Genomic DNA, 57,671 nt, shown 5'->3' with positions numbered 1-57,671 from the left:
CTCTCCTTTTCCCACCGAAACCATGTTGATATCTCCTTCAACTATTGAGAAATTAAATATATTGAAGAAATTGCCTTTGACATGATAAACCTGCTCTTCCGGGAACATCAGTTTCTTTCCATTCTCTGAAACGGAAGTGATGATTATATCTGACTGATCACTGATCTTAAACAAGGTAGTGTAATCAATAACTTCGGGATACTCCAAAGTCATTGTTTTCCCCAGCGGGATAAAAGATTGTGCCTTTTGGTATTGTAACTTGCCGTCAACATAGCGGTCATGCTGAATTCTGTAAATATTTTCCGCTTTTTCATGGAATTGATCATAACTGAATTCAAAGGCCACATATTGAAATATCAATAGACTGGCTGCCATGCCAATGGCCAGGCCAAGGATATTGATAATGGAAAACGATTTGTTTTTCAGGAGAATCCTGCAGGCACTTTTGAAATAGTTACGGAGCATGTTGCTATAGTCTCCAACATTGTGCCAATATCATAACATATTGATTTTTAAATAAATAAGACATAAATCAGAATTATAAATTTAACTCAAATGTATCATTGCGGCACAACCGTCGTTTCAATATGAAACATCAGGTCAATACAAACCCTCTCGTGATTGCACGGATGGATATTACATAAATGGATGTTAATTACATGCCAGATTATTATCAATATCCTTTTCATGAGCTATCGCATAATAAATAGCCCTTTTAACAAAATCATTTAAAGAGATCTGCTTTTTTGTAGCAATTGTCGTGGCCTTCTTGTGTAATTCGGTACTTATTCTAACATTAAAGCTTCCTTTATAGGTTTTATCAGGTTGCTTTCCCAATTCCTGACACGTTTTTAAATAATCATCCACAGCTTCTTCAAAGGCTTTTTTAAGCGCTTTTACAGACTGACCTTCAAATGTTATCAGGTCATTGATGCCATTAATTTTTCCATGAAATGCTTCATCGTCAGAATCAAAATTAACAGTACCAAGATAACCTTTATACGTCAAATAATTGCTCATGGCTTACAAGTTTAGGTGCTCTATTATTTGTTTAATTAAATATCTTTTAATCGTTTTCTCCGGATGTGGTTCATGTATACTAATGATACGATTGGATGCATTTTTAAATTTTCTCCTTGAACCTCCCGTTTTTCCTTTACTCTTTATTTCTTCATAGCCGAAGTGAGACAAGACCTTTCTCAATTCATCCCAAGTAAAATCTTTTGGATTTGACTTAAACTTTTTGATGAGCTTGTCTATTGTTCCCAAATCATTTTATTTATTAAACGTTTGCAACTAATTTTCAGTTACAAATATAGAACAAATTCCACAAGAAATCAAAAAGATAAAGAAATTTAAAGATCGGTTACCTCATCGACTGGTATTTCGTATTAGATATTAACCCGCTTATTTCCTGATGCGAGTGATTTATAAACAGCCTCCAGCACCTTCATATCTTTCAACCCTTCCTCACCTGAAATGATGGACTCCGTATTCTTTAGTACGTTAAGAGCAAAATTATCCATTTGCACTGCCTGTTGATTGGGCGCATCGAAATCAAGAATTTCATTGTTCAGGCTACCCTTCAGCCCGTCATAACTATAGGCGGGCATTAATATACCACGTGCTTTTTCGGTGCTTACAATAAGGTGATTGGTACCAAAGGAATAAGAAGTGGTATGATTAGATACACTTCCGTCGGGAAATTCCATTTGCCAGGTGATTGTTTCATCTACTTCCTTGAACTTTTTCCGGTCAGTTTTAAATTCCTGTGCTGTCAGCGCTACAGGTTCCTGGCCATAAGTATAACGTGCTGCCTGTACGCAATAGATGCCTACGTCCATCAAGGCACCGCCGCCGGCCAAATCTTTTTTCAGGCGCCACTGGGTAGGATCGCCTATCTTAAAACCAAACTGGGAGCTAACGTAAGTTACTTTACCAAAAGGCCGTTCTTTGTTAAGATTGATCATCTTTTCGTGATAGGGACTGAATTGAAGCCGGTAACCGATGGATAGCTTTACATTGTTATCTTTGCAGGCTTTGATCATATCATTGCATTCTTTGACAGATACTGCCATGGGTTTTTCACAGATAACGTGCTTACCCGCCTTTGCTGCTTTAATGGTGAATTCCGCATGCATGGAGTTGGGTAAAACCACGTAAATGATAGCTATGTCATCATTGGATGCGATGCTTTCGAAATTGTCGTAGTTGTAGATATTTTTAGCAGGAATGTTGTACTTTTCTGCCCAGACTTTTTCCTTTTCCTTAGTGCCTGTAACGATGCCTGCCAAATAGCAATGCTTAGTTTCCAGCAATGCCGGGGCCAGTTGATTGGTTGAGTAACTGCCTAATCCCACCAGGGCAATGCCCGGTTTTTTGGTTTGCAAGGAAGTTTTATCAACTGCCAAAGCAGAAGTAAATGGTGCTGCGATTCCCATACCGGCAATGCCAATCGCGGAGTTTTTGATAAAGTTTCTGCGTGAGTGCTCATTAGTTCCGAAGTGTGTCATTTTAATTGAACTTAGTTGTAGTTAGATGATTGAAATAGTAATTTATCAATAATTTTCTAATGGAATGTCCATGAAAATGATTTTTTCAGCATGTATGGTAAGAGTTCAATGCTTTCTATAATTATATTTGAATAGGTATTACTGAAAGACCCTGAGTCTGAAAACAAATTCAATGATGGATAAAATAGAAATTCGAGAAGTAAAGAACACGGATTTTGACACCATATTCGTGTTCATAAACGAGCTTGAAAATCAAAAATTTGACGTAAACAGGCAAAGGGAAATATTTACTGAAAATCTGGCCAACCCATATAACACTTATTTGCTTGCAACAATTGATACGAAGCCGGTTGGATTTCTTAGCTGTCATATTCAGCATTTGCTACACCACAGCGGATTGGTCGGCGAAATTCAGGAGATGTATATAAGACCGGAGAGACACAAAGAATTTTGTCGAAAGCGTTAGGCAACACCTACAGGACGCTTGTGCTTTAAAAAAGATTTTTGTTCAGAAATTCATTGCGGAATTTGCCTTCCGGGTCAAATTCCAGCAATAATGCTTTAAAATCTGCTAACTTTTCAATGCGGGATTGTAGCACCTGAGGAGAAATCGTAAACAGCTTTCCCCAATGGGGACGGACATGATAGGGCGAAAGCCCTTCTTCTATCATTGGTAACAGTTTTTGAACGGCATCCCACTCCGGTTTAAAAGTAAAATGAATGGCCACACAAGGCTTTTTATAGCATGGGCTCATCCAAAAATCATCCTGATCAATGGTCCGGATTTCTGAGATGAATAAATGTGGGCTTATTTTTTCATTCATTTTTTCAACAGCCATTACTGCTTCATAACCATACTCCATCGGAACAAAATATTCAGCCTGTAATTCTTCGCCCCGGCTGGGGGTGAATCCCATTTTAAAATGTGGCAACCGTTCATACCAGGAACCATCGATGCCCAATTGATCAGTACAACTTTCTGCCGAAAGGGTTTCTACCGGATGTAAATGGTTTTCAGCCAGTGTGGCATTAAAAAACTCCTTCCCTGTCACTGTTTGGGCAGCGTTTGTGAGACTTTTAATCCAAACCTGATTAATGTTTTTGTTGCGCCAGTCCGTAAACAGGCTAACACTGTAACCACTGGACATTATGGTACCGAAATTGGCTTCCAGGGCGCTCATGGGCATGTTACGATAAACAACCTGTTGCATTTGATAAGTGGGGATAAGATCTAAAGTAATTTTGGTAATAACTCCCAAAGCTCCCAATCCAACCACTGCTCCGTCAAAAAGTGCTTTGTCTTTGTCCCGCGGCAAGGTTGTGACTGACCCGTCAGCCTTCACCAGTTCCATGGCTTTTACCGCGATGGGCAGAGCACCGTTTTTTACGCCCGATCCATGGGTAGCGGTAGCACAGGCCCCGGCAATTGATATGTGCGGCAAAGAAGCAAGATTGTGCAAACCGTAGCCATTTTCGTGTAAATACCCGCAGATATCGCCATAGCGAACCCCGGCTTCGACGGTGATGGTTCCCGCAGATTGGTCCGGGGAAAAGATCTTCTTCATACCTTTTAGCGAAACAAGGGTTTGTTTGCTGTCTGCTATCTTGTTAAAAGAATGACGCGAACCCAGGCCCCGCAAACCAGGAGCGCTGCGGATTATTTGCTGTATCTGTTCTGTCGATGTAGGGTAGCGCACATTTCCGGTACTGTAAGTCAGATTACCGGCCCAGTTGGTGAGCGGTGTGGCTGGCTCGTCGGAGTTACCGGAGGGGGTACAAGACATCAAAGGAGATAATACCGTGCCGGTGGCCACCATTGAAGAAGTTTTTAAAAATGTCCTTTTATCCATTTTATGGCTTTTTTCGAAATTTAAGGTATTGCCTGATTACAACCAAAGCGAAACCGGCAATTTGATGGATTTTATAACCTCAAAACTTAAAATCGCGCTTCTACAAAATGTCCCTCCCTGGTTTTGGTACCTGTTTGCAGGGACCGGTATACTTTTGCTTCATGGGCAGTTGGGATTGATTGTACGAAAGAATTGGTATTCGTTAAGGCAAGCAGCCATAAAAAATGTGAAATTTTCATAGATAGCAGGTGATTGATCACAAACAGTACCAAAAGATCATATTGTACTTGAACTTTTAAATATAGCTTTTTTGCGGGAGGTCGAAAAAGAGGTGGGTCGACCTGACACCACCCGGAAGGCTAATTTAATATTACACGTTTTATTTCTTCAGATACCAGTTTATTGAAATGTGTTGTCGGATGCCCATTATCTGCGTCGATGTAATTATGTTTATCATACCTGGTAAAAGTAGAATCCTGCGTAATCAATTCTTTCGACCGGATATAGGGTATGTTGTTTTCTTCGAAAAGGTTAGCAAGGAAAGCGTCCCGCCATCCCCGTTTTTCCGGATCAGGCGACAGCAATTGATTAAAAATGACAAATACATAGTCGTAATTACGGGAGTCCAACTCCTTTTTCATATTTAAAATAATCTCTTTGTTCAGCTCCTTTTTATTTCTCATGGCTTTCCACTTTCCGCGAAGCCTTGACCTGATCACCTCGGGAATCAAGTTTTCCGCATAGATCAGCCTTCGGTAAAGATAGGAACGGATTCGGGGTGGATTTTGCTCAAAGTATTCAGCAGGATTGGAATAAATCGAGTCTTTCGAAAGCTTCAACTGGCCTTTTTCAAGGGTGAAAAAAGGCTTTTGGCCATCCCTCACTTTCAGATAAGACCGGTCGATATCTGTGGTCATGATACTTACAATCACAAAAGGTTTTTCGAAATGATCGAGTGATTTTTGCATCAAAAGGTAGATCTGATCCACTCCGTAGCCTCCGACGCCATAATTTAAAAAGTGATGTGCCTTTGAAAAGCTACTGTCATTGTTCAATATTTCCTGAAAGCAGGTGGCACCTACACATTGGGCAAAGGAATCGCCATAGAGCAATACCGGCCGTTTATCCTTGATTCGAGGTTCGTCATTGTGAAGGTAAGTGTTCCTGTCAAACTCCCCTATCCAACCCAGGGTTTCATGGGGTACTTTTGCCCCTCCTGCGGTATTGCCAAAAAGATAGGCGAGTTTCCAGTAATCATCCCCATAAAAAGAGTCGTCATAAAGTCTTGGATCCCTGAGGTGCTCAAATTGCTTCAGGTTACTGTACAGTATGATCCGGTAAGCAAATTCCGCAGTAAAAAAGCCAATGGACAATGATATGTCCAAAAGAATTAAAATTCTTAAGGTGTGACTTAAGCTTCATGGTAATAGGTCTTAATCAGCGATACCGGCTACAGATACCGCGTGAAGCATGGTTTTAGCTATATATTACAAAGAAATTGTAAAATTCTACTTCAAAGTTATACAAAATAAATATTTATTTTAAAAAAAGCGGTTCATTTGAAAAATATTCTGTGGTACTTTTGTTATAATAGGCTATTTTAAAATGTCCTCCATACCTTCATACCGAAGGGTGTCTCCGCTATGATAGACTTTCCACTGACCAAATTCAACTACATAGCCCATATACAGGCACCGTCCCAAAAAATCCTTCTCCGGCAAATTATGCGCTGCAGGCACACCATGCAATGTAAAATGTATAGTTCGATGATTGGCTGGTCTTGTCTATGTCCAAACGCACCAGCAGGAAGAGGCTTATAAAATGACCAAAGTGTATGACTATATCATGGCCCGTTTTCGCCATCCGATCCTATTACAGGAAGTAGCCCGGATTGTCAACCTTACACCTCAGTCATTTTGTCGTTTTTTCAAGTCCCGTACTCGAAAAACATTTTCGCGCTTTCTCAATGAGGTCAGGGTCGGATATGCCTGTAAGCTGATGTTAGAAGAACACCTGAATATTTCAGATATCTGTTTTCAAAGTGGCTTTAATAACTTGTCTAACTTTAACCGGCAGTTTAAGAAGATTGTCAATAAGTCTCCACTTAAATACCGAAAAGAATATCTTGCCGGTGGGTTTAAATAATAATTATTTTTTATCTTCTTCGCTCTCATCCTTTTCCGGAGGTGCAGAGACTATGTTGCCATCCTCATCCAGGTAGGCCATCATATCTGATAAATCACCCCCTTTGGCGTTGTTCTCCTTACGCTCCTTTCTCCTTTCTTCCTTTTCCTTTTTCTTCATTTGTTTTTTTTTCTCTTTTTGCTTTTTGATAAAGCTATTTTGTGATCTTGCCATATATTTTAGTTTAAGTAAAGAAATCATCGCTATGTTCCGTTAATTAACTGGATTTCAACGATAAAAGAGGAAGAAATAAATTTCACAAGGAAATGCCCGGAAATTATTCAGGAGGGTCAAATGCAGAGTGACAATTACCGCTTACCAAATACAAAGATAACATTTTAGGCCTGTTTTTTCAGCTTAAAGGGAGTATTAATGCATTTATTTGATATAAATAATTGATAATCAATGCATTATATTCAACTAATCACTGTATGCCGGCTGTGCAACATTTCCAGCACGGAATGAAATATTATACCGGGCAAACCAAAACATCTGAAGGCCATACTATGACTTACACATAATGGCTAATATATCAACCATTGATTTTTTACAAGTAAACAAAATTTGTTCCCACCTTATCCGTTAGTAAAGGAGATAAACAGGAGTTATGAAATAAAAAGCTGTCCCTTCGTTACCTGGGCAGCTTTTTGTATTTCAATGATACCGGTTTTACTTCCGGTGATACCAGGCCCAGGCAATCAGCAAAGGGTGCACCACTACCAACCTCACCCAGGCCACCCAAAGTGGCGCACATAGGCCGTCTTCTACACACCCGTCTATCTCAATAAAATATACGTGAGAAGGAATAAAAGCCAATAACATAATAATAATCGCATATACAGCCCATTTCCTGGAAAAAATGGGAACCAAGGCTATCCCAAAGAACACTTCCAGGAGACCACTGACAAGGTTAATCCATTCGGGGTAAGGCAGATAGTACGGAATCAATGGTAAGTAAAATTCCGGATTCAGGAAGTGGTTAAGCCCCGCCAATACATAAAAACCTGCTAGCACTGCAAGGCTGATTTGTTTCATCATTTTAGCTTCCAGTTTGTCGTGAAATGCACTTTTTTCAGAATCAAAAAGAAAGGCACCCACCATATGAGATCATTTGTGATGAGCGTCAGGCCAAACTGCGCTGAGGCCTGACCGGTCAAGTAGTTGAAAACAAAACCCATTGGTCCGAATAGCTTGCCTAACAACCCAACTGCGACGATGGGCCAATGCCGGATCGGATCGGAACTTGCCCACCAATAACCCAGCCCGTAAAGTCCTATCACCATACCCATTCCCTGCCATATCATAGGATGATTAAGCGGTTCCATACCCGTTATGGTAAAAAAATGTGCCGGAAAGAGCACTACCCAGGCTCCCCATAAGATGTTGTACAGGGCCGCTGCCTTAAGGGTTATGGCCATCCAGCTTTTAGATTGATAATGATTTGTCACTTGTTTTGAGTTCAGGTGGATAAACATTTTGGAGGGTACTTTTGTTCTAGTTCCACAGTTTTTTTGTATGTTACATTTTGAAACCGTAAACCGCCACCGCGACCAGGATTGGATCGTATTCATTCATGGCGCAGGAGGAAGTATTAACACATGGAACTATCAGGTGCATGATTTCAAAAAATACTATAACCTGCTATTGATAGATTTACGTGACCATGGAAAATCCAAAGATATCAAGCCTGACTTCGATAATTACAGATTTTCAATCATTACGGCCGACATTAAAGAAGTGCTGGATCATCTGAAAATCAAAAAGGCACACTTTGTAACACTTTCCTTCGGAAGTGTGCTGATGCAGGATTTTTCGATGAGATACGGGCACCTGGTAAATAAAATGGTTATTGCCGGCGGGATTTTTAGAGGAAATTATGCGATTAAAGCTTTTGTAAGCCTGGCCAGGGTTTTTAACCACTTTTTATCATACAGAAAAATGTATGGTTTGTTTTCCTACCTGCTAATGCCAAAAAGGAGAAACCAAAAGGCCCGAAGAATCTATCAAAGACAGGCCCAAAAACTGACCCGGCGGGAATATATGAAGTGGGTAGGTTTGTATGGTGAATTCTTCAGGCTTTTAAAGCAATTTTATAACCGGATACTTCAAAACCCTACTTTGGTCGTAATGGGTGGTGAGGATTTTATATTTTTAAAAAGTGCAAGAACATTCGTCAATAGACAGCCCTACGTAAGTATGGAAACGCTGGCAAAAGTGGGACATATCTGTAATATCGAGAGCCCCGACAGTTTTAACAAATTGGTTATGGACTTTCTTGGTGCGTCAAAAAATTGACAACAAAAACCAGTGTCCAGAGAATCGTCCTGATCCAGTTAATTTTTACCAGAGACTCCACGGTACCAGCTAATGCTTTGTTTTTGGATATATTTCCATGAAGTGGTACTGCAAACAGAAATGTTACTACCCAGGCAGCCAATATCATCATAAAGATCCATAACCGAAAAAAATTGAAATCTTTCAATAGCCAATAGCTGTGCAGGGCCAGTTGTCCGATCATAAGAGGCATGACAACCAGTGAAATGTTACGGGTATATCGGGTATGCCATTTAACCAGGGCTTCTTTTTCATAATAATAAAAACCCGGATAGACAACCAACTGAACTACCCAAATCAGAACAACAAGGCCAAAATCAACGATTTTAAGGTACATTTCTTGCTAATAAAAGCATCCTGGCAATAAACAATTTTAGGAAGCAATTGTTTTAAATCCATATGCTATCGGCATATCATATTCAATTTTTTTTATTTTAAAACGGGCATAGCTACCATCACCGGTATTCCACACTACCTCTCCATAAAAAGGTATTGGCAAGTTGTTAATCCGTTGATAGTCTATGTATTGACATCCTTTTCCAATTGTGATCTGATCATAATATTCAGTAGATGCTTTTTTTAAAAGTTCGTTGGGCCAGTTTCAACCTGGATATAAGCTAAATGAGTTCTGACCTTTTGATCAGAACAATCAGGACAAGAATGATCAACAAGCCTGAGTAAATCAACAGGTTATTTTTCGCCAGCCAATTAGGCAAAAAAATGTCGAAATTGGCTTTGGTGGAACTGGTGTATCTTCGTGCAATTGGAGAGAGCGGACAAGTCCACTTATTTGTGATGAGCACAATACATTCGATTAAAATCATACCGACGCCTAACCAAAACCTGAGGTCAATACGGTCATAGATTACGGCGTAAAACAGATAACCCAATACTAAATTAAAAAATATCCAGATAACGGTATGTAGCATTTTTACCAGAAGCAATTTTGAAAGGCTATCCATTTTTTAGGATATTTATTGTTGAAAGGCAAACCGCCTTTGACTTAAGTTTTACAAAATCAATAATCGGGAATTTGCTTCCTAAAACTAATGATCTAAATCAGCATAGAGAATAAGACAGGTTTAGCTTAGCATCCGGATGGCTGCTATATTTTCATTTTTCAAGTTCGTAGATGATGCCCGATGAACCGGCATTTACAATGGTGATGCTTCCTGATTTGTCTGTTTTTCCATTGGATTCATGGACATGCCCGCACACGACCAGTTTGGGTAGACGCTTTTCTATGGTACGTCTGACAGCCTCACTGCCCAGGTGCTGGCCTTTGGATGATCGATCCAAAATCCCCTGCACCAATGACCACGTCAACTTCATTTGCCATAGCGACAAGATTCTGGCAATGCTTTTGGTTTACATAAATATCACTGAAAAGTAAAAGGCTCATTGTTCCACAAAACTAAGCATCTTGAGCAGATTAAAAGTGTTTGTACCCAGAAATTTAACCGGCGATAAATGGAGGTATTTCACCCGGATTGTATTCATTTCACTTAAACCAATACTTGAAGTATTTCTCAACACAATTTTAGCGGCAATGATAGATTTTAAGGTGGTGGCTTTAATTCTGATAGTATGTTTGCTGTACCTGGCCGGATGTATATGGACAAAGGCCAGGGGATCGAACCCCTTTCTTAGTATCCAGGTGGATTGATCCGATAGTGATATTTCGATAAAGCCACTGTGTTGGTCCAGAAACCGGAAAAAGCTACATTTTCCCAATAGATGAGCTTTTTTCAAAAATGCGATAACCTCTTCTGTAATTTTACTGACCGATAATTCGCCAAGATACAAGTCCATCTGGGTATTCCCCATCTTCAATAGATCTGATTGAAGCTGTTGATGGTCTTTTTGTTTGTATGCCCGAATATACTTTCTAATAAAGTCAAGGTGATGTTTAAGTGGGTTGAATAAGATAAGTTCGCTGAGGTTTTCTGTGGCTGTCATAATGGATTTAACGCTCCTGCATGCGCGTTGTTGCTTTAACAAGTTCCGGGGCGATTCCCGGATACATCATTGCTATCACTGACCGGGATATTCATTCATTGCGCAAAATAGTGGAAGGATTAGTACGTGCAACCCGGATTGTTTCGAAGCATATTGTCAGCAGCGCAATGGCCATGACAATAATCACCCCCATCATGATGTCAAAAAAGCTGAAACTTACTTTGTAAACAATTTCTTCAAAGATTACAGTATTCACATAGTAATAAGTGAGTGGAATAGCGACGATAGCTGCAAGGACAAGGAGCAGCATGAATCCCCTGCCCACCAGGTAAATCAGATTAAATTCACTGGCCCCAAACACTTTGCGAATGCTTATTTCTTTCAGGCGGGATTCTGTTGTAAAAACAACCATCCCCAATAATCCCATTGAAGCTATGGTAACAGCTAAAAACGCCATAAAGCTCATAATTGTCAACCAGGATACATACTCTTTGTAGGCTTCTTTGATCTGGTCGTCGTAAAATGAAGCCTTCATCGGGTGTACCGGGTCAAACCTCTTCCACGCCTCTTCAATTTTCTTCATTGTGCCAAAAACATCCGCTGTATTGATTAAAATATTGAGATATTTATTCTGTGCCGGTTCATAAATAAACGCAAAAGGGCTGATCTTATAGTCGATCCTGCCGAAGTGAAAATCCTTTAAAACACCTTGAATAACCTTTACATCATCTGAAATAATGATCTCCTCCCCAATCGCCTGATCCGGCGTACCGATGCTGAACCTTTTTAGTAATGACTCATTGATAATAACCTGGTTGTTGACGGCACTATCATTTTCGCTGCCTTTTACAAAATTACCCCCTGCGAGAAACTCATGGCCATGCAAAGGTAAATAATGTTCATCCACCTTGTTATACTTAATACTGGTAGAATCCGGCGTACCCTTGGATTTTTTTGCCTGCGTACCCCAGTAGTATCCAATACTTGTAACCAAACTGCTTTGGGACAGCTTTTTTATTTCTGGTAGCTGCTTTAACTCATTGACCAATGTGGCCGGATCGTTGTCAAACAAGTTTAAATTCAGAATGTTTTCGGTATTAAACCCCAGGTCAAAAGAAAGTGAATACCGGTATTGCTTGTATATGAGTGTCACCGCTATAATGAAAGCCAGTGAGATGGTATATTGGAGTAAAATCAGGATTTTTTTAAAGTTAAATTGCCCGGATAGCTTGATCCTGTTCATGTTATTAAGCACTTTCAAAACAGTAACCTTCGAAAAAAACAAAGCCGGGAAAAAACCTGCCATCAATCCCACTGCCACAGCCAGTAAAAGGAAATAGCCCATCAATTCAGGTGTTAGCTGCAGTGTCACAATATCAGCCATACGGCGATCAATCGTAAAAAAGTAATTCCGCAACACCAGAAATAACCCCAGGGCCACCATCAAAGCCACCAGGGATATCAGGGTCGACTCCAGGATGAACTGCGACCACACCTGGAAGCCTGAGGCACCGTTGACTTTTCGAATACCGATCTCCCTGGATCGTCGCATGGACCGGCCTAATGATAGATTTGTATAGTTAAAACAGGCCGAAATTAACACCACGATCCCTAAAAGCACTAAAGTCCAAACCATTTTGGTTTCCATGGTTGGACCAAAAGTGTTATTCAGATTAGCCCCTGGAATAATGCCTAGTAACGGCTGCAAGTGTGCCTTGATTACTGTATAGTCACTCTTGCTATTTTCTTCTTCGCTGATTTTGTCCAGTCCCAACTGGACCAAAGATGGATCCTGATGCTCTTCCAGCTTAAAGTACACGTAGTGATCCCACATATTGTTCCAACTGGAGAACCATTTATGGTGCTTATTAGCGTTTGCGTACGTGCTGTATGATCCCAGAAGCTCAAACTGCAGGTGGGAATTCATAGGTGGTTTGGCAACCACACCGGTGATGACATAACTTTCGCCTTCAAGGATGACTTGTTTGTTAATAGGTGTTTCATCGCCAAATAGTTTTTTGGCCGATTCATCGGTAATGACCAGTGCGTTCAAGGCTGTAAGTGCGGTATTTTTGTTACCAGCCAAAAGGTCGAAGGAAAAAACATCGAAAAACTCATCGGATGCCCACCGCAATTGAAGAGGAATCGTTTTGTTCTCATAGGTCACATCACTTTTAGCACCCCTATGAAGTATCGTAAGGTGCTCGATTCCAGGAATTGACGCCAGCATCTTCGGACCGGTGACAGGTGAGGTGGACGCATAAAATGAATTGTCAACTTTACCAAGATACTCATAACTACCGTTGATCCGGTATATCCTGTCAGCATCTTTGTGAAAGGTATCGAAGGTATAGATTTCACTGATGAAAGATATCAGCAAAAGGCCTACAGACATGCTGATGGCCAGTCCGGCAACATTGATCAGTGAGAATAACCAATTTTGCCTCAAGTTACGGGCCGATGTTTGAAAATAGTTTTTAAACAATAAAAAGTGGTTCATAGGATGGTTGATTTTCGGCTTTTGCACTGTATAAATCCTGAAAAACTTCAGAACATCGATCACGTAAATGAAGCGTGCCATCTTCAGGCCCTTTGTCTTGATATTCCGGAGATAAAATTCATGAATGTCCCCTTCCAAATCTTCGGCCATTTGTCTGTTACAATACCAGCGAAGAAAACGGGTTGCCCATTTGGGGGGTAATGGCAGCTTGTTTTTTTTCATTTTAAGTTTTCTAAAACTATAGAAGGAATCTTATCCCAAAGCCGTTGACGGAGCTCACGTGATCTGTTAACAGCAAAAAAACCCCCGGAAGTAAGGCTATAGTACCGCTTTCTTTTACCTCCTCTTTCTGCCGTCGGTTCGCCCAGTTCACTTTTAAGGTATCCTTTCTTTTCCAGCCTGTTCAGAATCGCATGCACGACACCCAGTTTCACTTTGCGCGCTATTTGTTCATCCAGTTGATCTACTATGGCTACACTGTAAGCCTGGTTATCGAGTGTGGCTACTGCCAATAGGACGACCTCTTCAAATTCTCCCAGGTTTGATCCTTTCATGATTAAATTGTTTATTCACTAAATGTATGTATTATATGGAGAATTTAAAAACCCTTTCAAAAAAAATCTTAAATAGCGCATGCCTCCCGCGGCTGTTGCACAACATTTTCGACAAAATCCTTCGTGTCTCTTTGTGTCTTGGTGCCTCCGTGGTGAAAAATGATTAACCACCAAGGCACAAAGAGACACGAAGGTTATTGTTTTACCCGGTTTTGGGACTCAATTGGCAGGAGGCAATGATAAATGAAGGAGTTGACCGGTGCTTCAACACCTTGGGCTTCTGCCAGTTTTACAACAGCGCCTGTCAAATATTCGAGCTCCGAAGGGCGTCCTTCCATTAAATCCCTTTGCATGGAAGAGGTGGCATGGTAGGGCAAGCTATCCACTATGTTCATGGTTTTTTCTTTGTCCTCTTCCTTCAGTGCTACTCCCAGGTGCCTGGCCAGGGTATATATTTCCGAGATCAATTCCTGCAGCAGCTTTCTGGTTCCGGGCATTTCACGATTTACGCCGTATGAAGACCGTGTTAATGCGCCCAGTCCGCCGGTACAAATGAACATGAGCTTTTTCCATAAGGCGGCATCAATATCTGAGGCAATGGTTGTGGATATCCCAGCCTGCTGAAAAAGCGATTGTAACTTTTCAATCCTGGCTGACCGCTGGTTGCCCAACTCCCCCATAGCAATTGAAGGCTCATACATCATATGGTTGATAATCCCCGGGCCTTCTATCCGGCTGATGATTTTGCACAAACCACCTACAAGATTACTTTTTCCGATTACCGCCATAATCTCCTCATTGGCAAATACACCGTTCTGAAGTGGGAGAATGACTGTTTCAGGCTTGATAAGATCCTTTACTGACCGGGCTGCCTCTTTTACCTGCCAGGACTTCACCCCAAGAATAATCAAATCCATGGCGCCCAGACCAGATACATTGTCAGTAGCCTGCGGATAGGTAATAGTAAAATCGCCTTTGGGACTTAGTATTTTCAGTCCGTTGGCATGCATGGCCTTGAGATGTTCGCCCCTGGCGATGAAAGTAACATCACCACCGGCCTGTGCCAGCCTGCCGCCAAAATACCCTCCTACCCCTCCGGTGCCGTAAATTAAAATTTTCATTTCCCCGATAATGGATGATTATAGGACAAACTTCCTAAAACCAACTATGAATTAAAAGCCTGAAACCAACATTTTGAACCAGCGTTACCAGTGCATTGACGGACAGGAGGCAGCAGGAGTCAGGAGCGAGGAGTCAGGGGTCAGGAAATGTGACAACTCCTGACTCCTGACACCTCTCCTCTGCCCCTTCTATGTTGTGCAAAGAAAAAATCCTTTTATTTATGGAATTTATAAACACGGTGCATCTTATGGTTAGCATAAAACTATGATCGCTTATGAAGATACTTTTTACCTTAATCACCATTTTGCTACTTTATCACCAGACCCCTGCCCAGATGCGGACAATTTCAGGCAGGCTAACTTCAAGCCAGGATGGCAGTCCCCTGCCCGGGGTTAACATAATCATCAAAGGTACCGGTACCGGCACAGTTACGGATGCTGAAGGTTACTACGCTATAACAGCTCCCATCGGGGCCACTTTGGTATTTCAATTCATCGGTATGCAACCACGTGAGGTGGTTGTAACTAAGGATAACCTGCCACCGGTAAGACTTTCAAAAAAACAAGCAAGTAAAAGGGCAGGGCGAAAAAAAACTGAGATAAGCGCCATACCCATGTCTTTGTACCGCGACACTACAGTACAGGAGAGAACAGGAATCACCACTTTAACAGACGAAACGCCATCCTATAAACGTGCGGGCAACATCGACCCGGCAACGGTGCGGTCGATTAAAAAATTGAAGGACACTTACGTTATTAAATCATATGATTTTCCTGAGAAAAGAACTGGTTTTGGCTTACAATTCACCTCATCTTTGAATGTTGAGTCTATTAATCGACTGCCTTCTGTTCAAAAACAATATGCGCAGGGCCGGCCTACTGGTGGCAATATGCTATGGAGGGGGGCGGATCAGCTGGAACTTTTCTCGTGGGGGCCATTAATTCGTACGCTGGAATTCGATGGGAGCCATTATCCATACGATAAAAACGGAAGACTTACTGAGGCCGGAAAAGGCAATGGTAAAGCGGCCGGAAGTTATGATGCTTTTTCATTTTTCAGAACCGGTCTGGCAACGGCGAATGAGCTTATGCTAACATTACCTGGACCGCAGCATAGTACTTTTGTTTTCGACCTTGAAAACAGAAGAAGGACTGGCGTCATTCCTAATTCCGTTTATAAAAAGGCGAATTTTTCTTCAAGGCTTAATAATTTTCAGCTTCTCAGAAATATTACTGCCAATGCGTCTGCTGCTTTTAACCGGTCAACCGGCGATTTACTAACCCGGGGAGCTAATATGGCCGTTATCGCAGGCAGTGTCTACCGAACTCCACCGACCTTTGACAATACCAATGGCTTGCCGGTTAGAACTGCCATAAACGCGGCGGAATCGTATCAATTACCAGGAGGTGCTATACGCACCCATGCGCCGGATTTGGTTGATAATCCCTTCGGGCTCGTAAATGAGTTGCCCGACCGGGAGGAGCTCGAAAGGTGGATGGCATCTTTGCAGCTCAGATACCATCCCACCAATCCTTTCAGCCTTACACTGAATGCTAATGTCGATCGTCAAATGAGTGAAAACTTCTTTGGGATTCCTCATGGCTACTCCGGATATCCCGCAGGAAGATTGACACACCGGAAGGATGATCAGACATTTGCCCATCTGGCGATTACACCATCTTACCATCATTTTCATGATCGCGGTGATTTAAAAATTAGCCTGTCCTATCAGGCGCAATACACCGACCGGGCCCTGGACCGAATCGATGGCTTTGGCTTTAACGTTGAAACTTTCGGTACGCATGAGTTGGCTGATTCTACCGTTACAATAAATAAGCAACTTTCAAGAACTACACACGAGGTAATGGTCAATGCCAGATACAGCTACAATAACTGGTTGAATATACGTTTTGTCAACCGGCATTATTTTTCAAATACAGTTGATTCGAAACAATATACTAATCTTTTTCCCTCAGGGAGTTTAAGTATTAATTTGGCAGAACTAATCGGTTTAGGGGCGATTCATGAGTTGAAATGGCATACTTCTGTTACACGCACCATCCGGGAAGCCCCCCTATTGTATACAAATTGGTCATATGGCTCTACTTTGATGGCCGTTGAAAACTACAATGCCTTTTATGAGGCATCAGAATTGTTTTTCATGTCATCCCTTATGCCCGAAACAGAGCGAAAATTTGAAACGGGCTTAAATTTGAAAGGATTCAATGGGTTATCACTGGCTTTCATCTACTTCAATAATCGCACAAGTGATTTTATTGTACCCGTTGGGGATGTTGATCGCTTCAACCTTCAAAATGCTGCCAGGATAAAAAATTATGGTAGAACCATTTCAGCCGGGTATATCAGGCATAACGGTGTTTTTCGATATGGGGTGGATTTAAAATGGAGCAAATATGAAAGTATTGTCGAGGAAATTTACACTGGCAATGACCTGATTCCATTGGCAGGATTCGAATCGGCGCAGTCGGTTCTGGCTCCGGGACAGCCGGTAGGCGCTATTTATGGCACTTCCTACATCAGAAACCAGGCAGGCATGAAAGTAATAGATAACACCGGCTTTCCCCTGAAAGATGAAGCATTGAAAATGATTGGAAATCCGATACCGGATTGGACGCTGGGGTGGTCATCTTTTTTTGAATGGAAACAGCTTAAACTTTCATTTTTATTCGATTTCAGGAAAGGTGGGGAGATTTGGAATGGCACCAATGCGGTGCTTGATTACCTGGGTAGATCCGCAACTACCGGTGAACTCAGAAATACTTCCGATTATATTTTCGAGGGCGTCGGTATCAATGATAACCCCAATACCATTCCGGTAGACTTCAGTGACCCGGAAGTTCCGGTAGAGGATAACCGCTGGGTTCGCTATGGCTGGGATGGCATTGGCGAAGATTATATTGAAGACGCTTCCTGGATACGGCTCAACGAGCTTACTTTATCTTATTATCTTAAACGCTCATGGAATAATAATATCCTCAAAGAGGTTAAGCTTTCACTGATAGGACGCAACCTGTTATTGATTACCCCCTATAGCGGTGTCGATCCGGCGGCCCATCTATTTGGTGATGGAACCGGGGCGGGATTAGACCTTTTCAATTCGCCCGCTGTCAGAAGTTATAGCGCCCAGATTACCATAAAAATTTAAATTTATGAGACGATACCATTACTTCATACTTATATCCGGAGTTTTGTTTATCATGATTTCCGGTTTCCGGCTTATTCAATATTCAGATTTTCTGCAAAAGCTGAAACAAAGCCTTCTGGCTTACAATACCAACTATCCGGAAGAAAAGGTTTACCTGCAATTTGACAAACCATTTTATAAACCTGGTGAAGATATATGGTTCAATGCATTTGTATTGAACAGTAATACACATCAACCTACCGGCCTCAGCGATGTGGTATATGTTGAATTGATAGACCCAAAGGGAAATGTCGCCTCCCGGTTAGCCCTCATCATAACAGAAGGCACGGCGCCTGGTGATTTTCATTTGCAGGAAACAGCACCGGGTGGGCTTTACCAAATCAGGGCTTTTACCCGCTGGATGAAAAATTTTGGAAAAGATAACCTGTTCAAGAAAGATATCCAGGTGCAAAGGGTTATCACACCTCGTCTGCTGCTTAAGCTGGACTATGAAAAAGAATCATATGGGCCGGGTGATGAGGTCAATGCGCAACTTATTGTTACCAACTTAAAAAATGAAAAAGTGGCGAATGCCTCCATCGGCTTTAGCGTTAATATCGATGGAACCGAAATCTTGGAATCAAAAGTATTCTCAGATGCGCAAGGTTTGGCAAAAATTTCTTTCCGGCTCCCTGATAGTCTGAATACCACCGATGGACTGTTACAGGCGATCATTGCCACAAACGGTATGGAAGAGTCTATTTCCCGCTCTATTCCTATTGTCTTGAATAAAATCACCGTACAATTTTTTCCCGAAGGTGGCTACTGGGTTGAAAATGTGAATACAAGAATTGCTTTTAAGGCAGTGAATGAATTTGGGAAAGGTGCTGACATCTCAGGCACTGTCATTGATGGGGATGGCCACTTCATTACGCAGTTTGAAAGCTTTCACAGGGGCATGGGGGCTTTTGATATAAAACCGTTGGAAGGTAAAAAATATTTTGTCCGCCTCGATACCCCCGCAGGTAATGAAACTTTGATACTTTTGCCACCTGCTCTTGTCTCTGGTTTTGTATTCAATCTGAAAGAAAACAGCGATTCATTCATTGAATGGTTGGTTCATGCGCCTGTTTCGGGCAATGTACACCTTGTTAGCCACGTTCATGGTGAAATTGTCTATGCCAAAAAGGTTAGCCTGGTAAAAGGTGAAAATTTAGTCAAAGTATCCACCGAAAAGTTTCCTGCCGGCATTGCTGTCTTTACCTTATTTGATAAAAATGGTGTGGAACAATGTGAGCGGCTGGTTTTCTTGAAAGGTAAAAAAGGGTTAAACATCCGGCTTCATCCTGACAAAGAATATTACAGTCCGCGTGAAAAGGTTGAATTGACCATTGAAACCAGTGATAGCGATGGAAAACCGATTCCTGCCAGACTTTCGCTGTCTGTGACAGATGATCGACTGATCTCTTTTGCGGATGATAAGCAGGATAACATACTATCTGCCTTCCTCTTGTCTTCGGAGGTAAAAGGGGAAGTGCAGGAGCCCTCATTTTACTTTGACCCACAGGAATTGAAAGCTGCCCAGGCACTTGATTACCTGTTGATGACACAGGGTTGGCGAAGATTTACCTGGAAGGAGGTAAAAGAAACCAAAAGGACGATCACAATCACTCCGGAAAAGGTGAAAAACCTCACCGGCAGGGTTGTCAATACCGCCGGAGACGGTTTTCTTTCGGAAGTAATATTATTGGAAACGGGCAACCGAAAAAGAATTGCCAGTGTTCAGACCACTAAGGAAGGGAATTTTGTTTTTAGGAACATCGACCCCACCATTCCTGTGCTGCTATTCACAAAAAAACCGGGGCAGATTATCCTTCCGACAGAAAAAACAATTCAGGTTTTATCCGAACACCGGGGAGGAACCACTTCTCTTCCGGATATTGTTGAAGATGTGGCTGATGCGATACCTGCCCTGACGCCCACCAATGAAATCCGGGAATTTGCCGGTGAGAATGAATTGAACATCAGCCTGGTAGAAGACAACAGCCGGTTAGAGGAAATTATCGTCTTGGCTTACGGTGTTGGAAACAAAAATGATTTAGTGGGTAGTGTTGTTAAGATCGGTGATAACCGTTTGGAAACAATATTTTCTTCGCCGGCGGTTGAAAATGTTATCCAGGGCCGGGTGGCCGGCGTGACCGTTAAACCACAAACAGGGAATGCCGGTTCGCAGACTCATCTGACCATCAGGGGAAACAGCTCGCTTAGCGCTGGCAGCACTGAGCCGCTATATGTAATTAATGGGCACCCTGCCGGCACCGGTTTAAACCAAAATTTTTCAAACAGCCATATGATCGGACCGGATAACATACAGACTATTGAATTTATTCACTCTCCGGAAGCTACTGCATTATTTGGAAGTGCTGCGGCTCATGGAGCCATATTGATTACTACCTGGCCCGGAATGAGTCACTATCTGAATTTTAAATACAAGAAAAATCCGGCCAGATATTCCCACGTTACCATTAATCCCCGTCAATTTTCACCTGTAAGGGAGTTTTATGTCCCTCCGCCTGCTTTCAAAGCCCAGGGCAAACGTGAGGACTTCCGGTCTGCGATCTATTGGAAACATACAGTTGCGACCGATGAGTATGGTAAGGCAAAACTTTCATTTTACAACAACGATGCTGTCAGTGCTTTTCGAATAACTGCGGAAGGAATCACCGGATCCGGTCTGATCGGGCGGAATGAAGAAGCCTACTATACCCGGCTGCCGTTTTCCCTGGATGCTAAATTGCCTGATTTTCTCGGCTTCGAGGATGTTTTAAAATTGCCGGTACGGGTAAAAAATGAGACTGCATCGGTACTTACAGGCAAAATCCTGTTGACCCTACCTGAGGAACTTTCCGTCCGCGAGTCCACTGAAATACAAATTCAGGTTCCTCCGCAATCTTCCAAAACTTATGCGTTTACTATTGCTTCAAAAGCCATCAAAGGAACATTTCCCATCACCTTAAAACTGGAATCACCCGGATTTCAAGATGAAATCAAACACCGGATTGATGTGCAGCCAGCAGGTTTTCCGGTGAGTTTAAGCTTTGCTGCCAGGGAACTGGACAAGACCTTTCGCTTCACTATTCATGACCCGGAACTTGGCTCGGTAAAAGGAAAATTCACTGCTTTTCCGGAAATCCTGGGTGATCTTTTCACAGGTGCCGAATCTATTTTGCGGATGCCACACGGATGTTTTGAACAGGTTTCGTCGAGCACTTTCCCAAACATTCTGGCCCTGCAGTTTCTGAATCAATCTGGCACTATCAGGCCAGATGTTGAAAAACGGGCGCTGTTTTATATTAAGAATGGCTATAAAAAACTTACGGCCTACGAAATAAATGGAGGTGGTTTTGAGTGGTTTGGCGACCCTCCGGCGCACGAGGGGCTAAGTGCTTATGGGTTACTGCAATTCCATGAAATGAAGAAAGTTTTTCCCGGGGTGGATGAAAAGATGGTGAACCGCACCCGGGACTGGCTCCTGAGCAGACGTACTGGCAGAGGCGGATTTAAGCAAAACCTTGGAAAATATGGATTTTCTGCCGCCTCCAAAGCGGTTAACGACGCTTACATAACTTTTGCATTATCAGAAACCGGAACAAAAGATATGCTGAAGGAATACAACCACGCCTTGACCGAATCGCTCAAAAGCAGAGACATGTACCGTATGGCGTTGATGGCCAATGTTGCTTTTAACCTGGGTAAACCGGATGATTACAGTAAGTTAATCCATATTTTCAGAGAAAAGATGAACGGTGAAGGAATTGCCGGTCTGAAAATGGACCACTCAATCGTCAGGGGTTATGGCACCTCACTGCAAACCGAAACCGTCGCCCATTGGGCTGTCGCTCTGATGAAAGCCGCTACCCCGGATTATGAACTCATCGAGAAATGCATGCAGGTAATATTGAATAACCGCCACCTCGGTGGTTTTGGCTCGACACAAGCCACTGCCACCGCCCTCAAAGCATTGACAGCATATGCCCAACTCTTAGGCACGACCCTGGATGATGGAGAAATACAGATCCTGGTGGACAATAAAATCATTGAAAGGCTTCCGTACGAAAAAGAAACCAAAGAAAAGCTTGTCTTAGATACGTTTGCGAGAAATTTTGAAAGCAACAAAGTACATAGTTTAAGAATTCTGTATAATGGAACCGGCAAACCTTTATCGTACTCCGTAGATCTCCAATGGTATACCAAGAAACCGCTGTCCAATGCTCAGTGTCAAGTCAGCCTGGCCACTTCACTTGATAAACCGGCCGTAAAGGTCAACGAAACTGTAAGGCTGACGGCATCACTCAAAAATAAATCATCTGAAGGATTGCCTATGACCATGGCAGTAATCGGTATACCGGCCGGACTAAGTGTACAACCCTGGCAACTAAAAGAATTACAGGAAAAACAAGTGTTTGATTTCTACGAACTTGAAGGTGGTAAATTAATCCTCTATTACCGCGAAATGGCACCGAAGGCGATTCAAACCGTTAAACTGGATTTGAAGGCTGAGATACCCGGAACCTATACGGGGGCTGCCAGTTCGGCTTACCTGTATTATACAGATGAATATAAACATTGGGTCGAGGGTAATTCAATTTCCATTAACTGATCAGTTCGTACACCCAAAGAAAAAAACATGGCCCAACCGGGCCATGCCGATCATTATGAAAAAATCTCTCTTGCCGCCGGTTGGTTGTGAATTATGAAATCTGTTATAAAACCATGAACCTGTTATTTATTGTGTATAGGTCGAAGCCGTTAGGGAAATTGTAACCGGCATCAAAAGTTTTACAATTTTTGTGCCCTTGGAAAAAACAGCATGTACATGCAAAAATTTACCTACTGGGAGGAATACAAGCTCAAAACTGCCATTTCCTTATGAAAGAACAATTTCGTTGTCCCAAAATTCTCCTACTATCATACATCTTCCCCTACTCAATTTCTCCGGATAATTCTTTGCCTCTGCAAATTCGACTTATTTAAAATTTGAGTAAAATTCATTATCCGAAGTAACTGCGCAACTATCATTTTCTGGCAAAGTTCCAAACAACGCCGATATAATAGCCTGTCTTCATTTTTTCGAATGTAGGAACGGAAGAAAGCGACTGTGGTACAGGGTTATTCGGATTTCTGCCATCATCAGAAACCGTCTCACTCAAACTCTTCACTTTGCTCCATACCAAACCGGCAGAAATTCCCAATGATTGCTTCTCAAGAAACAACGCGTGCCAGCCCAGGAAGTATCTGGATTTTCCATCGGTTAAACCGATTCCGTATCCGAGAGAGGGGCCGTGCCGTGCCCAACATCGCCGAAAGGAAAAATTAACCAATGCACCAAAGGTAATATCTCCCTCGAACCCATCTTCTCGTTTAATGACCCTGGTGGTATCTGTTTCCCCCTGACTATTCATGGTGATCTCATTATCCAAAAAGTAGTTTCTTTCCCAAAGTGAGTTGTATAAGAACCCGGTCGAAAAATCTATATCCATACCTTTGCAAATGGGGGCATCTATCTTTTGAATAAACACGGTGTCTTTGGGAGCGTATTTATTAGTTAAGGCCACATTTATTCGCGCTGCATCGGCATTTTTGGTGTAATAAAAGCTTTCGGTGGTTTGCACTTTCTTAGGGTTTGCGAGATTTTGGAGGATGGGTAACCGCTCAGTAATCTTGATTTTATTTTTGACATACTTATGGGATAAGTTAATGCTTGCTATTGAGGCTAGTAACTTACGGTCGACTTTAAGCCTGGAATCAATCGTTTTGTCTATAGTCTCTTTAAGGGCATCCAGCGCCAATAAATCGTTACTTATTGAGTCCGCCAGCATGTTAATATCATCTACTCCATACTTGCTGGTATATTTGGCAAGTTCCTTATCGACAAAGCGCATCATATCCTGAGGATAATTCTCCATATTCTTTAGGATATGGAGGAATTTGGAGCTGTTAGTATTCACATAATTTATATTTTTATATATATCGTTGTATTTTTTAATTTTTGAATTTAGCAATTCGTAGGATTCGATCAAGTCACGGTAATACGGTAACTGGCTATTGGATATCTCTAACTCTGATAGAATTATATTGTCCTTATAAGTCGATTTACCTCTCAGATCTTCTAAAGACAATTCTTTACTTCCAACCTTGAGAGTTTCTGGGCCTGGAATTACATTAGGACCAGGTGGGATGGGCTGTTGATCCAAACTTATCAAACCAAAATAAGCACTCAGCGACCCGGGAATGCCTACTTTGAAATTGACAGTCTTTGCACTTAGAATTCGTAAATCATATTTGTATTCATTGGGATTCTCAATTTCAAAATAGTATTTAATAGCCTCTTTCCTGCCAAGCTGGCACCTTTCATTTTGAAAACTATTGAGTACATATTTCCTTTTTACGCGATCATATTGGATAGTTATCTTACACCCTTTTTGGGATGATTGTCCATGCAGATCGGCTACTGTGAAAAGCAATAAAATCAGTGTTACATATTTAGGCATGACAACTAATATTTAGAAAATGAAGTAATTTTGTTAACATTTAAAAAGAGCAGATTTTACGCCATCAGGCAATACCCAAGATTGGATATTTGCCTGATGTAGAAATTTATAAAACAGGTGCTATCGACACATAATTGGTATCAATTGGTCTCTGTTTTTCCGGATGATATCATATTTTTTTTATCCGTACACCTACCTGAAGCTTACCGGAAGCCGCAGGCAAATAGACCTTATCAATGCCAAATTGAGCGTCCAGCACTGGTATTGAAGCGATTAATTTTGAAGTATCATAAAGATATACCAGCCGGTCCGCCATGGCCTTATTGACAATTCCTTCCAGCTTAATTTTTCGGAAATACTTGTAGTCCAATCTGAACTTTGTGAATTTTCCTTGTACAACAATCATGGAATTTCTAATTGATGCTGTGGCAAGGGCTTCTATCTTAAATTTCAATGAAATGGAGATTCTAAATACCCTTACCCACTTCCAGGTAATTCTCCATCGCGTGCATAACCGGCTGCAGCGGATTGAAGGTCTTCGCATCCATAATTCCCCGGTTGCATTTGCCCTAACCTGGCCATTTTTCAGTTGTGTTGCAGGGCTATTGAAAATGACATCTGGTCTGCTTAATGCTGTTCCGGATAACTTTGGAATATGGAACTTAAACTTTATGCCTTTAGCAGTTGACTCATAAAGTCCTGGCACTCCTTTTTTTATGATGGTTTCCAGGTATTCTTTTGGAGGGCCTTCATAAGCAGGGTCTGTGCAGGCTTTCAAAGCACTTTTTGCTTCCATAACTACCAGGGATGCTTCATTGAGCACAGCCTCTTCAATGGAGTTGTCATTACTGGCGTCATAGTCTCCGGTGCTGTTACCAGCATAATCGATCGCAATCGAACCGGTATTATACGATCTGGTAAGTAAGTCTTTTATCTCATTACTTGTGAAGTCGTATTGTAAACCTTTCGATACTTCGAATGCGCTTTGAACTTTGTGCGGGAAAGGCTGGTTAATGTCGAATAAATCGATCGGATATTTGGCCGATTTGACGATTTTGTCCGCAATGGATTGATTTAGAATAGTGATTAAATCTTGTGACATGGCTATTTCATTTGATTTACAATATGTATTACTTTTTATAAAACTTGTTAATTCAAATTTCCGGAAGTCAGCGATAGCGATCAAGGGTAGTTAATGCGTGTCGCAAGGGGCCTTATACCCTGTTGAGGTGATGGGTTTTTACCTGTAAGTAGTGATGGAAGATAGCCTGTAAGGGGTTGGTATTTTAAAGGTTGTCAAAAAGTTGATGTTTTAAAACGAACAAGACCAATCCCGTTTTCGACTTAATCGCAAATTTTTCAAAAATAGACTCGCGATATCCATCAACAGTGCGATGTTGAACGCCCATTATGCCAGCAATTTGATCATAGGTGTATTCACCTTCGTGACAAACCAGTTTAAGGAATTCACGCTCTCTGTGGGATAGTTGTTCTACGATCATTTCCTGCTCGCTTTTCTTCTCCGGAGCGATCTCATTTTGAAGGGAATAGGTTAAAAATTCATTGTGAAAGTAACCACAGCGGAATATTTCATTTAAAGCCTCTCGCATGGTTGCCGCAGAGCAGTTTTTTTGTAGATAACCCCTCACACCCAATCGAAATAGCTTAAGTATTCGGGTTTCATCTTCATTCAGTGTAAGTATAAGGATGGGAACCTGACAGCCAAAACCATTGAGTATTTCTATGGCCTCTTCTCCATCCAATTCAGGCATTGTAATGTCCAATATAATTAGATCCGGTAGGGGATCAAACGGGTAGGCATCGACAAACTGCCTGCCATTATCGAATTCGTTAATTATTTTGAATTTCCCTAACTTTTCGATGAGTTCTTTCAGCCCATTGCGGACAATGATATGATCATCGACTAATATGATGTTTTTATTTTCCATTTTCTTTTAGGTTTTCTTCTGATCTTTTCGGAGTATATAGGTACAACCATGGCCAGGTGACGACGCAATTTTGCAGTTTATTTTTGCTATTTCAGACCTTTTGATAATATTACGGAGCCCTGAAGACCTTAAACTGTCTAGGGTTTCCTGTACCTTGAAACCACATCCGTCATCTTTAATTATTAGTTCAAAGTAGGGGTAATCTTTCAATAAAATACATAAATTTCTAGCACTGGAATGACGAATAGCATTGTTGACAACTTCTTGAAATATCCTGAATATAATCAGTTCCTGATCTTTGTCAATTTCATTCCTGCTATAATTATGTTCCCATTGAATTTGAAATTTTTTAAGGTTTTTTTGTCTGTCTACTTCAAGTTGAATAGCTTCATTTAGACCGATGTTGGCCAAATAATCAGTATTTAACGATCTGCTAAGTAATCTTAATTGAACCGAAGTTTCTTCCAGATAGTGGTCCGCAGACTTAAGTACTTCGCAAAGCTGAGGGTTATCAAGTTTTCTGTTTTCAACTTCCAAGCGCAGACAGGTAAGCAGGTGTCCAATGTTGTCATGAAGTTCTTGACCGAAATGTTGCATAAGTTGCTCACTTAATTCTCCTTCGACTTTTCTAAGCTCCTTTTCATATTTTAGGCGTGCCCGTGTTAGTTCAATTTGCTGATTGGCACGTTGCCGGCTCACCATAAAAAAAGAAATAGTTATCCCCGCTATGAGAATCAAAATAAGCAGTGTTGTAAGTATAATTGTTATGACAACATCATAGTCAATCATTTGAAAGTGGGCTTTAAATATATTATTGTTTGGCATACAGCCAAAAACTTATCGCTGCCATCAAGTAACGGAGGTTGCCTAAAACATCCGTAATAAAATAAAAAAGCCATGTGTTTAGATCGGCTGAAAGTTTTTGAAAATAATGAACAAGACCCATGTATGGGACATTACCCGAAAAATACATAATTAGCCCCAGGCTGAGCCAGAATTCCGGTTTAATTCTCCTTGGTGGTTGTCTTTTCACCACAGAACCAAACAAAATGAAAATATATATAGAAACTGTTACTATTCCCTCGGTAAGAAAGGCATAATTTGCAAATAATAAAAATCCTTGCTTAGATAGCTGATAAACATAAATAACCAAAAAAATAACAAAGCCGGCAATGATATACCTGCCAGCTCTTTTGTTATTAAAATAAACATAACCTGCCCACAGCAACAAGCCGCATTCCAAAAGTATATAAATATTGAAGACCCATTGATTGTTCAGTGGAAGATCATGGCTTTTTTGATAAATTGTGACAGCCCGGGCCCCTGCATAGTTGACCATGCCCAATACTACCTGGAAGCAGCTAATCTTTAAAAATCCATTTAATTCTTTAAAAGTATATCCTCCCACCCCACACGCAACAAAAAGAATAAATGATTCTTTTATCACCTGTAGCATGCTGGTCTTTTTTAATGAAACTTTCCCAAAAATAAAAAACTTTTGCTTAAATCATTTCTTTTAAAGTGGTTTATTGTATTTATCTTTTGATTGGATAGATTAACTTCTGACAACTAGGTGGACACAAATGAGCCAGATTGCCAAAATGGCCACTTGGAGGTACCAAAAACTTGTATATTGTACAGTCCGGACATTTAAATACAAGGGTATGTTTGTTCCTTTTCCGTGCAAAGATGTTTAACCGGAAGTTTTTCTTAAAATGAGCTGAATTAAGAGGAACTATTGGCTCCGAGTAGTCACAGGAATCTGCGACCCTACCTTCATTGCTATCATCATCTTCCCAACAAGCGTTCCTATGATATAAAAGAAACAATTCCTGAAATGAAAAAATAGCCGATTTCGAATCACCTTTCCAATTCGATCTGTTTTCGAATGATCTCCATTTTTTACGATGCTTTATCTGTATCTGAGTTTTGTACTGTTCCAATGCATCCCTGACGTCCCCTGTATCTGCTTTTTGAAAAGAAAGGATTGGCCCACCAGGATTATCCGGCTTTTTGTAACAGTAATATAAATTTTTGTCTACCGGTTTAATACAGCCTTTTACCCTGCGGCGTTTGGATTTATAAATAGCCAAGTAAATGGGTTGATAAAAAAGTTTTATCAACCCATGGCTGTCTAATCCATAATAAATCTTCAATGCAGTAATATACCGTTCTTTGTCATTCAAGGCTATTTGTGCAGCCGAGTCTGCCGATCTGTAAAGTCGGATAAACGCTGACATTACAATCTTTTCCTTTAGTTCCGGGATTTCAAGCCGTTTTGCTTGCTTTTTTTTAAGCCTGAAGACATTTTCAAACCTGTTTCTCCCTTGCCTGGCTTGTGATGGGCTTTTGAAAAAATCATCTAAGTCCAGCTTATGTTCTTTTTCAAATTTAAGGGAGCTTTTTAGGGAAGTGTCCTGGGCATACGTATAAAGGCAAGATACACCTAAAGTCATGGTCAGTAGAAAAAAAAATCTAATTGTGGTTTTCATAAGCTTTTTTTCCCGAAATAAGTAAGTTGAGAACAATATAAAAAATCATTCAATCCGTGATTTTATGCATGAGCTATGGGAAATAATACCCGGGATCATGTGCATAAAACCCTGTTTTCGATGCCGTTTTTCTCTTGTAATTTAGCATTGGGCAGATCATAAAATTATTGATTTTGTAAGAAGATGGGTTTAAATATGTGTTTTTCCTTGCTAAATGTTAACCTTGGGGTGATCGCCTTTATTTTCACAGTTTTTCATCTTTTGTTATCTTTTTTATTCTTTATAAAGATTATTCTGAAAGGGTATTTTCGGAAAGGCAATTTGCTTATGGCCTTTCTGACGATCAATTTGCTCACGCATCTGGCTTGGCTGATTTATCTTTACATTTTAAATGATATTTTTATTAGAATCGGATTTGTTCTTGAGATAATTTGTAGTATTGTATTCCTTGTGCTGTTGGCATGGCTTAAAATCAAAAAAAGCGTTGAGGACGAAGTGCATGGCAGCGAGCACTAGTGGCTGTTGCACAACCTAAGACTGTGCTTGTATGTTTTTATAGGCGAAAACCTCTGGCTAAAAATTAAAATTATCAGGATCCGGCCCAACCCTTTCTCCCCTATCCAGGGCATCGATGCCGGTCATATCCTCCGTGCTAAGTTCAAAATCAAAAATATCGGCATTACTGATGATTCTTTCCTTTTTCACTGATTTGGGAATCGTCACCACCCCTTTCTGCAGATTCCAGCGCAATACAATCTGAACCACTGTTTTTCGATACTTGCCGGCCAGGGCTACAAGCTCCGGGATTTCAAATATTTTTCCCTTCATCAAAGGTGACCACGCCTCATATTGAATACCATGCCGGTCGCAAAAATCCAGCAGGTTTTGCTGGACCAGGTATGGGTGAAACTCCATCTGATTAACCATAGGTGTAATTTCGGCATCCGGCAGCAAATCTTCTAGGTGGTGTTGCATAAAATTGCTCACCCCAATGGCTTTGGCTTTTCCCTGCCGGTAGATCTCTTCCATAGCTTTCCAGGTATCTTTGTATTTTCCCTTGACAGGCCAGTGGACAAGGTACAGATCCAGGTAATCCAATCGCAACTTGTTAAGGCTTTCTTCAAAGGCTTGTAAGGTACTTTCATACCCCTGCTCAGAGTTCCACACTTTGGAAGTGACAAATATGTTTTCCCGATCGACAGCGCTGTTATTGACGGCATTTCCAACGCCTTCTTCATTTCCGTAAATGGCGGCAGTATCGATGTGTCTGTATCCGGCCTCCAGAGCATAAGCTATGGCCTTTTCGACCTCATTGCCATCTTCGGCGAGATAAACACCCAGTCCCAGGTAGGGCATACGCACGCCATTAGCCAGTGTAACCGTTCCGTCGATGCCTGTAATATTTAATTTTGCTTTGGTTTCCATACAAGCAAAAATAAGACTTATATGATAAATATCATGCCGGGGAGCGTTTAAATTGAATCACTGCCCTGGTAGATTTGATAATGCCCCGCTGTTCAGTCCGCCAGCAGCAAAAAGATTAAGCGCAGGTTCATCACGGGTTTCACGCAGTTGCAAATTGACAGTCGCTCCAATGGCATCCGCGTCTATGTCAGTAGCAAGTGCTTTGGTCAGTGTAATCATATTGGACGACTCTCCGGTTTTCGATTAAATAATCGTTAAGAAATGCCGCCGCCGCTTAACTTCACACAGACTTAGCAATAACTTAACACTAATTAGCCGATCGATTAAATTTTGACCTATACATTTGTAATCGACCTTGCTTAATTCACTAAAACTTTAAAGCTGAAATGCCGGATAATCTAAACATTGACTATCACTTCGAAAGGGTCACAAAGCGAGGCGACCGTGAAAGTTTTAAAGTGGTATTTGAGCATTTTTACCCTGTCCTTTGCAATTATTCCCTCCGGTATTTAAAAGACCCTGAAGTGGCGAGGGATCTGGTATCGGATGTTTTTTTCAGGCTATGGAACAAAAGGGAAACCATTGTCATTAAAGATTCGCTCAGGGCTTATTTTTTTACTGCTGTACGCAACAGTGTTTATAATTATTTCAGGGATCATTCAAATGAATTCACAGGCATTGAAAATTATCAGATACAAGCTACCCATTCCAAGCCTGATGAGTTATTTGCATTTGAAGAAGCAAACAGAAATATTGAGTCAGCCATTGAGCAACTTCCAACCCAGTGTAAAAAAGTTTTTATGCTTAACCGGTATGAAGGAAAAAAGTATAAGGAAATTGCTTTGCAACTCAACATATCACAAAAAGCAGTGGAAGCCCAGATCGCCCGCGCCCTTAAATTTCTTAATGCTGAAGTCAGGCAGGACCTTCTTATTTTAGTGTTAGTATCCTTAGCGTTGTAAGCACGGCCACTTCTTTACAAATGTATGACTATCAATAACTTGTATCCATATCATCCAGTAGGCTTGCCGGGACAATTTCAGAGTTTTTACTGAAGTTATTAACATTACCGACGCCCCGGTAAGATTCTACCAGGGCGTACGATCACATCCCACTTTCCAGGAATTTTATTCCTGGTGGGCCAGGGTCGGTTTAAAGTTCAACCTGTCTCGGTATTAAATTTAAATTGACAGTTGACAATTAGGGAGGGGGGTGATCATGGATATGGATACATATCAACCATTAATTATCAATTAAATTATCAATTGTCAACTGTCAATTATCAATTCCTCCCCCTCCTCATTTCCTCTTCAAAGGTCTGTTTAAATTTTTCGTAGTCATAGTCGATTTTCAGCCTGTCGTCTTTAGAAAGCCGCTCATTATAGGTCGCAATCAGATCCGTGGCGGAAAGTTCAATGGCCAGGTAGGTTTTGTATCTTCCTTCGCTGGTTCTGGTAAGTTTTTCGCAAATAACTTTTACGCCTGAAAGCCGCTGATTAACCACCTCACGGTTTAGTGATTCAAATCTTTCTTCGGCCTCTTCCTTGTTATTGAACTCCCTGGAGTTGACATAATTATCCGTAACGTTCTTGACAGTGGTTTGAATATTGGAAGCCAAGTCTGCCCTGGCATTGGTGAGGGCTTTTTTTCTGGACAATACCTGGTCCAGACTTTCCCCCAATGAGTTGGCACGGAAGACCTTTTCATTCGTAAAATATTCAGCCCCTGAACATGGTAATACCACATCTGTCTCACCCGGAGGTGTAGGACCTGTTGCGGAAGGTTTTTTGGAAGATTTACATCCCTCCAGCAAGACTACATTTGTAATAATCAAAGTGTATAACAATATTCTTTTCATGGTCATTGTATTTTAAAAAACATGTTTAATAAATGGTTGAATAATTTTTTCTTCTAACAGCAGGGTTATGTTCTCTACGGCTTTTACTTCCGCCGCCGCGTAAGATGAATGAATACCTTTCACGCCAAGCAGTTGATCACTGTATATCAAATCATTGTCAGCATTGAAAAGCGGATTTCCAGATTTGCCCAACATACAAACAAGCCGTTAGTCTCCGGACCATGCCGGGTGGTGACTTTGTAGGTTAATCTGAAATCGGAGTTTTCAGGTTTTTCGTCGAAAATAAACCCATGAGCACTCAAAAAGTTAACCAAAGCAGGTTTTATCGATGACCGGGGTTCACCGGCTTCCTGAATAAGTGGTTCTCTCCGAATGTGAAGCGTTACCGGCAGTATGGAAACGCGCACATCAAAGACCGGAAGATTAAACGAATCGACAATTTCATCAACAATCACATGATCCCTTCCGAATGTTCTTAACATCTCCCTCGATAAGGCCAGGGTAACCACCGCACGACCTGTCACAACATCCATCCCTATCAGGATTTGCCCGTTTTGATTGGTTGTAAATTGTCTGTCGATACCCGTCAGAAGGAATCCCTCTGCTATCGAGCCCCGGCAGAGAAGTGTAATCTTCCCGGGTATTCGTTTTGCAGCGCTGATATCGATTTGCTTCTCTCCTATCTCCAGGTCGTTAAGGATTCCCTGGATAGCATTGATACAATAGAGAACAACCGGTTGTTCATTTTCACCGATCTTTGCACGGACCGGTTCATTCAGGTAATTCTTCAAAGCATCGATTGTTTTCAGGTAGCTGTGGATAGCCGTCAAAAACTTTCCATGCTGCTCATTAAAACCGGCATTTTTCAGATGCTCAAGGGCAATGGCCTTTGCAGCTTGCAGTTCTCGATCCTTTAACTCGCGGTAACGTGATTTTGATAGACCATAGGCTACCCAATACTCTTTACCATCTGTCCAATCATCCAGGAGTTCAAACTCCGACAGTTCTTCCAGGCTATTGGTTTTGATAAAAGCCTCATACCTTTCCGTAAACTGTCTCCCAAACTCTGCTTGATACAAAAATGATGTAGCGTCTACGGTGACACTTATTTCTGTTACCATATCTTCCAATGCCTTATCCTTGGCCACACGGTGGTAGTCTACCTGACTGGTTCTGGCACTTCCAAGGCCGACGTAATAACCATTTTGGGTGGGTTTTCTAATCACCCAATCCGGTTTACGGCTTACCACCGGCTGCACCTGGCCAGACATAGGTGGCTCGATGGTATGAGTAGACATCCGGGGGCTGCAGGTCATCGATAACCAGACCGGAAAATATATCAGCAATACTTTTCTCACAGACTCACCCCCAGTAAAAATTCCTTCAAATGTGCTATGGCAGCGGCAGCCAATTGCTGTTCCAATTCATGAAAAAGCCGGGTTTCACTTTTTAAAGCCTTCTGAGGTCCGAAAGATGCCCTGAATTCATTTACATACTCGCCAGTGATAACAATCTCCCCATTCCTAACAGGAAAAAGCGTACCGGTATTACCATTATAGGTCGAAACCACCTTTTCATCTTCAACCGTCCCCAAAACTTTGTTGGCAGTCAATATCTTTCCCGTTTCCACCTCCAGGAGCTTGTAATGAAGGGAAGCGGTCATAGAGGCATGATCGGACTTTTCGAAAAAATCACGGGGCAGGTATCTTTCATTTATCCGCCAGTTCCCTGCTTCATCGAAAACTTTGGAACGTACCTTTTCATAGGCAGTTTGGCCGATAGGTTTTCCTGTATTCCTTTTATACCGGACATCTTCCAGTCGAACAATAAGAAGGTGTTTTACGCCTTTTAGCATTCCGGGAGATGCGGTTGAGCTTTCCTCGAAAAGCCCGGTAAACGCCCTTTTCTGTTCCCTGATCAGTGCATTCAGATCCTCCCTTTCAATCATTGTCAGAAGTGGATGTGACCATTGGGCTATTGCCGACAACATCGCAGTTTTCAAAGCTTCGGTATGCCTGCTATTTTGATCCTGAAGGTCAGCCACAGCCATCGACATCCTTCCTTTTGTCTTTGATTGGTCCAGATAACGGGCATAGTCTTTGTTTTCCGGCTCAGAAGCCAGAAGACTGCTGTAGAGGTCATAAGCCAAAAAATAGTTGCCATTTTCAAAAGCTATGAAGGCTTTTTTCTCCATTTCTTCCTGTCTGCCGGAAGCAGACAACGCTTCGGACTTTTCTTGTATCTTCTGGCGATCCGCTGCAAAGCGGGCCTTCTGGTAAGCAGGCAAGTCGATTTCGATAGAAAAATAAGCCATTTCATCCGTGAGGGTCTCTATCGTTTCAAAAATCTTAGCCGCCTCCTTCCAATCGCCTTTTTGCCGGGCCATAAAATATTCGCTCAACAGGCTCTCCATCCTGGCTTCGGCACATCTTTTCAATCCGGCCTTTGCCCCGGAGTAATACATGTTTTTGTACAAAGCCTGCTTGTAATGATCTATAGCCAGCAAAACCTCCCCTTCTTTTTCAAAAGCGAGTCCTTTTTTATAATCCCTTTTCTGGCAAAATACTGTCAAGGGCAATAAAAAGCCTATTAACAATAACAATCGCATATAATTCAACTTCAATATTGACTTTCAAGAAACCGGTTGAGTTCTTCGACAGACGCTGTATAGGTTAATGCGTCATTCAGTTGATAGTAATTGTTTTGATCGATGGTTCTCGGATAGGATTTTTTTGCTATGGCAATTTTGTCTTCTTCATAGGTGAAAAGGTCCATAAGTGTTTTAACCTGGCTTACGTAAAGGCAATTAACCCTGAGAATCTGCCCTGCGATGTTCATTTTTTCATCGGTAAAAGCTTTGTTTTCTATGGAAGTTATGGCTTTTCTGAAAGCCTGGTCCGACATGCCTGAGCAATCGTTGTTACCGGTACTTGCGACAGGTTGGGCGTTTGTATTGGCTCCACCTCCTGTGAGGTTGTCAATTAAAATCCTGCTGTTGCTGCTGTGCTGCAATTTGACACTCCACGTAGCTCCATTCGCCTCTCTCACGGTGAGTTTGAAATAATCCTTAAACCTTTTCCAATCGGGTTCACGGTAGAAAAAAGGCACATCTGTCTCGTGCGTCACTTGGCCATCGTATGAAATGGCCACTTGGGCCCCAACAGGTTCCTCCATTTCTATTTCCACGCCGGTAAGGCTTTTGATTTTTGTATATTTCCAATCCAGCATCCTTCCGTCGCTTAAAATGATCTTTTTGCCTTCAACCCTTGCGGTAATGTTGCCGGAGGAATAACCGGAACTTACCTGGTGATCAGTACTGCCATCATTTATTACTCCGGCTTCATCAGAGGGAATGTTTACACGCAAATTTACCCCCCCGTTTTCGTTTACTTTCAAATTCAAAAGGCTTCCTGATGATTCCTGCCTGTTATCAGCCATGGCAGTTGCATCCGCATGTCGGGCATTTGATGGCTCGACAGTGACAGGAATACTCACGGTTTGCTCGGCGGCAGGTGGTTTAGGATGGGTACTAACAGGCCTGAATACGTATTTTCCTTTTTTTCCCCTTTTAAGCATGGCCGTCATCTGCATACCTGGTTCCAGCATCATTTGTTTTGATAATACAGGAGCGCCTGCCTCTTCAAATCTGACATTGATGCGGGCAAAATCACCAGCCACATCAAATGCCTCGACCCGTGATGCAGGTGCGTCATTGACCTGCCCGCCATTAATGGATAGATAAAACTTCTCCCCTTTCTCCGTAAACAGGATTACATCTGTATTTTGTGCAATGCCTGAAATGGTCAGAAGATGTGTAATGATTAAAATCAGTCTTGTCATGTCTAAAAAATTTTTAATACTTTTCTCCAAAAACTTATTGCTACAGGTTAAATCGAGGGATAGTATTTTCCATTTTTGTAGCCACGACTACACCATTCCCGGAAGGAATTCTACAAAAAAAGCAGGTTTACACCGGCAAAACTTAAATGGCATCTCTACTCCCTCTCTACAAGCCATGGTTTTGCTTGGTTTTTTTCTCAACAATCCGGTAATTATGTGCCTATTAATCAATCAATTTTAAATAGGGTATCTCTACATTTTCAAATCCACTAAACATATGAGGAAATTTTTATCATTGTTACTCACCTTTTTCATTAGTTTTCAAGCATTTAGCCAATCTCCCCTTATTGACAGTCTCGAACACCACCTCACAAAAACAGACCTTGAAAAAGACCAACGAATCAGAACCCTTATAGATCTTTCGTTTTGGTACTCCATGAAACAACTTCCCGACAAAGCCTTAAACAGATTGAATGAAGCTGCATCCATGGTTACGGAGCAGGATTCCTTAAAATTTAGGCCACTGCTTTACCAGGAGTACTCAAGAATCTACCTTTTACAGGGTGAGTTTTTGAAAGGGATTACATCTGCCGTGATACTCGAAAAATTTGCAGATGCCGAAAAGGCCCGGATAATGGCCGAAGCAGAGACAGGATCACCGCAACCCAGCAACATTATGAACACAGCCGATGCTTATTCGATTATCGGTGAGTTGTATCGCAAAGTAGGTGATTTTCAAAAAGCCCTGAGCTATACTTTGAAGTCCCTGCAGATAGCCGAGTTGCTCGGCAAGCAGGCGTTGATGGCCAATAGTTATAACAATACAGGGATCATTTACAAAGAGCAGGACAATTTTCAGCAAGCCAAAAAAAACTATTTCAGGGCCATGGAACTGAACAAACAATTACCCAACAGGGAATACTACTTAGGATCTAACTATAATAATCTCGGTATTATCTACCGGAATACCAAACAATATGACAGCGCCATCACCTGCTATCGGGAAGGGCTTAAATACACTAAATCCCCTTATGGAGAAGCTACCATTTATAACAATGTCGGGGCGGTTTTTTATGATCTGCAGACCTATGATTCAGCCCAATATTATCATCAAAAGGCATTGGGCATTCAAAAACAATATGGTTATAATGAGCAAATGAGTCTCTCGATGATCAACCTGTCACAGGTACTGAATAAAAAGAAAAGCTACGATGAAAGCCTCGATTTCGCGCTCGAGGCTTACCGGATCAATGAGGAAGAACATTCTTATGATTTGTTAGCCGATGCCGCCGAGGCACTTTCGGAAGCCTATAACGGTTTAAAAGACTTTGAAAACAGCTTGTTTTACTTTAAAAAATTTAAGCAATACAACGACAGTGTTTACGATGAAAACAAACGAAAGGAGATCATCGGACAGCAATTATTGTTTGAAACCAGGGAAAGGGAAAAAGAGAATCAGCTACTTCGCCAGCAGGCAGAGTTGAGTGAAGCACAAATCAAATTTCAGTACCTCATCGGTATAGTGTTAGTGGCCATTTTACTGCTGGCTGTTTGGATACTCTTTCTTAACACAAAACGGAATAAAATCAAACATGAACTTGCCCAACAGAAGTTAACTAATGAACAAACTGAGAAGCGATATCTTGAAAAAGAATTAAATTTTAAAAACAAGGAGCTTGTTAACTTCGCGCTCCAAATTGTAGAGAAAAATGATTTCATGACTGAGGTCACCAGGGAGATAGATAAATTATCCAGAGCGGGCTCTAATGGGTTTGAAAGACTGAAAGAGCTTTCAAAAAAGCTGAAAGCCAGTCATATTATTCATAAACATCAAAAAGAATTTGACGCCCATGTCAACAGTGTTTACGAGTCATTTTACAACAAGCTCGAAAACAAGTATCCGGATTTGACCCAAAATGAAAAGCGGTTGGCTGCCTTGTTAAGACTCAAGCTGAGCTCGAAGGAAATTTCCTCGATCACAGGAATCTCATCCAAAAGCGTTGATATGAGCCGGTACCGGCTCCGGAAAAAGCTAGGCTTGGATACTGAGGATAATTTGATCGAAATTTTAAATCAAGTGTAGGAGATTAATTGGCAATTGACAATTATTATGGATTAATGTGAACTTCCCCATTTCGCCGGGAGCGAATGGGGAAGTAATATTCAATATAGTAAAATATAGCTATTGGTTGACCGGCGTTTTTATAAAAATACCCGAGTCTTCCCTGGGCGAATTAGCGTTTGTATTCAGCTCATCATCGGAATACGGGAATCTTTCCGGATGCATGGTAGCGGCTGCATTGTTCAGAGGAAAAGGCACAATTAGATCTGAATCATCTTTACGCAGCCGGCGGGCATCGTTGAATGGTATAAATGTTCCAAATCCCGACACATACCGCTCTTCGACGATCTCCCTCAGCAATGCCCGGCTTTCATTGATATTATCTGCATTCTCTATACCTCCGGGGGCAAAATCGGCCGCCTCGTAAGCCTCATAGGTAAAAGGCATATCCTCGAAATTGGCATTTAGAAAGCCTCCGGTATTTAAGTAGGCCCTTAACTCGTTCAAGTGCTCCAAACCGGTATTAAAATCGATGGTTCTTGCGCCCGCCTCAGCCAGAATTAAAAGATTTTCCTGAAAGGTTACGAGATTGTGCGGTTCAAACTGCTCGATAATTCCTTCATTGGCCCTGCCCCCGGTTTCATCAATTCTGTAATAGCCAAACCTGGCTCTTTCATCGGTTTTGGCATTATACCGGTTAATGACACTCACGGAATCCAAAAGCTGCATCAGGTAACTATCACTTGTGCCAATGTCTCCGGTTCGGGACCCTTCCAGAATCATCCAAAAAAGGTTTTTGTCCCCTTCGGTAATGGATTCATCGCCTCTGGGCTTATATTGCATGGAGCCATCGGCAGAAGAAATGCCACTGCCGGCAGCAGTGTAGGCATTGGTATAGTCCTTAAGTTGCAGATAATACCTGGCCTGCAAAGTATAGGCTGCTTCAAGCCATTTACGGGCATCGCCATTAAAATAGATATCCTGTGACAAATTACGGCCCGTGATGCCATTCAAATCAGCGATAGCGGCATCCAGTAATACAATAAGGTCATTAAAAACTGAAACCTGATTGTCAAAAGCCGGGTCTTCAATTTCTTCATTGTTAATTTCCGAATAAGGAACATCACCACACAGTGAGGCCATGGTGCCAATAGCATGGGCTTCCAGCACCTTGCCGATGCCTGTGAGCAAGGCATCATCAGGGGCTAGCTGCTGCATATGCCTGACATTGGTGATTACTCCGGTATAAACCCGGTTCCAGGCGTTAACGGATTCGGCAGTAGAGATGGAGTAACCAAAGATATTGGAATATAATGACGTTAAGCCCACCAGTTGGCCACTCCACAGCCCGCTTATTCGATTTAAATGACCGGCCTGGACAACTGAATTGGCCAGCATGGCACCTGTTAAAAACAATGCTGCTTCGGCTATCTCGTCGGACGTAATCCTGTTAGGGTTGTCGTTGATATCATCCACTAAACTTTCACATGAGCCCAGGATTACTCCCATGGTTATTAATAGGATTAATATTTTCCTTTGCATGATTTTATCTTTTGAAAATTTAATACTAATAAGTGATTTGAATGGAGAACAAAAATGACGCTGTGCTGGGATTAGTAAAATAGTCTAATCCCAAGGCATTACCGACACCTACCTGGTTGACTTCCGGATCGACGCCGACCAAATCAGTCCACAGCGCAAGATTACGGCCGGTAGCGGTCAGTGTAACGGCACTTAACTTGGTTTTTTCCCTGAACCATTGATCATTGATCACGTAGCTCAGCGAAAGTTCACGAAGTCTGGTAAAAGTGGCGTCGATAATGGAAAAGTTGTAGGCCTGATTATCACCGAACCCTCCGCCGATCCCGGTTCTGTACCAGGTTTCATCCAATAATACCGGCCCACCTCCGAAATCAGCCACATTGCCTCTTACCGTCGTACCGGCAGGAATTACCACGCCATCGTAGTTGACCAGATCCTGGCTAAGTGTAATACGATTGGCTGTTTCGGCCGTAGTGCCAAACCGTCGTAATACCCATTGCGTACGGGGTGAGAAATCCCCTCCCTGGGCGTGCTCAAACAGCACGTTTAAAGCCAGGTTTTTCCACCTTGCCCTTAATCCGAGGCCCCCTCTCCAATCCGGATTAGGATCTCCCAATACGATGGGACTTGGTGTTAACTGAGGAAATCCATTGGCATCCAGGATAAAGTTACCATTGTCATCCACTTGTGAGCCGGTTCCGAACAAAACCCCTAATTGCTCCCCGGCAATGGCCCTGGAACTTACTGAAGCGCCGGGAGATAAGTTAATGGTTTCAGTGCCCTTCAATCTCGTCACCTCATTAACATTTCTGCTCCAGTTAGCATAAAGTCCTATATTCCAGTTGTTTTGGTTGTAGATAGTGTAATCCGTTTCTAACTCGAAACCCTTGTTTTCCATCGTGCCGGCATTATCATATTTTGTATCATATCCGAATGAAGGGGTGAGATCGAGGCGGAAAAGGATGTCTTCAATTTCATTTTGATAATACGACATGTTTAATGAAAGTTTGTCACTGAACAGTCTTAAGTCCAGACCAATTTCCCATTCCGTTTTTATTTCCGGTTCCAGGTCGGGGTTTCCCAGGTCATCGTCCAGCCTGAATCCACCGCCAAACAGCGATATATCCAAAGGGTCGTCATAGGTGGTGTACCTGAACGCACCTTCGGCCACGGTTTGAAAACGGTGGGCAATAGGCTGTACGCCCACCTGACCCCAGGAAGCCCGTAGCTTGCCAAAAGAAATAAATGTGTTGCCCAGATTGAATTTTTTCGTAAACTGCCAGGCTGCGTCGATGGATGGGTAAAAGAATGTACCGGTTACACTTGATGCAGCTTCCATTGTGCCGGACATATTCACAAATAATTGGTCATACAGATCAAAGGACAAAATACCAAATCCCCGATTTGAGCGGATCAGCCTTTTCTGGTTTTCTACTGTGCTGTTTTGAGCAGCCGTATTAAGATCGGTGGTGGGTTTGCCGGAGTTGACCAGGAAGCCGATAATAGTCGCATTATTAAACCGCCTGTTCCGGTCATTGATATTCCAACCCAAGGTAGCCTGCAAAGCTACGTCGTTGCTTAATCTGAAATTTCCCCTGGCAATGGCATCGAAGTTCAATTCCCTTTCGGAAATGATATCCTCGGCAAATGCCCCGGGGTTATTGTCGCCTGCTGTTCCGATGGGAAATAGATATTCCTGTTTATCACTATAATTATCGACGCCTCCTCTCAGGATTATCTGAAGAAAATCGGCCGGTGAAATAGTCAATTCCGTGGACATATTGAACCTGTTTACTGTTGAGCTGGAAATCTGTTCATTGATGGTCCATAGGGGATTGTTATAAGTAGGATTGGACCTGGAGCCTAAATATCTGCGGTAAGCCCTTTGACGGCCTCTGAATACCCCGCCTTCACCGTCATGATAAGTTCCCAGATAATCTGTGATATCAAAATCGGGAGGGGTTCTCAACAGGCCCAGCAACAAACCGGCCGTGTTGGAATTTTGCTGAATACGGTTGGAACCGGTTGAAATATAGCCTGCCTTGGAGGTAATGGTTATCCAATCCGTCAGATTGAACTTTGTATTTAACCTCAGGTTGGTCCTGTCATAGTCTGACCGTCTGATGATACCTTCCTGGTCGAGCCTTCCAACGCTCATGAAATAGGTGGCATCTTCTTTTCCCCCACTGATAGACAGATCATTTTGAATGAAATATCCGGTTTGAAATACCTGGTCCCAGTTGGAATCAACATAAGTATCCTGCGAATTACGTGTGATAATAGGATAATACCTTGTACCCTCCTCGGCCTCGAAGAATTCACCCGATTGATCTACCTCGTCCGGTCCACCGCTGCGTGCAGGTATGTAATCTCCCCATGACTCAATGCCGGTTGGCGAATATTCACCATTCCTGCCCTGACCCCATACGGATTGCATAGGAATTCTTTCATGCACCCTGTCAAATGAGACGGTAGATTTAAAGTCAATTTTCATTTTGCCGGCCTTTCCGTTCTTGGTGGTAATGACAATAACCCCGTTGGCTGCCCTGGAACCCCAAAGGGAAGCCGCGGAAGCGCCTTTCAAAATTTGCACCGACTCGATATCGTTGGGATTAATATCATTTAGCCTGGATTGCTGCGATACGCCTCCTGTCTCACCACCTGACAATTCATTTCCTCCGATATCTGTGCCGTAAATGGTTGATCCGCTTATCGGTACACCATCTACGATAATCAAAGGATCGCTAGGTCCGGAAATGGTATTCGCACCCCTTATCCGGATCGTTGAACCTGCCCCCGGATCACCATTGGTCCTGGAAATCCTGACGTTGGCGGCTTTTGTAGCTAATGAGTTTAACAACATGGGTTCTCCGGATCTTACCATGTCATCCGTATTAACGGTAGAATATGTAGCGCCCATTTTATCTTTCTGCTGTTTGAATCCCAGCGCCGTGACCACTACTTCCTGCAATTGCTTGAGATCCGACTCCAAAGTCACATTAACCACCGAGCGGGTACCTACATCGACTGTCTGGGTAATGTATCCTACCAGACTGAAAACCAGAATCGTTCCGTCTCCGGGGATATCCAGCACATAATTCCCATTGACATCGGTGATGGTTCCTGTTGAAGAGCCTTGAATCAGAATATTGACACCGATCATGTCTTCCCCCGCATCGTCAATTACTTTGCCCCTTATTTCCCGCTGTGCCAGGGCTGTCAGGCTAAAAAAAGCCGGCAATACAATAGTAATAGTAAATTTTAACTTCATAAGTTATTCGTATTTAATAAGTTAATAGTTGTTTGCAAATAATTAATTTAATCTCTGGTAGTAGCCAACCCATTGATGATTGACCCCTGCTTGGATTGGAGCCGGCTGCAATTTTACAGCCTGTCCAGGTGTCTTATGGTCAGGATACCTGTGGGGTACACTTTTACTTCCGCCCTTAGATTTCCTTTTTTCCGGAAACCTTTTTCCAATGACCGAAATGACGGATTATCGACCTTAATTCCACAAGTTATCAATCAGCACCGCCAGCTTATATGCGAATATTGCTTTTTTTTGTTCTGTAGGCTTCCGGACTGAGCCTCAGTCTGTTTTTGAATAATCGCCCAAATGAACTTGGGCTTTCAAAGCCTACTTCCGAACTAATTTCGGCGACAGATTTACGTGAATTGGCAAGCAGGTAACAGGCGAATCTTAACCGCTCGGTGGTAATATGTTCATAAGGTGTGATCCGGTATAAATCTTTGAAGGTCCTCAGAAAATGAAAAGGAGACATAGCTGCTTCCCGGCTAATTTCCGAAAGGGTAAGTTTTTTCATGAAATAAGCATTCATGTAATCCCTGGCGATATCGATCCTCCGGAGTAATTCGAGTTTCGTGGATTTTTTCTTGTTTTGTATTCTATTGATCTTTGTAAGATGCTTTTGGTAGTTTTTTAATATTCGTTCCAGCAGTTTAAAGTGCAGTTGATCATAAAAAACCAGGTCCTTGTTTTTTTCTATAATTCCCCTCTTCAGGTTTTTTAATATTTTGCTTACCTGCAAATCCTGTTGATAGACACCTTCCGGAAAATAAAAGTTACCCGTTTGGGTATAGTAAAAGGGAAAATCCAGCAGTTCGCCCTCCGAATTCACCAGATTTGAGAACACATCATTAACAATTTCTCCCTCAAAAGCCACAATGATCGATTCTACCGGATCGACTGAGTTCACTTCGCTATAATACGTTTGACCTTTATTAACGAGCAAGTAGCTACCCTCCCTTAGCATATGCGATTGATTATCAACGTTATAGTATTGATATCCATGCAAAACACCCCTGAAGGTGAGCCTTGATATGTGCTTTCCCGAATGTAAATGATCGGCTTTGATATAGAAAGTATTTCCGGTAGAAAAATCCGGTTTATTTCCACTGATGGAACAATAATTATTACCATCGATCGCAGTCATAAGGCTGCTGCAATATGGACAATAGGCACTTAACATTTTAGGAAAAACAGTAACAAACGCCTACTCGCAGGTCAAGGCGTTTGTTTATACAATTAAATAAAATTTATGATCAGTTACAAATCCCTTGGTTCGTGTTATTCTTAACCAATCAAAGGGGATTTGTTGAAAAACATCAAAAAAGAGGCTCAAAAACTAACCGGCTACCTTCTTCTTTTGATTTTTTTTGTCGATTTACCCTTTTTACGCTGTGATAAATTCATGTCAAACAGATAGGCAACAGACGCTTTGAGGCCCCCATTCACCGCCCTCAAATTATCGCTATATGCAAATAGCTGGTAAGGAAACTCCACACTACTGTCTTTTTTTCCCACAAAGGTACTACCCATTTCCAACCGAAAATCCACCATCAGTATATTGTTCCTGCCGGGTTTAAAAATCAGTCCCCCACCTATGTTTAACCCCAGTTGGAGCCTGTTGGGATGATTTATATTAGACTGATCGGCATCAAAAGATGGCTGATCGAAAACAATTTCATAATCCAGACGCTCTGTACTCCACTCAGCTTCCAACTCACTGTTTGAAATACTTCCTGAGCCGTTAATCCAGTAACTGATATTTGGTCCTGCATTCACGTACCATTGATAAGCTCCGTTTCCTTGCCGGACGTTAAACCTTCTGGTGAAAAGTAAAGGAATATCTATATGGTTGTAGGTAACGTCATGTTTCAGTACCGGATCGAACTCTCCCCTCACCTTCTTACCCTTTTGAGAATAGGCAAATTCAAAATTTAAGGCAAAGTTTTCTTTGACTTCCACCACTGCGGCGATACCCAGGTTGATGCCTGGTTTTGGATGAAGCCTTATATCTTCTGTGTCTTCCTTGCTGGAAAAAAATGGCTTAAATGCCTGTAAACCTGCCTTTGGCCCGATGTATAATTGCCCGAAACAGTTCGGTAACAAGCAAAAAATCAGGCTTGCAAATAATATATACCTTTTGTTCATGACAGTTTAGTTTTAGAATTTTAGCGGATTTAATGGAAAAATTACATTTATACTACCTGAGTAAACAATTCACACAAGATCAAAGCACCTTGATCACCTTCAGTCTTATATTTAGTTATGGTTAACATTAAAATGGACTTAATTTCTTTCGTTTATAAATCTATCTCTTTATGGTATAAGGGCTCGTTTTGGAATTAAAAGGCAGTTAATGGGTAAATAGGTACAACCTAATATAGGATAATTTCTCTTATGCCAGTGAATCTGAACAGGAGATACAAGTCAAACAACAGGAGATATTTTGCAGGTATAGTTAGAAAAAACAGCACAATAGTATTATTTTTTTTCTTTCATTGCCTGTGTAGCCTTTCCTATGCCCAAAATTATCCGGTTTACAATCATTTTTATATGAACCCTTATTTATACAATCCGGCGGAGGCAGGTAATGCGTTGCGTCCTGCAATCTTTGTAAACCATCGCCAGCAATGGCGAGGTGTCGAAGGCGCACCGGTAGTATCGACATTAAGCTTTCATACCCCTTTTAACCGAAGTAATGCCAGGGCCGGACTCAATATATCGTCCTTCGAGCGGGGGCTGTTAACCACACTGGATGCCCACCTTACCTATGGGTATGCAATCCCTATTTCGCCTGAGTCTTCTTTCAGACTGGCATTATCCGCCGGGTTGATTAGCAATTCCATCGATTTTTCGCAGGTGGATAACCCTGATGACCCCGCTCTGGTCAATTTTTTGAATAATAATCAGCAATTAGCCGGCAAGTTTGGGGTCAAATACCAGTCTAACGGGCTCAATATCGGTATAGCCTTACCTCAATTATTTGCTCCCGATTATATCAATACGACAAGTTTTGAAAACTATCGACTGAATCCATTCGATGAAGTGGTCTTCATGGTGTACTATAAAAAAAGGGCCGATGCCTACTTTAAAACCAAGAGAAGAGGCCGGGCAAGGTATACCAAAAAAGTCGAAGCACAATATGCTCCCCTGGAGTTACACTTTCTTTACTGGTATGCCAAGGCAGGAAACAATCAGTTTGAAGCATTGGCCAAGCTAAACTTAAGTCAGGCATTTTGGGTGGGAGCTTCATTCAGGCAGGGTTATGGAATAACCGGTAATCTGGGGTTCAATTTCAGCAAATTTACCCTTGCCTATGCCTATGAGCCGGCATCGAAGCTTGTGACCGGGCCATTTGATGGCTCCCATGAAGTTCAGTTATCGTACCGGTTTGGTAAGGAAGTTAAAGGAAAGATCAGGCAGAAAAGGTTAAAACCCCAGCCATCTAAAGTAAATCCTGCCAAGGCTGAAGGAGCGCATAAGGCCAGATATCAGATCACTGAAAACAAAGGTTATAAAAATACCGCCATCGATGCCAATGGTAAAAGGTTTCTGATATCCATTAAGTCCTTTACCGATTTTTCTCATGCCGATGCTTATCAGCAATACCTCAAAAAACGAAATTATGATGCCAGAATTCATTTTGATAAAAATAATAACACGTATCATGTTTACATTTCAGAAGTTTCCAGGTACAGGGAAGCAAAAAGTGAGTTAAAAAGAATCATGCAGAACAAGAAATTCAGAAAAGCTAAAATCATACAACCTTAGATGGCACAGATATTCCAGTTCATAACGCAAGTTTTCCAATCCATGGTCCAGGCCCAGGCGACACCTTGTGCCTTCGTGCCTTTGTGGTTACAACAAGGCACCACGAAGGCGCAAAGACCCCAGGAAATTGCCGGCGCATATCAAAAATTTACTGACGCAAGCGTCTCGTGGCTGTTGCACAGCGTTTTCGACAAAATTCTTTGTGTCTTGTGCCCCTCAACGTCGAAAGGATACAAGCGTCCCGTGACTGTTGTGTCACTTTCAACCGATCATCAATACTTTAAATGTAGAAATATGAAAGCTCCAAAAATCATCATAACCGCTTTTTTTCTCGTCACAGCCTTTGTTGCCAATACGCTGGGCCAGAAACCTGTAATTTCCAGTATTGATAAGCAAAATGCCTCTTTGGGCGAAATAATTTCCATTACCGGCTCCAATTTTGGTAATAACCTGGCCGATATCCGGGTTTTTTCCGGGGGGGCTGAAGCAACGGTAACCTTTGTCTCAGAACAGTTTATTGAAGCACAGGTTCCGGCCGGAGCCACATTTAACCGGATTTCGGTACATAATATCAGCAACGGACTTATCGGATACGCTACCAGCCATTTTGCCATCAGCTTTTCTGGCCAAAATGGTATAGATCCCTCCGATTTTGAAGCACAGGTGGATTATTTCGCCGAAAGGGGGCTATATGATATCTGCTTGTGCGACTTTAACATGGATGGATTGCTGGATATTGCCGCTGCCAATGAGCAAAGTAGCTCCGTGTCCCTTTTCACCAACAATAGCACGCCCGGCAATATCAATTACAGCAAAGGGTCAATATTTATCGGCAAGCCAACCATTAACATCAATTGTGGCGATCTGAATGGCGATGGGAAGCCAGATTTAGTGGTTTCCGAAGGAAATAACGGCAACCAGCTTTACATCTTTCAAAATACAACCGTATCTCCAACCATCAGCTTTTCTTCTCAAAGCGTGACCTTCACGGGTTCGGTACTTAGAAGGATCGAGATCAACGACCTTGACAACAATGGGAAACCCGAATTGATCATTACCAATTCAGGAAGTAATAAGGTGCTCTTCTTAGACAACCAAAGCACCATAGCCAGTGTTGTATTCTCCCCCATTATTCACGAAATAACCATACCTCAGGCCTCACGGACCATGGGCTTGTCGGTGGAGGATTTAAACGGAGACCAATTGCCTGAAATAGTAGTCAATCAATTCCTCACAGATAATGGGAACTGCTTTGTGATTCAAAACACCAGTTCACCCGGTAATTTTCAGTTCAACAATATTATTGAATTAGGGATTCCAGGTACCATAGTCAACCTGAAAGTAGGAGATATAGACGGCGATGGTAAAAGAGATATCGTAGCTACCCAACTGCTAAGCTCTGCTATATCAATTTTTCTTAATGAAACAGCAGTCGGAGCAGCGCCCGGCTTTTCGGCGCCGGTTAACTTCCCCGCCAATAACCGGCCCTGGGGCCTTGATTTTGGGGATTTGGATGGGGATAAAAAAAATGATATCGTCATTGGCTCCATCAGCAACATTAATCAGGTAACTGTTTTAAACAACAACAGCACACCTGGAAATTTGCAATTTGACAGGGTTGTATTGAATGCAACCGATGTAAACCGTAATGTCAAAGTCGGAGATGTGGATGGTGACGCCAAGCCTGACATTGTCTTCACCAGCATCGATGACACCAACCTGGGTAGCCTGGCCTCTAATGTTTCCATATTCAGAAACCGGCAATGTGTATTTCCGGAGATTTTAAATGGAGACCCTATCACTATCTGCAATGGAAATACTGAAAGATTACGGAGTACCCAGGCACCGGGGGCTACTTACCGGTGGCAGAAAGACAGTGAACCTCCTGTTAACACTACCGATCCTTTTTTAGATATTACAGATGCTGGAATTTATAGAGTGACCGTAATCTCGGATGGCGGTTTATGTACGGTGGCTTCACCCTCTATCACCGTAAACGTTGATGCAGGAACGATTCCCGGAGGCATCGTATTAAACAGTAATTCCCCTGTTTGTATCGGTGAAGTATTAAATCTGTCGGTTTCCGGCCCTCCGGGCACAACTTATACCTGGCGGGGGCCTGATAATTTTAGTTCAACTGCACAAAATCCTGCCATTGCTGGTTTCAGCGAAGCCATGGTAGGCAAGTATTATGTGACCCCTAAACTCGGCAACTGTGCAGGTGCTGAAGAATCCCTGTTGATATCATCGGTCGAAACCCCATTTTTAGTCATTTCCAACCTTGGAAACGACAACTTATGTATGGGGGACAACACAACGTTATCGGTCATTGACGATCCGGATTTCACGTACCGCTGGAAAAAGGACGGTGTCGACATTGGCGGCGCTATCGGTCATCAGTTTACTGTGACCGATAGCGGGTTATACACTGTGGCTATAGGGAATAAAAACGTGCCCGGTTGTTCCCCCCGTGAAACCACACCTTATCAGATCAGTGTGTTTACCCGGCCTACTGCGGATTTTAACAATGACAGCAAGCTTTGTTCCCAATCCCCTGTCTCCTTTACCAATCTATCTGCCTCGGACAACAATGCCAATGTCACCTATTCCTGGAATTTTGGCGACAGCAATACCAGCTTGCAGGAAAACCCCACGCATACGTATAACGACGACGACAGTTATGACGTTCGTTTGAGAGTTGAGTATCAGGGGTTAACCTGTTTTGATGAAGTTACAAAGACCATTGTAGTGAATGAAACGCCATCAGTAGAAATTACCAGCGAAAACGATATGAAAGCCATTTGTCCGGGAGGCAGTGTTATGCTTTCAGTGGATGACTCGTATGACAATATCTCATGGAGTAATGGCAGCAATGCTAACAGCATAACCGCTGACCGTGAAGGCCTTTTTTCGGTAGAAGTAACAGAAAACGGATGTAGCACAAGCGATGACTTCACGGTAGGGCTTTTCCCTGTTCCCGACGTAGGTATCCAGGCAGAAACCACGGTATTAAAGCTAGGCCGAAGCTTACAACTTACCGCTTCCGGGCTAGCCGATTATAGCTGGTTACCTGATGTGGATACATTAATCAATGATCCGTCGATTGCCAGCCCGGAGGTAACCCCGGTTGAAACTACTACCTTCACGGTAAAGGGTACTGATGAAAACGGTTGTTATGGCGAGGCAAGCATTACCATAGAAGTCCGGGAAGGAAAAATCACAGACCGGATTAATCCCCATAAACTTTTCTCCCCTAACAATGATAATGTCGATGATAACTGGATCATCGGCGGTATTACCAATTTTCCCGTATGCAGGATCAGTATTTTCGATCAAAAAGGCGTTATGGTCTTTGAGGCCAGCCCATACGCAAATTCCTGGGATGGGACTTTAAACGGTAAACCGCTTAGTCAGGGCGTATACTATTATGTCATCGAATGTGGTTCAAGTGAGGACCGCAGAGCAGGAGCCATTACATTGATCAGGTAAAAATTATGAAAAAATAAGCGCTTCGGGACATATTAAAACTTACAAGGATAAATTTTGCATAGTACAATTTAATCTAAAAATACCACATAGCCCGCCAGTTGAAAAAACAGTAGTGCATCAGGGCTCGTTGTTCACTGTAAATCGGCTTGTAACCTATTGAAAATATACCATTTGTACACTTCTTATTGTACGGAGAAACTCTTTAAAGGAGGAGTTATTGCATAACAAAAAAGGTGCCTGTTTACGCTTATATGGTACACGAAATACAATATTTAATTAGTTAGAAATACTTACATGACGTGGTTACCATGGCAGTTTAAGAGCAATACATAACTATAAAAAGGCTTTGTTTGGATTTTGGTCCTGAAATAAGGCGTTTATAATTTTTATTTAACCAATTGACCTGGCTAAAACTTTTTTTTACGAGATGAGGACAATAAGAATATTCATATTTTTTTGTTGGTTAGGCGCAACGACTGCCTTCGGCCAAGAGGTTTGTAATAATAATGTCGACGATGACGGGGATGGTTTTATAGATTGCTATGATTCCAACTGTGCCAACAATTCATTTTGCGACGGTACCTTCTTAGGCAATGACGTAAGCTGCCAGGCGCAGCCATCGGAGTTTCCGACATTTTCTATGAAAAGGGACTGGTTTTCCAGAAATAAGACGGCAGTTCATTTCGGTAGATTAGCCATCGGTGACCTGGATAACGATGGGATTCCCGAGGTGGTTAGTTTTAATACCTATGATGAGAGGCTTTATATATTAGAAGGAGATGATGGAGATACCAGGCGTTCGAGAAATGTCGCAAGCGAATACAGCAGGGTATTCGATCACGACATCGCCATCGCTCATATTGATGGGGATAATTGTGGGGATATCTTTGTTATGGGCCGAAGAAATAATAGCAATCAGTATGTGGTTGCACGATACGACTGTAATCTTAACAGGATATGGCGCAGGAATGTGGGTACTGTAGAACCGGGCACAATTGCTTTGGCAGACTTCAATGGTGATGGTTCTGTAGAATTATATTATAAGAATGAGATACGTAACGCACACAATGGGAACCGACTGGTACAAGGCGTAGGCGACTACAACCAAATGGCAAAAGCCACGGTCGCTGTGGATCTTTATGGTGACAGTGACCTGGAATTGGTAGAAGGTGGCAACATTTATGATATTGATCTGGTGGCCGGTACCGCTACATTGATTGCCTCTATGCCGGGGTACAATGTTAAAGGTAGATTCAGTTCCTCCAGTGTGGCCGACTATAACCAGGATGGTCTGCTCGATATTATTGCCACTGGTGGGGATGATGCCGGAATAACCACGGTTTTCTTCTGGAGTCTCTCGCCAGATAGTACCGTACTCACTTATAGTGATGCCTTTGGCACCGGGGATTATCAAAATGGATGGGACAGAGGAACCGGCCGGGTGAATATCGCCGATATTAATGGCGATGGAAGACTTAACGCAACCTATGTCTCAGGAGAGTACCTTTACGCCTTGGATGATAATATGAACCGAATATGGCGATCACAAATTAATGAACAATCCTCAGGGTTTACAGGATGTACGCTTTTTGATTTTAATGGAGATGGTGTTTCTGAAATCGTTTACAGGGATGAAAGATGGCTATACATTATTAATGGAGAAGATGGCACCCAATACCCGGGGGCGGCAGTACCATGTATATCCAGAACATTCATAGAATACCCGATTGTGGCTGATGTAGACGGAGACGGCTCCACGGAATTATGCGTGACCTGCGGATTTAATGATCAAAATGCCTGGACAAACTTTTGGGACAATCCGTATTCCGAAAACTCCCATGTAAGGGTCTTTGAATCAGCAGGTGAGCCTTGGGTGCCTGCCAGGCGTCTTTGGAATCAACATGCTTATTTCAATGTAAATATCAATGATGATTTAACCATTCCAAGAATTCAGCAAAAACATCACCTGACATTCTCTGTCGGCAACTGTACCTCCGGGCCGAACCGTCCGCTGAATTCATTTTTAAATCAATCACCTTATATGGACTCCAATGGATGTCCGGTATATGCCTCGCCCGACCTGGCCTTTGTGGTTAACTCATTAAGCGTGCAGGAGCCTGACTGTCCTGAAATGGATTTTCTTGTTTCTTTTGAAATTGAAAATTTAGGAGACATCGAATTAAACGGGGACCTTCCTATTACCTTTTATGAGGGAGACCCTAATACGGCAACTACCGACAAACTCAATACGGAAACTGTTACCGTCAATAATCTTGTACCCGGTGCCACAATGGCTATCAATGACCTGACAGTCCATGCTACTGGCGGAAGTTTTGTATTATACATTGTCTTAAATGATGATGGCACCACCATCCCATTAAACCTGCCTAATACGGATTTTTTTGAATGTGATTACGGCAATAACATACTTTCCGCAGACATTGAACCGATACCATTTTCACTATCGACGGAAACAACAGACAATACCGTCTGTGATGTTAACTTAACCGGAAATGGCAGCGCCAGGGCTTATCGACTGGTGGGAACTACAGAAGAAACCGCCGACTATACATTTTACTGGTATAATGGTAATGCGGTGGGTACAACCCCTGATTTTACAGGGCCGGTTTACTCGAATCTTTCTGATGGTGAGTATACCGTTTATGCACTTCATAGTACGGTGGGGTGTAGCTCAGATACAGCCACGGTTACTGTTGGTTTAACACCCGGAGCGGTAACAGCGGCCATAATCCTGCAAAATCCGTACACTAACTGTAACAATCCTAACGGGCATTTACAGGCGGAAGTAAACGGTGGGGCCCCGGTCGGTCTTTTTAATTTTGCCTGGTATCAGGGAGATAATATTTTTACCTCTCCGTTGATTGGAACCAGTCACAACATTATCAATTTAGGTCCGGGGCAGTACACATTGCTGGTGACCGAAAAAAGCACGGGTTGTGAAACCATTGAAACCTATACGATCATAGATGACTCTGTTCCCCCTGTGGTGACAGCTTCTGCTGATGATGCGAGTTGTCCCAATCCGACCTCAGGCAGGGTAACTGCGCAGGTAACAGGCGGCAATGGCGGGCATAGTTTTGCATGGTACATAGGAACTACTGTCAAACCGACGCCCGATTACACCACCAGGGTAGTTAATAATCTGGCTCCGGGTGATTACACTGTGGTGGCTACGAAAAATTCGGATCAGTGTTCATCCACTCCTATGACCGTTACCGTGGACATTCCATCCGACCCGGTGGTTACTGCCAACAGGGTCGCAGTACAAACTTCCTGTGACACCGGCAATCCAAATGGTGCCGCCACAGCCCATGTGGGAGGGGTAACTGCCGGCTATACTTTCACATGGTACCAGGGGCAGGGAACTACTGGTACAGTGGTAGGTAGTACTGCCAATGTCAATGGGTTGAGCGCAGGTCCTTACACTGTGGAAGTTGTTAACGATGCAACGGGTTGTAGCAGCACAGAAGAGATTACAGTAACCGAAACACTCACCTACCCTACTGTAGCTGTCAATGTGGATAGTGACCAGACCGACTGCGCTCCGCCCAACGGACAGTTGAGTGCCAATGTAGGAGGTGCAACAACAGGATTTACCTTCCTTTGGTACAATGGCAATATAGGAACACCTGATCTGAATAACCCCGATGCTACAGGCATCACCTATTCGGGGCTTATAGCGGGCGAATATACTGTAGTGGCAGTGAACAATAACACCCAATGTCCATCAGCCAGGGTTGTCACTACTATTACCGATAACACAGTAATTCCAACCATCGCTATAAACGTTACGGATCAAACCAGTTGCGACGCTGCCTCGCCCAATGGTGAGTTAGCAGCCAGTGTGGGCGGCACCACGACAGGCTATACCTTTACATGGCATCGGGGCGCCGGTACCGCCGGTACTGTGGTTGCCAATACGGCTACAGCCACAGGTTTGGCAGCGGGGGTATACACGGTGGAGGCAGTCAATGCAGCTACCGGTTGTTCAAATACTTCACAAACTACTTTAAATAATAATCGCACCTATCCTGTGGTCACGCCGGTCGTGGATTCTCATCAAAGCGACTGTGTGCCGCCCAACGGACAACTCAGTGCGAATGTAGGCGGGTTGACAGCCGGTTTTACTTTCCTTTGGTACGATGGCAACGTCGGTACACCGGATCTTAGCAATCCTGACGCTACAGGTATCATTTATTCAGGACTCACGGCGGGTGATTATACCGTGGTGGCTGTTAACAACAATACCCAATGTCCGTCAGCCCCTGTGGTAGCCACAATGAATGATATTACGGTCCTTCCAACCATTGCTATAAACGTTACGGATCAAACCAGTTGCGATGCCGCATCGCCCAATGGTGAGTTTGCAGCCAGTGTGGGCGGCACCACGACAGGCTACACTTTTACATGGTATCGGGGCGCCGGTACCGCCGGTACTGTGGTTGCCAATACGGCTACAGCCACAGGTTTGGCAGCAGGGGTATACACGGTGGAGGCAGTCAATGCAGCTACCGGTTGTTCAAACACTTCACAAACTACTTTAAACAATAATCTCACCTATCCTGTGGTCACGCCGGTCGTGGATTTCAATCAAAACCATTGTGTTCCATCGAATGGACAGTTAAGTGCCAGTGTAGCAGGTACCACAACCGGTTTTACTTTCCTTTGGTACGATGGCAACATCGGTACACCGGATCTTAGCAACCCCGATGCTACAGGCATCACTTATGCCGGTCTTACAGCGGGTGACTATACTGTGGTAGCGGTTAACAACAACACCCAATGCCCGTCAGCCCCTGTGGTAGCCACAGTGAATGATATTACGGTCCTTCCAACCATTGCTATAAACGTTACAGATCAAACCAGTTGCGACGCTGCCTCGCCCAATGGTGAGTTAGCAGCCAGTGTGGGCGGCACCACGACAGGTTATACCTTTACATGGTATCAGGGGGCAGGTACCGCCGGTACTGTGGTTGCCAACACCCCTACAGCCTCAGGGCTGGCAGCGGGCGTGTATACGCTGGATGTAGTCAATGATGTTACCGGTTGTTCAAACACTTCACAAACTACTTTAAATAATAATCTCACCTATCCTGTGGTCACGCCGATAGTAGATTCCCATCAAAACCGTTGTATTCCGTCTAACGGACAGCTAAGCGCTAGTGTAGCAGGTACCACAACCGGTTTTACTTTCCTTTGGTACGATGGCAACGTCGGTACACCGGATCTTAGCAACCCCGATGCTACAGGCATCACTTATGCCGGACTTACAGCGGGTGACTATACTGTGGTAGCGGTTAACGACAACACCCAATGCCCGTCGACCCCGGTAGTAGCTACCATCAATGATAATACGGTAATACCTAATCTGGTGGCCAACAAAACCGACAATACCGCTTGTGATCCGGCCTTGTACAATGGCACAATTTCCGCGGGTATCGGTACGGTAGGAACCGTTGCGGGACATACATTTCATATATTCAGCGGCCAAACAACCGTGCCTGCTAATGAGGTTTCCGGGTCGCCCAGTGATCATCTCAGTGGTTTAACTGCAGGGATCTACACCATTCAGGCGATAAACAATGCCACAGGCTGTTCCAATACTATTGAAGTAACAGTCGACAACAATATCGTTCAGCCCGTTATCTCCCTATTAGGAACAGATGTCATGAGCTGTAGTCCGTTCGACGGTTCTATTACCGCAAGCGTTAACGTAGGCAATATTGCGGATTATACATTTTCGTGGTATGACGGCGGTGCAGTGAAAGCCGCAACGGACTATTCAACTACAGGAAACGTCTTATCCGGACTGGATGCAGGAACCTATACGGTAAACGCTTACAATAACGTTTTAGGATGTTTGGCACAAACGCCACAGACTATTACCATCAACCGGGATCCGGGCACAATTATTACAATTACTGAATTGGCATCCGAATTGACGATTCCTTCAAGCTGTAACATGGCTGGTGGTCAACTAGGCGTACAGGCCTCGGCTCCTGGCAACACAAGTGGTTTTACTTTTACCTGGTACGAAGGTGATCCTAATACGAACATGACCCTGCTTGGCAACGGAACCGATTTTCCGGTAAACAGTAACCGCTTAGGGTCATTGGAAAGCGGAAGGTATACAGTCATTGCCCTGGATAATGATACCGGATGCGAGGACACCCTGTCCATCGATCTTCCTTATGCCGGAGCGCCTACGTTATTAAGTATCACTATCCAGGATGACAATAATTGTACATATGGAAATGGTTCATTTACCGTAGACGTCGACCCCTCAGCCACATTGGGGGCCGATGAAGACTGGTTTGATGTGCAAATCTGGAAAGGCGGAAGCATGATCGAATCACAGAGAGGCGACGATTCGCTCAATGTTTTTGCAGGACTGGATCCGGGTAATTATACGGTGATAGCAGTTGAGACACATCCTTCACTCAGTGGATGTACAACCACACAAAATGCGACCATTGCCAGTACTTCTGTCCCTCCCGCTATTACAACAAACGCGATTTCAGACAACAGGAACTGTAGTGGCGCGACAGGGACAGGCTTAATATCATTATCTATCGATGGAGTGGCGACTCCAGCCTCTGGTTATGACTATAACTGGTATCAGGGTCAAACTACTTCCGACCCCGCCCTTCCGGCAGGAAATATAACTGCACCGGGACACACGGTGATTAATTTAACCGGAGGATATTATACTGTGGAAGTCATCGATAATACCGACCCTAATAATACCTGTTCTTCCGTGGCCACATTTTTCATTAATAATGATCCTTACATCATCGGCATAAACAGTGGCGATATCAATCTTACCCATCAAACCAACTGTGCTCCTCCATTTTTAGGGAATGCCACCGTCACCGAGATTTATATCGACGGCGTTGCGAACGGTGGTACGGCCGGATTTACATTCGAGTGGTTTGAAAGCGATGGCATTACCCCGGTTAGTGGAGCCGGAACAGGAGATGCACTTGCCGTAAATGTTAATGCAGGAGATTACTTTGTAAGAGCTACTAACACCACATCGAACTGTATGTCATCCCTGGTTGCTTTCGAGATATTGGATCATACCGTGGATCCCAATGTGGTCATGGTATTGGGTGCCCCCAACACCGTTTGTGATATGGTAAACTTTTTCCCTAACGGTCAGCTTTCCGCCTCGGTAACCGAAGGAATGACCACAGGGGTGAT

43 protein-coding genes (1 of these 43 running past the window's edge) are annotated in these 57,671 nt (G+C 42.7%); 10 read left to right on the top strand and 33 right to left on the bottom strand.

All coding sequences use genetic code 11. The annotated features are described in order from the left end of the window. The 4 genes from AC04NP_RS16580 to AC04NP_RS16565 form a co-directional block, all read right to left on the bottom strand. Positions 1-465 carry the beginning of an ABC transporter permease gene (locus tag AC04NP_RS16580; protein WP_482860944.1) on the bottom strand. It extends 2,001 nt beyond the left edge of the window, so the window shows 465 of its 2,466 coding nt (coding positions 1-465); the start codon lies at positions 463-465; the stop codon falls past the left edge of the window. Between the two features lie 186 nt (positions 466-651). Then, positions 652-1,020 carry a type II toxin-antitoxin system HicB family antitoxin gene (locus AC04NP_RS16575; protein ID WP_482860943.1) on the bottom strand — a complete coding sequence of 123 codons (369 nt, stop codon included), beginning with the start codon at positions 1,018-1,020 and terminating at the stop codon, positions 652-654. Between the two features lie 3 nt (positions 1,021-1,023). Beyond that, on the bottom strand, positions 1,024-1,203 hold the full coding sequence (locus tag AC04NP_RS16570; protein WP_482861030.1) for a type II toxin-antitoxin system HicA family toxin: 180 nt from the start codon (positions 1,201-1,203) through the stop codon (positions 1,024-1,026). Positions 1,204-1,391: 188 nt separating this feature from the next. Further along, positions 1,392-2,513 (bottom strand): Gfo/Idh/MocA family oxidoreductase, encoded by a 1,122-nt coding sequence (locus AC04NP_RS16565; RefSeq protein ID WP_482860942.1) that lies wholly within the window; start codon positions 2,511-2,513, stop codon positions 1,392-1,394. Between the two features lie 172 nt (positions 2,514-2,685). Between AC04NP_RS16565 and AC04NP_RS16560 the strand changes: the two genes are divergently transcribed. Next, on the top strand, positions 2,686-2,979 hold the full coding sequence (locus tag AC04NP_RS16560) for a GNAT family N-acetyltransferase (protein ID WP_482860941.1): 294 nt from the start codon (positions 2,686-2,688) through the stop codon (positions 2,977-2,979). A 25-nt stretch (positions 2,980-3,004) separates the two neighbouring features. Here AC04NP_RS16560 and AC04NP_RS16555 read toward each other — a convergent pair whose 3' ends face one another. The 3 genes from AC04NP_RS16555 to AC04NP_RS16545 all read right to left on the bottom strand — a co-directional run bounded on the left by AC04NP_RS16555 (position 3,005) and on the right by AC04NP_RS16545 (position 5,748). Then, entirely contained in the window at positions 3,005-4,363 is a 1,359-nt protein-coding gene (locus AC04NP_RS16555; RefSeq protein ID WP_482860940.1) for an FAD-binding protein, read from the bottom strand. Positions 4,364-4,449: 86 nt separating this feature from the next. Then, positions 4,450-4,602: a hypothetical protein gene (locus AC04NP_RS16550; protein ID WP_482860938.1), complete on the bottom strand. Its 153-nt coding sequence runs from the start codon at positions 4,600-4,602 to the stop codon at positions 4,450-4,452. Positions 4,603-4,722: 120 nt separating this feature from the next. Then, positions 4,723-5,748, bottom strand: coding sequence for a hypothetical protein (locus AC04NP_RS16545; RefSeq protein ID WP_482860937.1), 1,026 nt, complete (start codon positions 5,746-5,748; stop codon positions 4,723-4,725). Between the two features lie 385 nt (positions 5,749-6,133). Here AC04NP_RS16545 and AC04NP_RS16540 point away from each other — a divergent pair, with 385 nt between their 5' ends. Beyond that, a complete protein-coding gene (locus AC04NP_RS16540; RefSeq protein ID WP_482860936.1) occupies positions 6,134-6,508 on the top strand; it encodes a helix-turn-helix domain-containing protein in 375 nt (124 codons plus the stop codon). A 3-nt stretch (positions 6,509-6,511) separates the two neighbouring features. On the opposite strand, the gene AC04NP_RS16535 is transcribed toward AC04NP_RS16540, so the two are convergent. The 3 genes from AC04NP_RS16535 to AC04NP_RS16525 form a co-directional block, all read right to left on the bottom strand. Further along, entirely contained in the window at positions 6,512-6,721 is a 210-nt protein-coding gene (locus AC04NP_RS16535) for a cold-shock protein (RefSeq protein WP_482860935.1), read from the bottom strand. 495 nt (positions 6,722-7,216) lie between these two features. Beyond that, a complete protein-coding gene (locus AC04NP_RS16530; protein ID WP_482860934.1) occupies positions 7,217-7,585 on the bottom strand; it encodes a DoxX family protein in 369 nt (122 codons plus the stop codon). Beyond that, the gene (locus AC04NP_RS16525) at positions 7,582-7,965 is read right to left on the bottom strand and encodes an alkyl hydroperoxide reductase (protein WP_482860933.1); all 384 of its coding nucleotides are present in this window, start codon (positions 7,963-7,965) and stop codon (positions 7,582-7,584) included. Before AC04NP_RS16525 ends, AC04NP_RS16530 begins: the two co-directional genes overlap by 4 nt. Before the next feature lie 97 nt (positions 7,966-8,062). Between AC04NP_RS16525 and AC04NP_RS16520 the strand changes: the two genes are divergently transcribed. Further along, a complete protein-coding gene (locus tag AC04NP_RS16520) occupies positions 8,063-8,842 on the top strand; it encodes an alpha/beta fold hydrolase (RefSeq protein WP_482860932.1) in 780 nt (259 codons plus the stop codon). Here the strand turns inward: AC04NP_RS16520 and AC04NP_RS16515 are convergent. The 7 genes from AC04NP_RS16515 to AC04NP_RS16485 all read right to left on the bottom strand — a co-directional run bounded on the left by AC04NP_RS16515 (position 8,811) and on the right by AC04NP_RS16485 (position 15,015). Continuing rightward, positions 8,811-9,218, bottom strand: a complete 408-nt coding sequence (locus tag AC04NP_RS16515; protein WP_482860931.1) for a hypothetical protein — start codon at positions 9,216-9,218, stop codon at positions 8,811-8,813. The genes AC04NP_RS16520 and AC04NP_RS16515 overlap by 32 nt on opposite strands. Positions 9,219-9,498: 280 nt before the next feature. Continuing rightward, the gene (locus AC04NP_RS16510; protein WP_482860930.1) at positions 9,499-9,843 is read right to left on the bottom strand and encodes a hypothetical protein; all 345 of its coding nucleotides are present in this window, start codon (positions 9,841-9,843) and stop codon (positions 9,499-9,501) included. A 151-nt stretch (positions 9,844-9,994) separates the two neighbouring features. Continuing rightward, complete coding sequence (locus tag AC04NP_RS16505; RefSeq protein ID WP_482860929.1) at positions 9,995-10,213, bottom strand: metallophosphoesterase family protein; 219 nt, start codon at positions 10,211-10,213, stop codon at positions 9,995-9,997. 66 nt (positions 10,214-10,279) lie between these two features. Further along, positions 10,280-10,840: a hypothetical protein gene (locus AC04NP_RS16500; RefSeq protein WP_482860928.1), complete on the bottom strand. Its 561-nt coding sequence runs from the start codon at positions 10,838-10,840 to the stop codon at positions 10,280-10,282. A 91-nt stretch (positions 10,841-10,931) separates the two neighbouring features. After that, the gene (locus AC04NP_RS16495; RefSeq protein WP_482860927.1) at positions 10,932-13,562 is read right to left on the bottom strand and encodes an ABC transporter permease; all 2,631 of its coding nucleotides are present in this window, start codon (positions 13,560-13,562) and stop codon (positions 10,932-10,934) included. Further along, entirely contained in the window at positions 13,559-13,894 is a 336-nt protein-coding gene (locus tag AC04NP_RS16490) for a PadR family transcriptional regulator (RefSeq protein WP_482860925.1), read from the bottom strand. Before AC04NP_RS16490 ends, AC04NP_RS16495 begins: the two co-directional genes overlap by 4 nt. 194 nt (positions 13,895-14,088) lie before the next feature. Further along, the gene (locus AC04NP_RS16485; RefSeq protein WP_482860924.1) at positions 14,089-15,015 is read right to left on the bottom strand and encodes a ketopantoate reductase family protein; all 927 of its coding nucleotides are present in this window, start codon (positions 15,013-15,015) and stop codon (positions 14,089-14,091) included. Between the two features lie 275 nt (positions 15,016-15,290). Between AC04NP_RS16485 and AC04NP_RS16480 the strand changes: the two genes are divergently transcribed. Both AC04NP_RS16480 and AC04NP_RS16475 read left to right on the top strand, forming a co-directional pair. Next, positions 15,291-18,182, top strand: a complete 2,892-nt coding sequence (locus tag AC04NP_RS16480) for a carboxypeptidase-like regulatory domain-containing protein (RefSeq protein ID WP_482860923.1) — start codon at positions 15,291-15,293, stop codon at positions 18,180-18,182. 4 nt (positions 18,183-18,186) lie between these two features. Continuing rightward, on the top strand, positions 18,187-22,821 hold the full coding sequence (locus AC04NP_RS16475) for an MG2 domain-containing protein (protein ID WP_482860922.1): 4,635 nt from the start codon (positions 18,187-18,189) through the stop codon (positions 22,819-22,821). 415 nt (positions 22,822-23,236) lie between these two features. Here AC04NP_RS16475 and AC04NP_RS16470 read toward each other — a convergent pair whose 3' ends face one another. The 8 genes from AC04NP_RS16470 to AC04NP_RS16435 form a co-directional block, all read right to left on the bottom strand. Then, the gene (locus AC04NP_RS16470; protein ID WP_482860921.1) at positions 23,237-24,712 is read right to left on the bottom strand and encodes a hypothetical protein; all 1,476 of its coding nucleotides are present in this window, start codon (positions 24,710-24,712) and stop codon (positions 23,237-23,239) included. Between the two features lie 169 nt (positions 24,713-24,881). Beyond that, a complete protein-coding gene (locus AC04NP_RS16465) occupies positions 24,882-25,814 on the bottom strand; it encodes a hypothetical protein (RefSeq protein ID WP_482860920.1) in 933 nt (310 codons plus the stop codon). Between the two features lie 184 nt (positions 25,815-25,998). Further along, positions 25,999-26,661, bottom strand: coding sequence for a response regulator (locus AC04NP_RS16460; protein ID WP_482860919.1), 663 nt, complete (start codon positions 26,659-26,661; stop codon positions 25,999-26,001). 6 nt (positions 26,662-26,667) lie between these two features. Beyond that, the gene (locus AC04NP_RS16455; RefSeq protein WP_482860918.1) at positions 26,668-27,486 is read right to left on the bottom strand and encodes a sensor histidine kinase; all 819 of its coding nucleotides are present in this window, start codon (positions 27,484-27,486) and stop codon (positions 26,668-26,670) included. After that, the gene (locus AC04NP_RS16450; protein WP_482860917.1) at positions 27,473-28,117 is read right to left on the bottom strand and encodes a hypothetical protein; all 645 of its coding nucleotides are present in this window, start codon (positions 28,115-28,117) and stop codon (positions 27,473-27,475) included. The genes AC04NP_RS16455 and AC04NP_RS16450 overlap by 14 nt, the downstream gene beginning before the upstream one ends. A 79-nt stretch (positions 28,118-28,196) precedes the next feature. Next, a complete protein-coding gene (locus AC04NP_RS16445; protein ID WP_482860916.1) occupies positions 28,197-29,153 on the bottom strand; it encodes a hypothetical protein in 957 nt (318 codons plus the stop codon). Positions 29,154-29,726: 573 nt separating this feature from the next. Further along, on the bottom strand, positions 29,727-30,578 hold the full coding sequence (locus AC04NP_RS16440) for an aldo/keto reductase (protein WP_482860915.1): 852 nt from the start codon (positions 30,576-30,578) through the stop codon (positions 29,727-29,729). 57 nt (positions 30,579-30,635) lie between these two features. Next, the gene (locus AC04NP_RS16435) at positions 30,636-30,797 is read right to left on the bottom strand and encodes a hypothetical protein (RefSeq protein WP_482860914.1); all 162 of its coding nucleotides are present in this window, start codon (positions 30,795-30,797) and stop codon (positions 30,636-30,638) included. Between the two features lie 167 nt (positions 30,798-30,964). Between AC04NP_RS16435 and AC04NP_RS16430 the strand changes: the two genes are divergently transcribed. After that, entirely contained in the window at positions 30,965-31,540 is a 576-nt protein-coding gene (locus tag AC04NP_RS16430; protein ID WP_482860913.1) for an RNA polymerase sigma-70 factor, read from the top strand. A 320-nt stretch (positions 31,541-31,860) separates the two neighbouring features. Here AC04NP_RS16430 and AC04NP_RS16425 read toward each other — a convergent pair whose 3' ends face one another. The 4 genes from AC04NP_RS16425 to AC04NP_RS16410 form a co-directional block, all read right to left on the bottom strand. Continuing rightward, entirely contained in the window at positions 31,861-32,436 is a 576-nt protein-coding gene (locus tag AC04NP_RS16425; protein WP_482860912.1) for a hypothetical protein, read from the bottom strand. 146 nt (positions 32,437-32,582) lie between these two features. Beyond that, the gene (locus AC04NP_RS16420) at positions 32,583-33,794 is read right to left on the bottom strand and encodes an LPP20 family lipoprotein (RefSeq protein ID WP_482860911.1); all 1,212 of its coding nucleotides are present in this window, start codon (positions 33,792-33,794) and stop codon (positions 32,583-32,585) included. After that, on the bottom strand, positions 33,791-35,044 hold the full coding sequence (locus AC04NP_RS16415; RefSeq protein WP_482860910.1) for a CsgG/HfaB family protein: 1,254 nt from the start codon (positions 35,042-35,044) through the stop codon (positions 33,791-33,793). Before AC04NP_RS16415 ends, AC04NP_RS16420 begins: the two co-directional genes overlap by 4 nt. An 11-nt stretch (positions 35,045-35,055) precedes the next feature. Further along, the gene (locus tag AC04NP_RS16410) at positions 35,056-36,276 is read right to left on the bottom strand and encodes a proline and serine-rich protein 1 family protein (protein WP_482860909.1); all 1,221 of its coding nucleotides are present in this window, start codon (positions 36,274-36,276) and stop codon (positions 35,056-35,058) included. A gap of 277 nt (positions 36,277-36,553) precedes the next feature. Here AC04NP_RS16410 and AC04NP_RS16405 point away from each other — a divergent pair, with 277 nt between their 5' ends. Further along, a complete protein-coding gene (locus AC04NP_RS16405) occupies positions 36,554-38,359 on the top strand; it encodes a tetratricopeptide repeat protein (RefSeq protein WP_482860908.1) in 1,806 nt (601 codons plus the stop codon). A gap of 99 nt (positions 38,360-38,458) precedes the next feature. Here AC04NP_RS16405 and AC04NP_RS16400 read toward each other — a convergent pair whose 3' ends face one another. The 4 genes from AC04NP_RS16400 to AC04NP_RS16385 all read right to left on the bottom strand — a co-directional run bounded on the left by AC04NP_RS16400 (position 38,459) and on the right by AC04NP_RS16385 (position 45,335). Then, a complete protein-coding gene (locus tag AC04NP_RS16400; RefSeq protein WP_482860907.1) occupies positions 38,459-39,880 on the bottom strand; it encodes a SusD/RagB family nutrient-binding outer membrane lipoprotein in 1,422 nt (473 codons plus the stop codon). 25 nt (positions 39,881-39,905) lie between these two features. After that, entirely contained in the window at positions 39,906-43,151 is a 3,246-nt protein-coding gene (locus AC04NP_RS16395) for a SusC/RagA family TonB-linked outer membrane protein (RefSeq protein ID WP_482860906.1), read from the bottom strand. 268 nt (positions 43,152-43,419) lie between these two features. Then, positions 43,420-44,334 carry a helix-turn-helix domain-containing protein gene (locus tag AC04NP_RS16390; protein ID WP_482860905.1) on the bottom strand — a complete coding sequence of 305 codons (915 nt, stop codon included), beginning with the start codon at positions 44,332-44,334 and terminating at the stop codon, positions 43,420-43,422. 200 nt (positions 44,335-44,534) lie between these two features. Continuing rightward, positions 44,535-45,335 (bottom strand): outer membrane beta-barrel protein, encoded by an 801-nt coding sequence (locus AC04NP_RS16385; RefSeq protein WP_482860904.1) that lies wholly within the window; start codon positions 45,333-45,335, stop codon positions 44,535-44,537. 249 nt (positions 45,336-45,584) lie between these two features. Between AC04NP_RS16385 and AC04NP_RS16380 the strand changes: the two genes are divergently transcribed. From AC04NP_RS16380 to AC04NP_RS16370, 3 genes are all read left to right on the top strand, one after another. Further along, positions 45,585-46,958, top strand: coding sequence for a PorP/SprF family type IX secretion system membrane protein (locus AC04NP_RS16380; RefSeq protein ID WP_482860903.1), 1,374 nt, complete (start codon positions 45,585-45,587; stop codon positions 46,956-46,958). After that, positions 46,959-50,447 carry an FG-GAP-like repeat-containing protein gene (locus AC04NP_RS16375; protein ID WP_482860902.1) on the top strand — a complete coding sequence of 1,163 codons (3,489 nt, stop codon included), beginning with the start codon at positions 46,959-46,961 and terminating at the stop codon, positions 50,445-50,447. A gap of 427 nt (positions 50,448-50,874) precedes the next feature. Next, positions 50,875-57,671, top strand: a 6,797-nt coding sequence (locus tag AC04NP_RS16370) for a hypothetical protein (RefSeq protein ID WP_482860901.1), incomplete at its 3' end; no start/stop codon positions are given.

This window comes from Agaribacillus sp. DX54 (assembly GCF_056858335.1).
This window is presented reverse-complemented; position numbering and strand designations above follow the sequence as displayed.

Coding starts and splice junctions, on each gene's coding strand:
- AC04NP_RS16490 (WP_482860925.1), bottom strand. CDS start 13,894: ATGAAAGGATCAAACCTGGGAGAATTTGAAGAGGTCGTCCTATTGGCA.
- AC04NP_RS16435 (WP_482860914.1), bottom strand. CDS start 30,797: ATGATTACACTGACCAAAGCACTTGCTACTGACATAGACGCGGATGCC.
- AC04NP_RS16560 (WP_482860941.1), top strand. CDS start 2,686: ATGATGGATAAAATAGAAATTCGAGAAGTAAAGAACACGGATTTTGAC.
- AC04NP_RS16430 (WP_482860913.1), top strand. CDS start 30,965: ATGCCGGATAATCTAAACATTGACTATCACTTCGAAAGGGTCACAAAG.
- AC04NP_RS16470 (WP_482860921.1), bottom strand. CDS start 24,712: ATGCCTAAATATGTAACACTGATTTTATTGCTTTTCACAGTAGCCGAT.
- AC04NP_RS16505 (WP_482860929.1), bottom strand. CDS start 10,213: ATGAAGTTGACGTGGTCATTGGTGCAGGGGATTTTGGATCGATCATCC.
- AC04NP_RS16575 (WP_482860943.1), bottom strand. CDS start 1,020: ATGAGCAATTATTTGACGTATAAAGGTTATCTTGGTACTGTTAATTTT.
- AC04NP_RS16555 (WP_482860940.1), bottom strand. CDS start 4,363: ATGGATAAAAGGACATTTTTAAAAACTTCTTCAATGGTGGCCACCGGC.
- AC04NP_RS16535 (WP_482860935.1), bottom strand. CDS start 6,721: ATGGCAAGATCACAAAATAGCTTTATCAAAAAGCAAAAAGAGAAAAAA.
- AC04NP_RS16475 (WP_482860922.1), top strand. CDS start 18,187: ATGAGACGATACCATTACTTCATACTTATATCCGGAGTTTTGTTTATC.
- AC04NP_RS16440 (WP_482860915.1), bottom strand. CDS start 30,578: ATGGAAACCAAAGCAAAATTAAATATTACAGGCATCGACGGAACGGTT.
- AC04NP_RS16500 (WP_482860928.1), bottom strand. CDS start 10,840: ATGACAGCCACAGAAAACCTCAGCGAACTTATCTTATTCAACCCACTT.
- AC04NP_RS16425 (WP_482860912.1), bottom strand. CDS start 32,436: ATGAAAAGAATATTGTTATACACTTTGATTATTACAAATGTAGTCTTG.
- AC04NP_RS16495 (WP_482860927.1), bottom strand. CDS start 13,562: ATGAAAAAAAACAAGCTGCCATTACCCCCCAAATGGGCAACCCGTTTT.
- AC04NP_RS16450 (WP_482860917.1), bottom strand. CDS start 28,117: ATGCTACAGGTGATAAAAGAATCATTTATTCTTTTTGTTGCGTGTGGG.
- AC04NP_RS16445 (WP_482860916.1), bottom strand. CDS start 29,153: ATGAAAACCACAATTAGATTTTTTTTTCTACTGACCATGACTTTAGGT.
- AC04NP_RS16460 (WP_482860919.1), bottom strand. CDS start 26,661: ATGGAAAATAAAAACATCATATTAGTCGATGATCATATCATTGTCCGC.
- AC04NP_RS16465 (WP_482860920.1), bottom strand. CDS start 25,814: ATGTCACAAGATTTAATCACTATTCTAAATCAATCCATTGCGGACAAA.
- AC04NP_RS16390 (WP_482860905.1), bottom strand. CDS start 44,334: ATGACTGCGATCGATGGTAATAATTATTGTTCCATCAGTGGAAATAAA.
- AC04NP_RS16395 (WP_482860906.1), bottom strand. CDS start 43,151: ATGAAGTTAAAATTTACTATTACTATTGTATTGCCGGCTTTTTTTAGC.
- AC04NP_RS16550 (WP_482860938.1), bottom strand. CDS start 4,602: ATGAAAATTTCACATTTTTTATGGCTGCTTGCCTTAACGAATACCAAT.
- AC04NP_RS16400 (WP_482860907.1), bottom strand. CDS start 39,880: ATGCAAAGGAAAATATTAATCCTATTAATAACCATGGGAGTAATCCTG.
- AC04NP_RS16530 (WP_482860934.1), bottom strand. CDS start 7,585: ATGATGAAACAAATCAGCCTTGCAGTGCTAGCAGGTTTTTATGTATTG.
- AC04NP_RS16385 (WP_482860904.1), bottom strand. CDS start 45,335: ATGAACAAAAGGTATATATTATTTGCAAGCCTGATTTTTTGCTTGTTA.
- AC04NP_RS16375 (WP_482860902.1), top strand. CDS start 46,959: ATGGCACAGATATTCCAGTTCATAACGCAAGTTTTCCAATCCATGGTC.
- AC04NP_RS16525 (WP_482860933.1), bottom strand. CDS start 7,965: ATGGCCATAACCCTTAAGGCAGCGGCCCTGTACAACATCTTATGGGGA.
- AC04NP_RS16380 (WP_482860903.1), top strand. CDS start 45,585: ATGCCAGTGAATCTGAACAGGAGATACAAGTCAAACAACAGGAGATAT.
- AC04NP_RS16410 (WP_482860909.1), bottom strand. CDS start 36,276: ATGACAAGACTGATTTTAATCATTACACATCTTCTGACCATTTCAGGC.
- AC04NP_RS16405 (WP_482860908.1), top strand. CDS start 36,554: ATGAGGAAATTTTTATCATTGTTACTCACCTTTTTCATTAGTTTTCAA.
- AC04NP_RS16520 (WP_482860932.1), top strand. CDS start 8,063: ATGTTACATTTTGAAACCGTAAACCGCCACCGCGACCAGGATTGGATC.
- AC04NP_RS16415 (WP_482860910.1), bottom strand. CDS start 35,044: ATGCGATTGTTATTGTTAATAGGCTTTTTATTGCCCTTGACAGTATTT.
- AC04NP_RS16485 (WP_482860924.1), bottom strand. CDS start 15,015: ATGAAAATTTTAATTTACGGCACCGGAGGGGTAGGAGGGTATTTTGGC.
- AC04NP_RS16510 (WP_482860930.1), bottom strand. CDS start 9,843: ATGGATAGCCTTTCAAAATTGCTTCTGGTAAAAATGCTACATACCGTT.
- AC04NP_RS16480 (WP_482860923.1), top strand. CDS start 15,291: ATGAAGATACTTTTTACCTTAATCACCATTTTGCTACTTTATCACCAG.
- AC04NP_RS16455 (WP_482860918.1), bottom strand. CDS start 27,486: ATGCCAAACAATAATATATTTAAAGCCCACTTTCAAATGATTGACTAT.
- AC04NP_RS16515 (WP_482860931.1), bottom strand. CDS start 9,218: ATGTACCTTAAAATCGTTGATTTTGGCCTTGTTGTTCTGATTTGGGTA.
- AC04NP_RS16565 (WP_482860942.1), bottom strand. CDS start 2,513: ATGACACACTTCGGAACTAATGAGCACTCACGCAGAAACTTTATCAAA.